This window comes from Nonomuraea harbinensis, assembly GCF_019396385.1.
In the GTDB taxonomy this organism is placed as follows: domain Bacteria; phylum Actinomycetota; class Actinomycetes; order Streptosporangiales; family Streptosporangiaceae; genus Nonomuraea; species Nonomuraea ferruginea.
Genome location: NZ_JAHKRN010000064.1, coordinates 1 through 41,576, shown reverse-complemented (window position 1 = coordinate 41,576; position 41,576 = coordinate 1). Strand labels below are relative to the sequence as shown.

40 protein-coding genes, 1 rRNA gene and 1 riboswitch are annotated in these 41,576 nt (G+C 70.1%); of the genes, 20 read left to right on the top strand and 21 right to left on the bottom strand.

The genetic code is table 11. The features are described from left to right. Positions 1 to 82 (top strand): 5S ribosomal RNA (gene rrf, locus KME79_RS39420); the annotation flags it as partial. 139 nt (positions 83 to 221) lie between these two features. Here rrf and KME79_RS39415 read toward each other — a convergent pair. Beyond that, entirely contained in the window at positions 222 to 962 is a 741-nt protein-coding gene (locus KME79_RS39415) for a class I SAM-dependent methyltransferase (protein WP_219550914.1), read from the bottom strand. 90 nt (positions 963 to 1,052) lie between these two features. On the opposite strand from KME79_RS39415, the gene KME79_RS39410 reads away from it, so the two are divergent. Further along, positions 1,053 to 1,364: an antibiotic biosynthesis monooxygenase gene (locus KME79_RS39410; protein ID WP_219550912.1), complete on the top strand. Its 312-nt coding sequence runs from the start codon at positions 1,053 to 1,055 to the stop codon at positions 1,362 to 1,364. 105 nt (positions 1,365 to 1,469) lie between these two features. Next, positions 1,470 to 2,321: a GNAT family N-acetyltransferase gene (locus KME79_RS47295; RefSeq protein ID WP_219550910.1), complete on the top strand. Its 852-nt coding sequence runs from the start codon at positions 1,470 to 1,472 to the stop codon at positions 2,319 to 2,321. A 58-nt stretch (positions 2,322 to 2,379) separates the two neighbouring features. On the opposite strand, the gene KME79_RS39400 is transcribed toward KME79_RS47295, so the two are convergent. Continuing rightward, the gene (locus KME79_RS39400; protein WP_148035151.1) at positions 2,380 to 3,156 is read right to left on the bottom strand and encodes a PhzF family phenazine biosynthesis protein; all 777 of its coding nucleotides are present in this window, start codon (positions 3,154 to 3,156) and stop codon (positions 2,380 to 2,382) included. A gap of 166 nt (positions 3,157 to 3,322) precedes the next feature. Between KME79_RS39400 and KME79_RS39395 the strand changes: the two genes are divergently transcribed. Further along, positions 3,323 to 3,706 carry a cell division protein SepF gene (locus KME79_RS39395; protein WP_148035150.1) on the top strand — a complete coding sequence of 128 codons (384 nt, stop codon included), beginning with the start codon at positions 3,323 to 3,325 and terminating at the stop codon, positions 3,704 to 3,706. A gap of 95 nt (positions 3,707 to 3,801) precedes the next feature. Here KME79_RS39395 and KME79_RS39390 read toward each other — a convergent pair whose 3' ends face one another. From KME79_RS39390 to KME79_RS39370, 5 genes are all read right to left on the bottom strand, one after another. Continuing rightward, on the bottom strand, positions 3,802 to 5,133 hold the full coding sequence (locus KME79_RS39390; protein ID WP_246641181.1) for a hypothetical protein: 1,332 nt from the start codon (positions 5,131 to 5,133) through the stop codon (positions 3,802 to 3,804). Between the two features lie 118 nt (positions 5,134 to 5,251). Then, on the bottom strand, positions 5,252 to 6,979 hold the full coding sequence (argS, locus tag KME79_RS39385) for an arginine--tRNA ligase (protein ID WP_219550906.1): 1,728 nt from the start codon (positions 6,977 to 6,979) through the stop codon (positions 5,252 to 5,254). Beyond that, positions 6,976 to 9,396 carry an HAD-IC family P-type ATPase gene (locus KME79_RS39380; RefSeq protein ID WP_308249216.1) on the bottom strand — a complete coding sequence of 807 codons (2,421 nt, stop codon included), beginning with the start codon at positions 9,394 to 9,396 and terminating at the stop codon, positions 6,976 to 6,978. Before KME79_RS39380 ends, argS begins: the two co-directional genes overlap by 4 nt. Positions 9,397 to 9,499: 103 nt before the next feature. Beyond that, positions 9,500 to 10,507: a phosphate acyltransferase PlsX gene (plsX, locus tag KME79_RS39375; RefSeq protein WP_281429633.1), complete on the bottom strand. Its 1,008-nt coding sequence runs from the start codon at positions 10,505 to 10,507 to the stop codon at positions 9,500 to 9,502. Between the two features lie 77 nt (positions 10,508 to 10,584). Further along, positions 10,585 to 11,160 (bottom strand): DUF1707 SHOCT-like domain-containing protein, encoded by a 576-nt coding sequence (locus tag KME79_RS39370; RefSeq protein WP_219550904.1) that lies wholly within the window; start codon positions 11,158 to 11,160, stop codon positions 10,585 to 10,587. Positions 11,161 to 11,332: 172 nt separating this feature from the next. On the opposite strand from KME79_RS39370, the gene KME79_RS39365 reads away from it, so the two are divergent. Both KME79_RS39365 and KME79_RS39360 read left to right on the top strand, forming a co-directional pair. Then, positions 11,333 to 12,646, top strand: coding sequence for a KamA family radical SAM protein (locus tag KME79_RS39365; protein WP_219550902.1), 1,314 nt, complete (start codon positions 11,333 to 11,335; stop codon positions 12,644 to 12,646). 392 nt (positions 12,647 to 13,038) lie between these two features. Continuing rightward, the gene (locus KME79_RS39360) at positions 13,039 to 13,863 is read left to right on the top strand and encodes a hypothetical protein (protein ID WP_219550900.1); all 825 of its coding nucleotides are present in this window, start codon (positions 13,039 to 13,041) and stop codon (positions 13,861 to 13,863) included. A gap of 190 nt (positions 13,864 to 14,053) precedes the next feature. Here KME79_RS39360 and KME79_RS39355 read toward each other — a convergent pair whose 3' ends face one another. The 3 genes from KME79_RS39355 to KME79_RS39345 all read right to left on the bottom strand — a co-directional run bounded on the left by KME79_RS39355 (position 14,054) and on the right by KME79_RS39345 (position 16,366). Beyond that, positions 14,054 to 14,212 (bottom strand): hypothetical protein, encoded by a 159-nt coding sequence (locus KME79_RS39355; RefSeq protein ID WP_187281663.1) that lies wholly within the window; start codon positions 14,210 to 14,212, stop codon positions 14,054 to 14,056. A gap of 380 nt (positions 14,213 to 14,592) precedes the next feature. After that, positions 14,593 to 15,384, bottom strand: coding sequence for an ABC transporter ATP-binding protein (locus tag KME79_RS39350; RefSeq protein WP_372452527.1), 792 nt, complete (start codon positions 15,382 to 15,384; stop codon positions 14,593 to 14,595). A 64-nt stretch (positions 15,385 to 15,448) separates the two neighbouring features. Then, entirely contained in the window at positions 15,449 to 16,366 is a 918-nt protein-coding gene (locus tag KME79_RS39345; RefSeq protein ID WP_219550898.1) for an ABC transporter permease, read from the bottom strand. 474 nt (positions 16,367 to 16,840) lie between these two features. Here KME79_RS39345 and KME79_RS39340 point away from each other — a divergent pair, with 474 nt between their 5' ends. From KME79_RS39340 to KME79_RS39320, 5 genes are all read left to right on the top strand, one after another. Further along, positions 16,841 to 18,478 (top strand): peptide ABC transporter substrate-binding protein, encoded by a 1,638-nt coding sequence (locus KME79_RS39340; RefSeq protein WP_148035142.1) that lies wholly within the window; start codon positions 16,841 to 16,843, stop codon positions 18,476 to 18,478. Between the two features lie 124 nt (positions 18,479 to 18,602). After that, positions 18,603 to 19,547: an ABC transporter permease gene (locus KME79_RS39335; protein ID WP_148035141.1), complete on the top strand. Its 945-nt coding sequence runs from the start codon at positions 18,603 to 18,605 to the stop codon at positions 19,545 to 19,547. Next, entirely contained in the window at positions 19,540 to 20,511 is a 972-nt protein-coding gene (locus KME79_RS39330; RefSeq protein ID WP_148035140.1) for an ABC transporter permease, read from the top strand. The genes KME79_RS39335 and KME79_RS39330 overlap by 8 nt, the downstream gene beginning before the upstream one ends. 12 nt (positions 20,512 to 20,523) lie before the next feature. Next, entirely contained in the window at positions 20,524 to 21,561 is a 1,038-nt protein-coding gene (locus tag KME79_RS39325) for an ABC transporter ATP-binding protein (RefSeq protein ID WP_219550896.1), read from the top strand. Continuing rightward, complete coding sequence (locus KME79_RS39320) at positions 21,545 to 22,561, top strand: ABC transporter ATP-binding protein (RefSeq protein ID WP_148035138.1); 1,017 nt, start codon at positions 21,545 to 21,547, stop codon at positions 22,559 to 22,561. The genes KME79_RS39325 and KME79_RS39320 overlap by 17 nt, the downstream gene beginning before the upstream one ends. Before the next feature lie 58 nt (positions 22,562 to 22,619). Here the strand turns inward: KME79_RS39320 and KME79_RS39315 are convergent, their stop codons facing one another. The 3 genes from KME79_RS39315 to KME79_RS39305 form a co-directional block, all read right to left on the bottom strand. Beyond that, positions 22,620 to 23,813 carry a S8 family serine peptidase gene (locus tag KME79_RS39315; RefSeq protein WP_219550894.1) on the bottom strand — a complete coding sequence of 398 codons (1,194 nt, stop codon included), beginning with the start codon at positions 23,811 to 23,813 and terminating at the stop codon, positions 22,620 to 22,622. Next, complete coding sequence (locus KME79_RS39310) at positions 23,810 to 24,370, bottom strand: hypothetical protein (protein ID WP_219550892.1); 561 nt, start codon at positions 24,368 to 24,370, stop codon at positions 23,810 to 23,812. The genes KME79_RS39315 and KME79_RS39310 overlap by 4 nt, the downstream gene beginning before the upstream one ends. A gap of 126 nt (positions 24,371 to 24,496) precedes the next feature. Continuing rightward, the gene (locus KME79_RS39305; protein WP_148035135.1) at positions 24,497 to 25,303 is read right to left on the bottom strand and encodes an SAM hydrolase/SAM-dependent halogenase family protein; all 807 of its coding nucleotides are present in this window, start codon (positions 25,301 to 25,303) and stop codon (positions 24,497 to 24,499) included. A gap of 119 nt (positions 25,304 to 25,422) precedes the next feature. Here KME79_RS39305 and KME79_RS39300 point away from each other — a divergent pair, with 119 nt between their 5' ends. Genes KME79_RS39300 through KME79_RS39290 form a run of 3 tightly spaced genes read left to right on the top strand, consistent with a single transcriptional unit; the run spans position 25,423 to position 27,245 of the window. Continuing rightward, a complete protein-coding gene (locus KME79_RS39300) occupies positions 25,423 to 25,788 on the top strand; it encodes a DUF3263 domain-containing protein (RefSeq protein WP_219550890.1) in 366 nt (121 codons plus the stop codon). A 40-nt stretch (positions 25,789 to 25,828) separates the two neighbouring features. Continuing rightward, a complete protein-coding gene (otsB, locus tag KME79_RS39295) occupies positions 25,829 to 26,596 on the top strand; it encodes a trehalose-phosphatase (protein ID WP_219550888.1) in 768 nt (255 codons plus the stop codon). A 37-nt stretch (positions 26,597 to 26,633) separates the two neighbouring features. Next, the gene (locus KME79_RS39290) at positions 26,634 to 27,245 is read left to right on the top strand and encodes a hypothetical protein (RefSeq protein ID WP_219550886.1); all 612 of its coding nucleotides are present in this window, start codon (positions 26,634 to 26,636) and stop codon (positions 27,243 to 27,245) included. Position 27,246: 1 nt separating this feature from the next. Here the strand turns inward: KME79_RS39290 and KME79_RS39285 are convergent, their stop codons facing one another. Beyond that, positions 27,247 to 28,671, bottom strand: coding sequence for an alpha,alpha-trehalose-phosphate synthase (UDP-forming) (locus tag KME79_RS39285; RefSeq protein WP_148035131.1), 1,425 nt, complete (start codon positions 28,669 to 28,671; stop codon positions 27,247 to 27,249). Positions 28,672 to 28,702: 31 nt separating this feature from the next. Here KME79_RS39285 and KME79_RS39280 point away from each other — a divergent pair, with 31 nt between their 5' ends. The 5 genes from KME79_RS39280 to groL all read left to right on the top strand — a co-directional run bounded on the left by KME79_RS39280 (position 28,703) and on the right by groL (position 33,427). After that, on the top strand, positions 28,703 to 29,257 hold the full coding sequence (locus tag KME79_RS39280) for an RNA polymerase sigma factor (protein WP_219550884.1): 555 nt from the start codon (positions 28,703 to 28,705) through the stop codon (positions 29,255 to 29,257). A gap of 89 nt (positions 29,258 to 29,346) precedes the next feature. Beyond that, a riboswitch (SAM riboswitch) is annotated at positions 29,347 to 29,488 on the top strand. Positions 29,489 to 29,501: 13 nt separating this feature from the next. After that, on the top strand, positions 29,502 to 30,734 hold the full coding sequence (gene thrC, locus KME79_RS39275) for a threonine synthase (RefSeq protein ID WP_219550882.1): 1,233 nt from the start codon (positions 29,502 to 29,504) through the stop codon (positions 30,732 to 30,734). A 25-nt stretch (positions 30,735 to 30,759) separates the two neighbouring features. Further along, positions 30,760 to 31,035 carry a MoaD/ThiS family protein gene (locus KME79_RS39270; protein WP_132331077.1) on the top strand — a complete coding sequence of 92 codons (276 nt, stop codon included), beginning with the start codon at positions 30,760 to 30,762 and terminating at the stop codon, positions 31,033 to 31,035. A gap of 251 nt (positions 31,036 to 31,286) precedes the next feature. Continuing rightward, the gene (locus tag KME79_RS39265) at positions 31,287 to 31,490 is read left to right on the top strand and encodes a cold-shock protein (protein WP_148035128.1); all 204 of its coding nucleotides are present in this window, start codon (positions 31,287 to 31,289) and stop codon (positions 31,488 to 31,490) included. A gap of 308 nt (positions 31,491 to 31,798) precedes the next feature. Further along, positions 31,799 to 33,427: a chaperonin GroEL gene (groL, locus tag KME79_RS39260; RefSeq protein ID WP_219550880.1), complete on the top strand. Its 1,629-nt coding sequence runs from the start codon at positions 31,799 to 31,801 to the stop codon at positions 33,425 to 33,427. Between the two features lie 177 nt (positions 33,428 to 33,604). Here the strand turns inward: groL and KME79_RS39255 are convergent, their stop codons facing one another. The 3 genes from KME79_RS39255 to KME79_RS39245 form a co-directional block, all read right to left on the bottom strand. Further along, positions 33,605 to 34,024 carry a GNAT family N-acetyltransferase gene (locus KME79_RS39255; RefSeq protein ID WP_219550878.1) on the bottom strand — a complete coding sequence of 140 codons (420 nt, stop codon included), beginning with the start codon at positions 34,022 to 34,024 and terminating at the stop codon, positions 33,605 to 33,607. A gap of 59 nt (positions 34,025 to 34,083) precedes the next feature. Then, on the bottom strand, positions 34,084 to 34,614 hold the full coding sequence (locus KME79_RS39250) for a YbhB/YbcL family Raf kinase inhibitor-like protein (RefSeq protein ID WP_372452525.1): 531 nt from the start codon (positions 34,612 to 34,614) through the stop codon (positions 34,084 to 34,086). Positions 34,615 to 34,684: 70 nt separating this feature from the next. Further along, positions 34,685 to 36,694: a HelD family protein gene (locus KME79_RS39245; protein WP_219550876.1), complete on the bottom strand. Its 2,010-nt coding sequence runs from the start codon at positions 36,692 to 36,694 to the stop codon at positions 34,685 to 34,687. 121 nt (positions 36,695 to 36,815) lie between these two features. Here KME79_RS39245 and KME79_RS39240 point away from each other — a divergent pair, with 121 nt between their 5' ends. After that, entirely contained in the window at positions 36,816 to 37,145 is a 330-nt protein-coding gene (locus tag KME79_RS39240) for a hypothetical protein (protein ID WP_219550874.1), read from the top strand. Positions 37,146 to 37,352: 207 nt separating this feature from the next. Here KME79_RS39240 and KME79_RS39235 read toward each other — a convergent pair whose 3' ends face one another. The 4 genes from KME79_RS39235 to KME79_RS39220 form a co-directional block, all read right to left on the bottom strand. Continuing rightward, positions 37,353 to 39,005: a DNA repair helicase XPB gene (locus KME79_RS39235; protein ID WP_148035123.1), complete on the bottom strand. Its 1,653-nt coding sequence runs from the start codon at positions 39,003 to 39,005 to the stop codon at positions 37,353 to 37,355. Between the two features lie 65 nt (positions 39,006 to 39,070). Next, complete coding sequence (locus KME79_RS39230) at positions 39,071 to 39,418, bottom strand: hypothetical protein (protein ID WP_219550873.1); 348 nt, start codon at positions 39,416 to 39,418, stop codon at positions 39,071 to 39,073. Positions 39,419 to 39,484: 66 nt separating this feature from the next. Continuing rightward, entirely contained in the window at positions 39,485 to 40,966 is a 1,482-nt protein-coding gene (locus KME79_RS39225) for an AMP-binding protein (RefSeq protein ID WP_271279512.1), read from the bottom strand. Between the two features lie 43 nt (positions 40,967 to 41,009). Then, on the bottom strand, positions 41,010 to 41,576 hold a 567-nt coding region (locus tag KME79_RS39220; RefSeq protein ID WP_219550871.1), incomplete at its 5' end, for a WYL domain-containing transcriptional regulator.

The following is a 41,576-nucleotide window of genomic DNA, read 5'->3' as shown; positions in this document are numbered from 1 at the left end:
CATTCCGAACCCGGAAGTTAAGCTTCTCTGCGCCGATGGTACTGCACTCGGGAGGGTGTGGGAGAGTAGGTCACCGCCGGACAATTTTCATATGGGAAAGGCCCCGACAGTTTCTGTCGGGGCCTTTTTCGTGGGTGAGCCCCGAGGCTATGGCTTCGGGGCTTTTCTCGTTTTCTGGGGCCTCGGCGTGATCGCCGAGGCCCTCACTCGTTCACGTGCCTTCACCTGGGACAGGCGATCAGAGCGAAGCGGTGAGAGCGAGCGCAGAGGGCATGCCCTGCCTGCATCCGTTCGTGCAAGGCGCGCAGGGCGGACTCGTACCTCCGCACATCGAAGTCCGGCGCCTGCCACGGGACCACCCGCAGGAACTGGACGACCGCACCGATGTCGCGGAACCAGGCTGGAATGAACGACTCGGCCTGCCAGGTGACGGCGAAGCCGGCCTTCTCAAGGCCGGCGATCGCGCGCTCCAGATCCCAGTGACGGTGCGGGTGCGGTGGGGCGGCCAGGGCCTCGTTGAGCTCTGCCAGGTCGCAGCCGCCCACCTGCTGAGTGACAAGGGTGCCGTGCGGCGCCAGGACGCGGAGGACCTCATCGGGGTCGTAGGCGTGATGCCGACTGACGACGAGCTCGAAGGAGCCGTCCGGGAACGGCAGCGCGTTCCCGTCGACGGCTGCCACTTCGACACCGAGAGGCGTCAGGCGTTCCCTGGCGATGGCGACGTTCGGCGGGTGCCCTTCGGCGGCGGCGGTGCGTACCGGCAGCGGGGCGAGCGACGACAGGAACTCGCCGCCTCCCGTGCCGATGTCCAGCAGGGAGCGCACGCGGGGGAGGCGCTCCCGTACGACTTCCTCGTAACTCCATGGCGGGCTGCCCGTGACGTAGCGGCCGGCGAAGGCGCTGAAGTCCCAGCCGCCGATCGGGGCGGCGAGCGCTTCGGTTATGAGCGTGTCGTAGTCCACGGTCCCATCGTCGCGGACCTGCCCGCGGGCTCAGGCCGGTGTGCGGGGTTTGTGCGGGAGGTACGAGGAGGGCCGGGCACGCTCGTCGATATGAGTGCAGAGAACACGAAGAAGCCCGTCATCGCCATCACCCGATTCAAGGCCAAGCCGGAGGACTCCGAGGAGGTGCAGGACAGGCACGCCACTCTGGCGTCCACGGTGCGGTCCGCGGTTCCGGGGCTGGAGGAGGCGAGGCTGGGGCGGACCGAGGACGGGACCTGGGTTGGCGTCTGGCGGTGGGACTCCCAGGAGAGCCTGCGGAAGGCGCAGGAGCTGGCGCACTCCCTTCCGGAGGCGGAGAAGGCGTTCGCGCTGGCCTCCGACGTCACCGGAGACACCTTGGAGCTGCTCCAGGAGTCCTGATCCCCTAGTGAGCCCCCATCTCGCGTCATCGCGGGGTGGGGGCTTTTCGCGTGGGAGGCGGATACCGGGATGCGTCGCCGGGCGAGGGTGGGCGAGGATGGCGGGGTGATCGTGACCTGTTACGGCGGTCCCCGGGATCTGCGGGCCATGCAGGAGCTCACCGGCCGGATCTGGTCGCCGCGGGCGCGCTGGCACGCCGGCGACCTGGCCTGGGGACGGCTCCAGCACACCGGGCGGGAGCCGGAGTGGCCCACCATGCTGTGGCGGGCCGATCGGCGGACCCTGGCCTGGGGGTGGATCCACCTGCCCGGGTATCTCAACCTGGCGGTCGACCCCGACCGGGCCGAGCTGGCGCACGACGTGCTGCGCTGGTTCGAGGAGATCGTGCCGGCCGGGGAGCGGCAGGTCGAGGTGTCGAGCGGGGAGCCGCACCTGGTCGCCGCGCTGGAGGAGCGCGGCTACGCACGGGAGAAGGACGGGCCGTTCTTCGTGCAGATGGTACGAGACCTCGACGGCCTGCCCGAGCCGGAGCCGCCCGCGGGGTTCCGGCTCGAAGCGGTGCGTGACGTGCCCGGGCGGGTGGCGGCGCACCGCGCGGCCTTCCACCCGTCGCGCGTCACCGAGGAGAGCTACGCGGCCGTCCGCGCGGCCTGGCCGTACCGGGGAGACCTCGACTGGTGCGCGATCGGGCCCGACGGCGGCACGGCCGCGTACTGCCTGCTTTGGCTCGACGACCGCGACGTGGCGCTGATCGAGCCGGTCGGCACCGTGCCCGCGCACCGGGGCAAGGGCCTGGCCAAGGCGGTGTGCCTGGCGGCGCTGCGCGCGGCGCGGGCGGCGGGCGCCAAGCAGGCCGTGGTGGCGCCGCGCGGCGACGACGGGTATCCCGTACCTGCGCGTCTTTACAGCGGGCTCGGGTTCCGCGACACCGCGAGAAGCCTCCTGTTCATCCGCTGATATCAAATTGCAACTGGACGTCAGGTGAGAACTGCTGTTATACGGGCAGGCCAGTGATTCAGGAGGGAGGCTGGAGTTGCATGGTGCCCGAGACAACAGTGACCGCGTGGCCCGCGAGGTGCACGCGATCACCGGCGAGGGTCACCCGCACCAGCCCGCCCCGCTCCGACAACTGGGCGCCGGTCAGCGTCTCGCGGCCGAGCCTGGCAGACCAGTACGGCGACAGAGCGCAGTGGGCGGAGCCCGTCACCGGGTCCTCGGGCACGCCGACCTTCGGCGCGAAGAACCGGGAGACGAAGTCGGTCTCGGTGCCCCGGGCGGTGACGATCACTCCGCGTGCGTCGATCGCCGCGAGGGCGTCGATATCGGGCCGCAAGGTTCTCACCGTCTCCGCCGAATCCAGCTCGACCAGCAGGTCGAGGGCGCCCTTCGAAACATGCACGGGGGTGGCGCCGAGTGCCTTCTCCAGACCTTCGGGAACTGTGGTGGCAGTCACTTCCTTGACCGGAAAATCCATCGTGATCATTCCGTCCGGTTGGCGATTCACCGTGAGCGTTCCGCTCGCCGTGGCGAATTTCACCGGGCCATGCGCGACGCCCGTCGAATACAGGACGTGCGCCGTGGCGAGGGTGGCGTGCCCGCACAGCGTGACCTCCACCTTCGGCGTGAACCAGCGCAGCGAATCACCCAGCAGGAAGGCGGTCTCCGACAGCTTCAGCTCGGCCGCGAGCGACTGCATCCACACGTCGGGGACCCGATCTTCCAGCAGGCACACGCCTGCGGGATTACCCTGGAAAGCTGTGTCGGTGAAGGCGTCGACGATGAACAGGCGCATGAGCCGATGCTATAGGGGGCCAGATATCGGGGTGAAACCAGGACGCTAGCCGTACAAAATGGAATTAGTGCTGGGCGTGTCGCATGGCGAACGCGGAATCGTCGGTTACCGTCCAATGTGTCGGGACGTGCCGATTGCGGTGAGTTCCTGAGGAAAGGACAAGCCGATGGGGGCAGTGCGTAAGGTTGCGGGTTACCTGGGCCTGGGCGCGGTTGATCAGTATGACGAGGCTTATGACGACGACGGGCAGTACGAAGAGGAGTACATGCCTGCCACGGAGCGGGCGGCGCGCCGGTGGCGGGCCACCATCGAGTCGTCACGGATCGTGATGGTCCAGCCGCTGAAGTACAACGACGCACCGTTGATCGGCCAGTATTTCCGCGACGGCCAGACGGTGATCATGGATGTGACGGGCATGGCGATGCCGGAGGCGACGCGCATGGTCGACTTCGCCGCCGGTCTGGCCTATGGCTGCGAGGGGCGGATCGAGCGCATCGCCGACCGCGTCTTCCTGCTGGCGCCCGCGCACGTCGAGATCGAGACGACCTGACCCGCGCCAGGCCACGTGCCGGCGCGGGCGGGGAGTCGGCACGGCCTGCGCGGTCCGCCGCGGCCGAGGCTGTGGGCGGGACAGGCGATGATCGATCAGGCCGCGCGAGGGCCGCGGCGGATCAGGCGGGTGATGTCGGTCGCGTCTTCCGCGGCCTGCTTGGCGCGGCCTTCGGCCTCGCGGGCGTAGGCGTGCAGGGCCCACACCGCGCCGTCGGCCAGCTCCCTCAGCTCGCTCACCTGCGCCGCGACGTACGCGGCGTCTGACAGGACGCGCTCGCGGCGCTGCCAGAGCAGCCACCCGGCCAGCGCGAACAGCACGACCCCGGCGGCGGCCGTGACCGGGTGGGTGAGGAAGGCGGCGACCAGACAGGTGAGCCCGCCGAGCACCAGCAGCCCCGGCGCCCACGGAGCGCGGGGCGGGGCCGGCACGGCGGCGGAGATGGCCGCTTCGGCGACGGCCAGCGACTCCTCGTCGGGGCCCTCAGGGCGGAGCTCGACCCGGTGGCCGAGCAGCGACACGGTGACCGACGGCGGCGGCTCCAGCCTGCTGTCGGACTCCAGCTCCTCGGCGACACCGCGCAGGATGGGCGCCGCGACGTGCAGGGCGATCGCCGTCAGGTGGGGGTCGGAGCCGGGGCGCAGGTCGTCGAGCAGGTGGGAGTCGAGCGAGGCCTGCGGCCCGGGCGGCCCGCTCAGCCCGATCATGGCGCGGAGCACGGCCAGCGGCTCGTCCTCGGCCCAATTGGCGGCGGGCGTGGCGCCGGAGTTGGCGAGCGGCGCGGCCGAGCCCTGGTCGGACTGGCGGGCCGAGGTGATCTCCTCGCAGCGGGCCCGCAACCGGGTCAGCCGGGCGGCGGCCTGGGCCGGCCTGGCCAGCTCGGGGATCTCCGCCATCTCGGGGAAGTCGACGAGCGAGGCGGGCACCACCACGGACGGCTCGCCGGGCACGAGCGCCTGCACCCACTGGCGCGGGTCGGCCTGTTCCTGCACGGCGAGCGCGTCGAGCTTGCGCAGCACGAAGATCTTGCCGGCGGGGCCGTAGGCGCCGCGGGCGGCGGCCAGCCAGAGCGCCCGCTGGCCGTGGGAGACGGGCCGGTCGAGTGAGAGGTCGCCGAAGGCGGTGCCGAGCCAGGAGGCGTGGATGCGGCTGCCGTGGCCGGCGACGGCCAGTGCCAGGCAGAGGAAGACCGCGGTCTGCTGCTGGTCGCGCGAGGCGGCTCTGCTCAGCGGCTCCAGCGGGTCGTCGCCGGCGAGGATGGTGACCAGCGCCTCGACGGCGGGCGGCAGCCAGTGGCCGGGGATGTCGGTGAAGCCGGGTGGTGCGGGGGGCGCGCTGCCGTTCGCGGCCAGGTGCGCCAGCAACGCCTCGGCGTAGCGCCGTAGCTCGTTGGCTGCTTGGGGGCTCGCGGTCAGGTCCGTGCTCAAGGCAGAGAACTCCCCCAATTCGGCCTCAGTTCATGACCCCGTAAAGGGTAACCCGCGTGGCACGCCTCCGAGGCGGAGGCGCGCCACAGCGGAACGGGGACTTTGATCGAATCGCCTGTTACATGCGCTCGGGTACGGGGACGCCCAGAAGGTCGAGGCCCGTCTCCAGCACGCGCAGCGTCAGCGCGCAGAGCGCCAGCCGTCGCGCGCTGGTCTCCGGGTCGACGCCCTCCTTGGTGACCGGGCACTCCTCGTAGAAGGTGCTGAACAGGCTGGCCGCCTCGAACAGGAACGCGCACAGCCGGTGCGGCTCCGACTGGGCGGCCACCTGCTCCAGCGTCTCGCCGAAGCCGAGCAGGTGGAGGCCCAGCGCGCGCTCGGCGGGCTCGCCCAGCACGATCGGACCCGTGGTGTCGTCGGGGGAGCGGCCCGCCTTGCGGAAGATGGACCGGATCCGGGCGGTCGCGTACTGCATGTAGGGGCCGGTGTTGCCGGTGAAGCCCAGCATGCGGTCGAAGTCGAAGACGTACTCGCTGTCGTGGTTGACCGACAGGTCGGCGTACTTCACCGCGCCCATGCCGACCGCGTGGGTGATCTCCTCGCGGGTGGCCTGGTCGTAGCCGCGTTCGGCGATGGCCGCGGACGCCCGGTCGATCGCCTCCTGCAGCAGGTCCATCAGCTTGACGGACTCGCCCGAGCGGGTCTTGAACCGGCGGCCGTCCTTGCCCAGCATCATGCCGATCTGCACGTGCTCGGCGGAGACCGAGTCGGGCAGCCAGCCGGCCAGCTCGGCGGCGGCGAACACCATGCGGAAGTGGAGCGCCTGGTCGGCGCCCACGACGTAGAGGATGCGGTCGGCCTTGAGGTCGTGCACCCGGTAGCGGATGGCGGCCATGTCGGTGGAGGCGTAGCCGTAGCCGCCGTCGCTCTTCCTGACGATGAGCGGCAGCGGCTTGTCGTCGGAGCCGGTGAAGCCGGGCGGGAACACGCAGAGCGCGCCCTCGCTGATCGTGGCGACGCCGGCCGCCTCCAGATCCTGGCAGGTCTTCTCCAGCATCGGGTTGTACATGCTCTCGCCGGCGAGGTCAGCGTCGGTCAGGGTGACGCCGAGCATCGTGTAGACCTTGTTGAAGTAGCGCACGGTGGCGTCCATGAAGACGTGCCACAGCCGCATGGTCTCCGGGTCACCCGACTGGAGCGTGGTCACCCGTACGCGCGAGCGCTGTTTGAACGACTCGTCGCCGTCGAACTTGGCGCGGGCGGCCTGATAGTACTCAGTCCCCTGGCCGGCTTCGAGCTGGGCGACCGCGGCCTCCTCGCCGATGTCGAGGAGGTGCTCGATGAGCATGCCGAACGGGGTGCCCCAGTCGCCCAGGTGGTTCTGCCTGACGACGTGGTTGCCGAGGTGTTCGTGCACCCGGGCCAGGCAGTCGCCGACGATGGTCGTGCGCAGGTGGCCGACGTGCATCTCCTTGGCGGCGTTGGGCGCCGAGTAGTCGATGACGACGGTCTGCGCGGGGGCGACCGTGGCGACGCCGGAGCGCGGGTCCTTGAAGACGAGGGACGCCTGGGACTCGATCCACCCGTCGTCGAGCGTGATGTTGAGGAAGCCCGGGCCGCTGACCTCGACGGCGCCGGGGAAGTCGGACAGCTCGGCCCTGATCGACTCGGCGACCTCCCGCGGGGCTCGTCGCAGCCGCTTGGCCAGGCTCATCGCGACGTTCGCCTGGAAGTCGGCGAACTGGGAGGGCCGGATCAGCGGATCTGCGTCGGCGTACTCGGCGCCGAACGCGGACGCCAGCGCCTGCTGGACGCGCTCGGTGAGCACTTTCTGCGGGTCGGTCATGTCCTAAGAATACCGGCGACCTTGACCGCGATGCTGATGCCGGCGCAGGCCACGAGAGCGATGCCGACGGCGATCAGATCGTCGTGCGGACCGCCGGGGCGGAGTTCGAAGACCTCCCGTACGAACGGGCTCGCCAGGGCCAGCGCGAACAGCCCGGCCATGGCCGCGACCAGGGCCACCCGCCACCGGTCGAGCGGCCTGGCGACGAGGACGAGCACCCACCACGTGGTGAGGAAGAGCGCGAGCACGGCCGCGGTCCGCTGCTCCTCCAGCGTGCCCCCGGCCGCGGCGCGGAACGCCAGCAGGACCGCGAAGGCGCAGATCACCCCGGCGGGCACGGCGAACCTGAGCACCCGGGGCACGAACCCGGGCCTGGCCCGCTCCAGCGTGGGCGCGAGCGCCAGGAAGAGGGCCGGCAGGCCGATGGTGACGGCGTTCACCAGCGTGGAGTGGCGGGGCGTGAACGGGAACATCATCCCCGCGACCCCGGTCATCAGCGACAGCACGATCGCGTAGAAGGTCTTGGTGAGGAACAACCCGGAGACCCGCTCGATGTTGGCCAGCACCCGGCGGCCCTCGTTGACGACGTGCGGGAGGGCCGCGAACCGGTTGTCCAGCAGCACGACCTGGGCGACGGCCTTGGTGGCGGGGCTGCCCGCGCCCATCGCGATGCCGAGGTCGGCCTCCTTGAGCGCGAGCACGTCGTTGACGCCGTCGCCGGTCATGGCGACGGTGTGGCCGCGTTTGCGCAGGGCTGTGACGAAGAGTCGCTTCTGCTGGGGGCTGACCCGGCCGAAGACGGTGGCGGCGTCGAGCGCCTCGCCGAGCGCGTCCTCGTCGTCCGGCAGCGTGCGCGCGTCCACCGCGCGGTCGGCGCCGGGCACGTTGAGCCCGGCGGCGATCGCGGACACCGAGCGCGGGTCGTCGCCGGAGATGATCTTCACGCTGACGCCCTGCCGCTCGAAGTACTCCAGCGTCTCGTGGGCGTCGGGGCGGACGCGCTGCTTGAGCACGACGAGCGCCACCGGCTCGCCCTCCTCGACGCCGATCACGGACGGGTCCGTACGGGCGTCCCCAGGGAGGGCGTCCGCCGTGATCGGGTCCGTACGGTGGCTCGCGGAGTGTGCGTCCGCCGTGATCGGGTCCGTACGGGCGCTCGCCGGGGGACGGCTGCCGGCCGGGAGCCGGTTCGTACGGCATAAGGCCAGGACGCGGGCGCCGGTGGCGGCGAGTTCCGCCGCCTGGGCGCGCTCCGGGGCCGACGGGGCGAGCAGCACGTCGGGGGCGCCGAGCAGCCACACCCCGTGCGGGCCGAAGTCGGCGCCGCTCCACTTGCGCTCGGAGGAGAAGGGCACGGTGGCCAGCGGACGCCAGCGCGCGGCGGGGAAGCGGTCGCTGATCGCGCGGGCGGTGGCGTTCGGGTGGCCGTCGGCGGCGGTCAGCGCGGCGAGCGCGTCGCCTACCGGGCGGCCCTCGCGTAGCGGCAGGACGCGGTCGAGCGTCATGCCGCCGGCGGTGAGCGTGCCGGTCTTGTCCAGGCAGAGCACGTCCACTCGGGCCAGGCCCTCGATCGCGGGGAGCTCCTGGACCAGGCAGCGGCGGCGGCCGAGCCTGACCACGCCCACGGCGAAGGCGATGGAGGTCGTCAGCACCAGGCCCTCGGGGATCATGGTGACGATCCCGGCGACCGCGCCGGTGATGGCGGTGGCGAAGTCGGCCGAGTTGCTCAGCTGGCTGTAGGTGAGCAGCGCGCCGATGGGGATGACCAGCCAGGTGATGTAGCGGATGAACCGGGCGACGCCGTCACGCAGCTCGGAGTGCGCGAGGTGGAAGCGGCTCGCCTCCTCGGCCAGCCGGGCGGCGTACGCGTCGGTGCCGACGGCGGTGGCCCGGAACACGCCGGTTCCGGCGACGGCGAAGCTGCCCGACAGCACCGGGTCGCCGGGCTCCTTGCGCACCGGGTCGGCCTCGCCCGTGAGGAGCGACTCGTCTACCTCCAGCCCGGCGGAGACGATCATCTCGCCGTCGACCAGCAGCGCGTCGCCGGGGCCGAGCACGATCAGGTCGCCGAGCACCACCTGGTGCGGCGGGACGCGCCGGTCCGCGCCGTCGCGGCGGACCGTCACGGGGCTCTCGCCGACCACGGCCAGCCGGTCCAGCGTGCGCTTGGCGCGCAGCTCCTGGACGACGCCGATCAGCACGTTGGCCACCATGATCAGGCCGAACACGCTGTCCTGCCACGCGCCGAAGACGAGGATGAGCGCCCACAGGACGCCGATGACGAGGTTGAAGAGCGTGAAGACGTTCGCCCTGATGATGGCGGCGAGCGACCGGCTGGACCGGCGCGGCACCACGTTCGGTCTCGCCCGTGCGACCTGCGCCGACGTGAGCCCGTCCAGCGACATGACTCCGTCCACCGCGAACCCCCCCGACCTGCGGCAACGTCACTGAGCGGGTTTCCCCGCCGGCGTCGGTCCGCCTGATTCCCCTGATAGGCGGACGGGGATCACCCTACGGCTTTCAGCGTGATCTGTGGGCGCTTATCCGCTCGCCGATCCTGGACGTCAGCCCGCTCGCCGACAGGTCGGCGGCGAGCCGGCAGGCCGCGCTGACTCCTCTGGCGCTGGACGAGCCGTGCGCGACGACGACGGTGCCGTTGAGCCCGAGCAGCACCGCGCCGCCGTACGCCTCCGCGTCGAGCCGGCCGCTCAGCTCGCGCAGCCGGGAGCGCTGCATGAACGCGCCGAACTTGGCCATCCGGCTCTCGCTCACGGACCGCCGCAGCTCGTCGAAGGCGTAGCGGACGGCGCCCTCCATGGTCTTGAGCGCCACGTTGCCGGTGAACCCGTCGGTGACGATCACGTCGGCCCGCCCGGTCAGCAGGTCGTAGCCCTCGACGTTGCCGGCGAAGGTCAGCGCGGGGGCGGCGTCGAGCAGCTCGTGGGCGCGGCGGACGAGCTTGTTGCCCTTCTCCGCCTCGCTGCCGATCGTGAGCAGGCCCACCCGGGGCTCGGCGATGCCGAAGGCCAGCTCGGCGTAGGCGGCGCCGAGGTGGCCGAACTGGACCAGGATCTCCGGCTTGACCTCGGCGTTCGCGCCCGCGTCCAGGAGCAGCGTGGGGTGCGGCAGGGTGGGCAGCGCGACCGCGAGCGCCGGGCGGAGCACCCCCTGCTGGGTCTTGAGCCGCAGCTTGCCGGTGGCCACGATGCCCGCGGTCGAGCCGGCGGAGACCACGGCCGACACGTCGCCGCGGCGCAGCAGGTGGCAGGCGACCGCGATGCTGGAGCGGGGCCGGCGCAGGCTGGCCAGCGCGCCCTCGTCCATGGCGAGCGCCTCCTCGGCGCGCACGATAGGGATCTCGTGGGCCGCGTCGTGTTCGGCGAGTGACTCGTACAGCACGCGTGGCGAGCCGACCAGGACGACCGGCAGCCCGCGCTCACGCACGGCGTGCACGGCGCCCGCCACGATCTCGTGGGGCGCGCGGTCGCCGCCCATGGCGTCGACCGCGATCGGCCTGCTGTCTGGCAAAAGTCACCTCGTACGGCGTGTCGCTTGGCCGTCCGAATGGTAGGCGAGGCCGTCACCAGGCTAACCGGCGGGCAGGACTAGGCGTCGCCGCTCAGGTTCCAGTCGTGGACGGTGCGGGCCACGACGACCTTGCCGAAGGTGACCCGGCCGGTCACCCTGATCACCGGGCCGTCGCCGTCGGGGGTGTTGTCGCCCGAGACCTGGCGCTTGGCGAACATGGCGCCGACCTCGTCGATGACCTGGGCGTTCGGCGGCACCCGGATGATCAGCTTGGCCGCGAACGCGCTGACGGAAAGGGTGATCTCGCGGCCGGGGAGCACGGCCTCCGACAGGTCGACGATGAGCGCGCCGTACGTGGCCGACAGGCGGGTGTGGCGGGAGGCGATCCAGCGCCCGCGCTTGACGACCTTGCTGAAGACGGCGTTGACGGTCTGCTCCGTCGCGATGGGCGCGGCGGCCGTGGAGGACCGGACCTTGGGCAGGTCCACGATCAGGGGCTCCAGCTCGCCCATGGTGCGAGCTTGGTAGGTGGCCTCGAGACGGTCGGCGTGCTCGGGGCTCGTGAGTCGTCCACTGGCGTAGGCCTCGTTGAGCAGCGCGGCGACCTGGTCACGGTCGGCGTCGGAGGCCCGGAGGGCAGGGTCGTGGGTCACACCGCCAGTTTAGGTCAAATCAAGATATGTCGTGATTTCAATTCTCCCAAGAAACTTGGAGCACCCTCCGAACCATAGCCGCGGGCAGCCTACTCTCGGTATAAGAGCGAGAGACGCGCGACGGGGGCGTGAGGTTTACATCCGATCGAACAAAAAAGATGGGAAAGGCCTAGTGATCTTGAACCAGGCAGGTACGCGACGCTTCAAGGCGTACACGTCCAAGCACCTCGACGAGCTCCTGCGACGCGCCGGGCTCGATGACGGGGAGCGACTGAAGGTGCGGGCCGTGGCCACGGTGCTGCCCTTCCGGACGAACGCCTACGTCGTCGATGAACTCATAGATTGGTCGGCGGCGCCCGACGACCCCATGTACCGTCTCGTCTTCCCGCAGGCCGACATGCTGCCCGAGGCCGATGTGGCCCGGCTGGCCGACCTGCTCAAGGCCGAGGCGCCCAACGGGGAGATCCAGGCGGAGGCGAACAAGGTCAGAGCGCAGCTCAACCCGCACCCCGCCGGCCAGAAGGAGCTCAACGTGCCGCGCATCGGCGAGGAGCCGGTGCCCGGGATGCAGCACAAGTATCCGGAGACCGTGCTCTTCTTCCCGAAGCAAGGGCAGACCTGTCACGCCTACTGCACCTACTGCTTCCGGTGGGCGCAGTTCGTCGGCGACGCCGACCTCAAGTTCGCCTCCGACGACATCGACCAGATGGTCGCCTACCTCCGCCAGCATCGCGAGGTGACCAGCGTCCTGATCACCGGCGGCGACGCCATGATCATGGGTGAGCCGGTGATCAGGCGCTACATCGGGCCGCTGCTGGAGCTGGAGCAGCTCGAGTCCATCAGGATCGGCACGAAGGCGCTGGGCTACTGGCCGCAGCGCTTCGTCACCGACCCCGACGCCGACGCCACGCTCGGCCTGTTCGAGGAGGTCGTCAAGGCAGGCAAGAACCTCGCCTTCATGGCGCACTTCTCGCACCCGCGCGAGCTGGAGTCGCCGCTGGTCGAGTCCGCGGTGGAACGGATCCAGGGCAGCGGGGCGACGATCCGCACCCAGGCGCCGCTCATCAGGTCGATCAACGACGACCCGGCCGTCTGGGAGGCCATGTGGCGGCGCCAGCACCGCATGGGGATGATCCCGTACTACATGTTCGTCGAGCGTGACACCGGTCCGCAGGACTACTTCGCGGTGCCGCTCGGCCGCGCGTACGAGATCTTCAGGGACGCGTACGCGAGCGTCTCCGGGCTCTGCAGGACGGTCCGCGGGCCGTCCATGTCGGCGACGCCGGGGAAGGTGTGCGTCGACGGCGTCACCGAGATCGCCGGTCAGCGGGTGTTCGTGCTCCACCTCATCCAGGCGCGGGACCCCTCCTTGGTGGGGCGGCCGTTCTTCGCGCGGTACGACCCGTCGGCCGTCTGGCTGACGGACCTGCGGCCGGCCTTCGCCGACGCTTTCCCGTTCGAGGTCGCCGCCTCGCTCGGGGCCTGAGGCGGTCAAGGGCGGCCACCGCAAGCGGAAAATCTGCGCCCCCGGCCCGTGACATTCATTTTGTCGAGCTCCTGGCGCGGGCCGGGGAAAGCGCACTTATGGACGCCGGAAGCGTCCATGGAATATCCGAATTAGCCCCCCTCTATTTCCCGATTTGTCTCCCCCTGTGTGACCCCTTTCGGGCTCGGTAACTTACCCACAAAGCCCTTGTCACGCGGGCTTTTAGCGGCTCACCCGGGGTCGTGCGCGGTGATAGAACTGCATCCGTAGCTCAGCCGCGGACGGCGCGCTTCGTGCGGTGCCCATAGCGTGTACGCCACGGCATTCGGGGGTTATCGATTCGCAATTCAATGCTCTCCGAAGCGATCGATCACGAGCCGGGAAGGCAAATCATGAAACGTGTAATGAAGACGGCGGTCGCCGTAACGGCATTCGGGCTCGCGGCGGCACTCGCCGTGCCGGCGCAGGCCCAGGCCAGGGACCTCGGCGCCTCGCCCACGAAGCGCGACCAGGTCCGGAGCGACAGCGACGGCTCGCCGCTCGACGGCCTGGTGGGCGGGCTCGCCGGCGGCCTGCTGGACGGGCTGTTCGGCGCAGGCGCCAAGGCCTCCGCCAAGCCCGCGCAGAACCAGACCAGGCCGCAGGGACGCCCCAGCATCGACGGCCTGTCCAACACCCTGCCTCTGGACGGCCTCGCCGCCTCGCGCCCGGCCAAGCCGAAGCAGGAGGACACGTTCGAGGGCGCCTTCGCCCAGGTCGCCTACCTGTTCGAAGGCTCGCTCGGGGGCGCCACGGCGTCGCTGTCGACGACCCGGATGGTGCCCGGCGGACGCTACGGCTCCACCGAGGCGCTGGACGGCGCCACGTCGGCGCTGGACGGCGCCACGACAGGCGTGGCCCACCTGTCGCTGCAGGAAACGGTCGTCGGCATGTCGCGTGCCGCGAAGCAGGCGCTGCCGCGATCCAGCAACGGACGTCTGGCGCCGCTCGTCGGCCGCGTGGCGCCCGCCGAGACGGCGCCGCTGCTGGAGTCGCTGCCCGGCACCACTCAGGTCGCCTCCATCGATGAGATCGCCCCGCTCGTCGAGGACGCCTCCGCCCTGGTCTCCACCAACGGGACGAAGGCCACCAGCGCCTACACCGACACCGTCGCCGCGCTGGGCTGGACCACGGCCGCCCTCACCAGCATGGTCCGGGACCCCTGGCACTACCGCTGATCTTCTGGCGGACCCGAGCTCCGCACCCTCTGAAGCATCGCCGGGCCCCGCATCCTGCGGGAGCCCATCCCCGGGAGTGGCTTCCCGACCCCCGCCGCGCTCGCCGGCGCCGCCCAAGTCTGCAGGGTGGCGGCGCCGTGAGCCGCGGCCCCGCCGCCGGCCCGCACCAGGGTCGGCGGCGGTTCGCTTTCTATCCGGGCAGTCGCACGCCCGTGCGGCGGGCGATCTGGGCCTGCAGCCTCGCCATCTGCCAGTGCAGCTCCAGCAACTGCTCGGCGAGCTGCATCGTGGGTATCTCGGTCACATCCTCGGTGGCCAGGTGGTCGATAGCGGCCGAGAGCTCACCCATCGTGTCCCCCCACTCCATCACCGTTCCCAAGCTCGAACCGACGTTCGAATCCTAGCGAACGGTAGCCCCTCCTGTCAGTCCTACACGCGCAGCCCCGACTGACTTCTCGCACACCGTCTCGAAATCTACGGGGGCCTGGGCGTGCCAAAGGCCCACATCATGGCGGCCCGCCCGGGGTGTCCCGAGAAGGTTTCCGTTTCCCGCCGGCGGATCGTCACGGACGACCGGCCCGCCGTCGGGAAGGGCTCCGCGGAAAAGACCGGGCCCGACGCGACGCGTCCACGCGAAGCGGCGCGTCCACGCGCCACCGCCCGAGCGGCAGGGGAAGTGGCGCAGCCTGCCCGAGAGTCCCGACCGGGCGAGGCGGTGTCAGATGGTGGTCAGCCCTTGGTGTAGGCGGCGAGGACTTCCTTGGGGTCGCCGTCCATTTTGATCTTTCCCTTGTGGAGCCAGATCACCCGGTTGCACGTCTGCTGGATCACCCGCAGGTCGTGGGCCACCAGGAAGACCGTGCCCGCCGACTCCCTGATCTGGCGGATGCGCTGCTCGCTCTTCTTGCGGAACTCGCGGTCACCCGTGGCCAGGGCCTCGTCGATGAGCAGGACGTCGTGGGTCTTGGCCGAGGAGATGGCGAAGCGGAGCCGGGCGCCCATGCCGGAGGAGTAGGTGGACATCGGCAACTGGACGAACTCGTCGATGCCGGAGAAGTCGACGATCTCCTGGTATTTCTCCCTGACCTCCGCCGGGGTCATGCCCATGGCGTAGCAGCCGAGGATGATGTTGCGCTCGCCGGTCAGCTCGCGCATCAGGGCCGCGTTGACGCCCAGCAGCGACGGCTGCCCGTCGGTGTAGACGGCGCCGGAGTGGGGCGGCAGCAGGCCGGCGATGGCGCGCAGCAGCGTGGACTTGCCGGAGCCGTTGCGGCCGACGACGCCGATGGCGTCGCCGTGGTAGGCCACGAAGGAGACGCCTTTGACGGCGTGGACCTCCTTCATCTGCGGCCTGCCCTGGCGCTTCACGATGCGCATGAAGGCGTTGACCGCGTTGCCCTTCTCGGACTCCGACGCGGCGCCGTAGACGCGGTAGACGATGTGGAGATCGTCGACGATGACCGTCGGCGTGCCCGTGGGCACGTCCAAGGGGCCCTTAGCGGGCTCCGGGTCGGGATGCACCCGGACGTCCTTGCTTGGGACGGCGGGCTCCTCGCCCTTCACCTTTGCCAGCTCCTCGGTCAGGTCAGCCACGCCCGTACCTCTCCTCAGCCCGCCAGAAGTACCAGAAGCCGAAGCAGAGTGCGAACACTGCCCAGAATACGCAAGCCATCCACACCATCGGCGGGGGAGTGTGCTTGTAGATGAAGATGTCCCGCATCCACTCGATGTACGAGGCGGCTGGGTTGAGGTACATGGCGGTGGCGACCCACTGCGGCAGATCCGCGGTCTCCACCACCTTGTCCTGGATGGAGAAGAAGACACCGGAGGCGTAGAGCCAGGTGCGGGTGATGAACGGCAGCAGCTGGTTGAGGTCCCGCATGGAGGACCCGAGCCGTGCCATCACCAGCCCGGCGCCGACGTTGAACATGGTCTGCAGGATCAGCACGACCGGGATCATCAACCAGTACCACGTAGGCACCTCGGCGGTGATGAACACGATCAGCACCAGCACGCCCATGGAGATGGCGAGCTGCTGGAGCTCCTGGATGGTGTAGGCCAGGGGCAGCGCGGCGCGTGGGAAGTGGAGCGCACGGATCAGCGACAGATTGCCGGAGATCGACTTGGCGCCCGCGGTGACGCTGCGCTGCGTGTAGGTGAAGACGAAGATGCCGATCAGCAGGAAGGCCGGGTAGTTCTCGACGCCGTCGCGGCCGCCGAGGACTATGCCGAACATCACATAGTAGATGGCCGCGTTGAGCAGGGGGGTCAGGACCTGCCACAGCTGGCCGAGAGCGGAGCTGGAGTACTTCGAGACGTTGCGCGAGGTCGCGTACGTCAGGATGAAGTGTCGTCGCTCCGCGAGTTGGCGCACATAGACGAGAAACCTCGGCCGTGCGATGGCACGGCGAAGCCCGTATCTCTCGGCGAGCTTGGCCAGCGGCTCCTGCCCGCTTCGGCCGCCCGCCTGGGCGTCCGCGACAGCGGATTCCGGCTGGCTCATGGGATGGACTCTATTGGATCCGGGTTGCTCGGGATGCCTGCCGCGTGGCGCGCGGCCGACAGTTGGACGGTGTCTCGTGGCGCTCGGTTCCAAGCCACCGTCAAGACTCGCTCAACCGTAGCCCAGCGGGACGGACGATGGCGGCAACGGCACGAGCACCGTCTGGTAAGAGGTATTTTTCATCGACACTTCCCGTCCCCGCGAATGCCCGTCTGACTCGTTTATGCACTTCATCCCCTTGCGAGCTGTATGGGCGCGACGTGGGACAGGCGGACGTGTGACCGAACTGCAACGCGCCAGAGACGTGCTGGTGGCAAGTAGTAGGAGATAGTCGCGATCGACTGGCAGGGCGTCGGCTGGTTTGACCAGGTCAGCCAAACCCGGGGGATTACAAGGAACCCCCCGTCAGGCTGCTCACGATCATCGCAGCTCAGCGCTTACGCCCACCTTGGTAGAGGGAGGAATTTTTTCACCATGCGTGTTACTAGAGGCGCACGGATCGTCGCCGGTACCGCGCTGCTCGCTCTCGCGGTTGCCGCGTGCGGCGGCGGCGCCAGCCCGTCCGGTGACCCCGCGGCGGATGGCGGCGACACGCCGGTCCGCATGGAGCTGGGTGAGCCGCAGAACCTGCTGGTCCCCTCGAACACCACCGAGTCCGAGGGCTCCGAGCTCCTCGCGGCCGTCTTCGAGCCCCTGGTGAACTACGACGAGAACAAGCAGGTCGTAGAAGCCGCTGCCGAGTCGATCACCACGGAAGACAACATCACGTGGACGATCAAGCTCAAGTCGGGCTACACCTGGCACAACGGTGAGCCGCTCGTCGCACAGAACTACGTCGACGCGTGGAACTACGCCGCCAACCAGGACAACGCGCAGGGCGCCGGCTACTTCTTCGGCCGCGTCAAGGGCTACGACGCGCTGAACCCGGGTGAGGGCAAGGAAGTCACCACCAAGGAGATGGAAGGCCTGAAGGTCGTCGACGACTCGACCTTCACCGTCGAGCTGGCGGCGCCGTTCTCGCAGTTCAGGACGATGCTCGGCTACACCGCCTTCTACCCGCTGCCCAAGGCCGCCTTCGGCGCCGACGGCAAGGTGACCAACGAGTACGGCGAGAAGCCGATCGGCCAGGGCCTCTTCAAGCTCGACAAGCCGTACAAGAAGGGCACCGACCAGACGGTCGACCTCTCCGTGTACGACAAGTACCCGGCCAAGAAGCCCAACGGCTGGACCAAGCTCCAGTTCAAGCTCTACAACAGCTCCGAGACGGCCTACAACGACCTGCAGGCGAACAACGTGGACATCCACGACTCGCTGCCGGCCTCGGCCATCTCCAGCGCGAAGACGGCCCTGGGCGACCGCTACCAGGACCAGCCGGACGCCGGCATCGGCTACATCGGCTTCCCGCTGCAGTACAACGACGAGTACAAGGACGTCCGGATGCGGGAGGCCATCTCGATGGCCATCGACCGGAAGACCATCGCCGAGACGGTCTTCTCCGGCACCCGCGCCCCCGCCGACGACTTCATCAACCCGGCCATCGACGGCTACCGCCAGGGCGCCTGCGCGGCCTGCACCTACGACCCGGGCAAGGCGAAGGAGCAGTACGCGGCGGCCAACGGCCCGGCCAAGCTGGAGCTGGGCTACAACGCCGACGGCGGCCACAAGGAGTGGATCGAGGCCGTCGCCAACAACCTGCGGGCCAACCTCGGCGTCGAGGTCACCGTGCGGCCGTTCGAGAAGTTCGCGAACATCCTCGACGACCTGGACGCCAAGAAGTACAAGGGCATGTTCCGCATGGGCTGGGCGGTCGACTACCCGTCGGCGGAGAACTACCTGTCGCCGATCTTCTCGACCGGCGCCATCAAGACCGGCTCCAACTACGCGGGCTACTCCAGCAAGGAGTTCGACGAGCTGGTGGCCAAGGGCGACCAGGCGGAGAGCCCTGAAGAGGGCCTGAAGTTCTACCAGCAGGCCGACGATGTCCTGATCAAGGACCTCCCGTACGTTCCGGTGTACTTCTACCGGAACAACTCTGGGTACTCCACTCAGGTGAAGAACGTCAGAATCAATCTGCTCAACCAGGTTGAATGGGCTGACGTCGAGAAGGCCTGACGTTATATACGGGGGTGGGCGGGACGCCGTCCACCCCTCGTGAGCCCGCCACGAAGGCAGTCGCTTGGGCACGCGCCACCCAAGGTTCCCAGGGACTGCCTTCTGGCATGTACGGGAGGCTTGTATGGGCCGTTACATCATCAGGCGCCTGATCCAGGCGATACCAGTCCTGCTGGGCGCCACCCTGTTCATCTTCGCCATCGTGTTCGCGCTTCCTGGTGACCCCATCGAGGCGCTCGCCGGCGAGAAGCGCCAGGACCCGGCGATCACCGCCATCATCCGCGAGCAGTATCACCTGAACGATCCGCTGCTGGTCCAGTACTGGTACTACATCAGCGGCATCCTTTTCCACGGTGACTTCGGGAAGACCTTCGCCGGCGTCCCCGTCACCCAGCTGATGGCGGGCAAGTTCCAGGTCACGCTGAACCTCGCGTTCACCGCGCTGGTCATGGAGGCCATCATCGGCCTGCTGCTCGGCCTCTGGGCGGCGCTGCGCCGCGGCCGGGCCACCGACACCGCGATCCTGGCCTCGACGCTGCTGCTCATCTCGGTGCCGACCCTGGTCACCGGCTTCGTGCTGCAGCTGTGGCTGGGCGTCTGGCTCAAGCAGGTCACCGGGATCGAGTTCTTCCCCATCGCGGGAGTCGGCCAGGGCCTGCAGTCGTACCTGCTGCCGGGCTTCGTGCTGGCCGGCACGTCGATCGCGTACCTGACACGTCTGACCAGGACGAGTCTGGTCGAGACGCTGCGCTCCGACTACATCCGCACCGCCACCGCGAAGGGCCTGTCGAGACGGCGGGTCGTGGGCAGACACGGGTTGCGCAACGCGCTGATCCCGATGGTCACCTATCTCGGAGCCGACCTGGGCGTGCTCATGGGCGGCGCCATCATCACGGAGACCATCTTCAACCTGCCGGGCATCGGCTTGCAGTTGTATCAGGGCGTTTACCTACGTGAGCAACCCATCGTCGTAGGTATCGTGACAATCCTGGTGCTGGTGTACATCGTGGCGAACCTGATCGTCGACATGCTGTACGCCGTGCTCGATCCGAGGATCCGCTATGAGTGAGACACCGCAGCTGGGCCAGGTCGGGCCGGCGTTCCCCGAAACCCAGTCGCTGACGGAGAACCAGCCGTCCCCGCCGGTCAAGCAGCCCAAGAAGAAGGAAGCGAAGCCGGCGAGCCTCTGGCGAGACGCCTGGTACGACCTGCGCCGCAGGCCGATGTTCATCTTCTCGCTGGTCCTGATCGCGATCCTGCTGGTCATGTCGTTCTGGCCGTCGCTGTTCACCTCGATCAACCCGTTCGACGCGAAGACCTGCGAGCTTTCCACCGCTCGCCAGGGCCCGAGCGCCGGCCACATCTTCGGCCGCGACAACCTCGGCTGCGACGTGTACGCCAAGACCATCTACGGCGCCAAGAACTCGATCATCATCGGTGTCGCCACCACGGTGATCACGGCGCTGGTCGGCGGGCTGCTCGGCCTGCTGGCGGGCACCCGGGGCGGCTGGACCGACGTCCTGACGTCCCGCGTCACCGAGGTCTTCTTCGCCATCCCCTCCATCCTGGGCGCGCTGCTCATCACGGCGACGTTCCGGGACGCCGGGATCGGCATCTGGATCGTGGTGATCGCGCTCTCGGTGCTGGCGTGGCCGATGACCTTCCGCATCATGCGGGCGGCCGTCATCACCGCGAGAAGCCAGGACTTCGTGCTGGCGGCCAAGGCGCTGGGGGCCGGTCAGGCGCGCATCATGTTCCGGCACCTGCTGCCGAACGCGCTCGCGCCGGTGATCGTCGTCGCCACCATCAACCTGGGCGGTTTCATCGCGGCCGAGGCCGCGCTGTCCTTCCTGGGGGTCGGCGTGCAGTCGCCCGACATCTCCTGGGGCCTGATGATCGCCGACGCCCGGAACCGGTTCCTGGAGGCGCCGCTGCCGCTGGTGTTCCCGGCCCTGTTCCTGAGCATCACGGTGCTCGCGTTCATCATGCTGGGCGACGCCGTACGCGACGCGCTCGACCCGAAGCTCAGGTAGGAGGGGGGAAACATGAGCAAGACATCGCCGCACGCGTTGCCTGCCGAGGGAGGGCTGGGCAACGAGCCGCTGCTCGCGGTGGACGACCTGCACGTGGAGTTCGCCACGCGCGCCGGCCTGGTACGGGCGGTCAACGGAGTGAGCTACTCGCTCCAGGCGGGCGAGACCCTCGCCGTCCTGGGCGAGTCGGGTTCCGGCAAGTCCGTGACCGCGCAGGCGATCATGGGCATCCTCGACATGCCGCCGGCGCGCATCCCCAAGGGGGAGGTCCGCTTCAACGGCACCGACCTGCTCAGGCTCTCGGAGGAGGCGCGCACGCAGGTGCGCGGCCAGCGCATCGCGATGATTTTCCAGGACGCGCTCTCCGCGCTCAACCCGGTGTTCACCGTGGGCTGGCAGATCAGCGAGATGTTCCGGGTGCACCGCGGCATGGGCAAGCGCGACGCCGTGAAGAAGGCCGTCGAGCTGATGGACCGGGTCCGCATCCCGGGCGCCAAGCAGCGCGTCAACGACTATCCGCACCAGTTCTCCGGGGGCATGCGGCAGCGCATCATGATCGCCATGGCGATCGCGCTGGACCCCGAGGTGCTGATCGCCGACGAGCCGACCACCGCGCTCGACGTGACGGTCCAGGCCCAGGTCATGGAGCTGCTCGCGGAGCTGCAGCGCGAGAGCAACATGGGCATGATCCTGATCACCCACGACCTCGGCGTCGTCGCCGACGTCGCCGACAAGATCGCGGTCATGTACGGCGGGCGCATCGTGGAGAACGCTTCCGTGCACGACATCTACAAGGCCCCCGCCCACCCCTACACCAAGGGGCTGCTGGAGTCGATCCCCCGGGTCGACCTCAAGGGCCAGGACCTGTACGCCATCAAGGGCCTGCCGCCCAACCTGCTCGACATGCCGACCGGCTGCGCCTTCCACCCGCGCTGCCCGTACCGGCAGGACAACTGCGTGACCGACAGCCCCCCGCTCTACGAGATCAGCGGCACGCGCAACAGCGCCTGCCACTACTGGAGGGAGGTCCTCGATGGCGACCAAGGGTGAGACGATCCTCGAGGTCCGCGATCTGGTGAAGCATTTCCCCCTCAACCAGGGGATCATGTTCAAGAAGCAGATCGGGGCCATCAAGGCCGTCGACGGCGTCTCCTTCGACCTCGCCAGCGGCGAGACGCTCGGCGTCGTGGGCGAGTCCGGCTGCGGCAAGTCCACCCTCGCCAAGGTGCTGATGGCGCTGGAGCGGCCCACCTCCGGCTCCGTCAAGATCAACGGTCGTGACATCGCCAAGGCCAAGGGCGCCGAGCTCAAGCGGATGCGGCGCAACATCCAGATGGTGATGCAGGACCCGTACACCTCGCTCAACCCGCGGATGACCGTCGGCGACATCGTCGGCGAGCCGTTCGACATCCACACCGAGGTGGCGCCGAAGGGCGACCGCACCCGCAAGGTGCAGGAGCTGCTGGAGGTCGTCGGGCTCAACCCCGACCACATCAACCGCTACCCCCACCAGTTCTCGGGCGGTCAGCGCCAGCGCATCGGCATCGCCCGCGGGCTGGCGCTCCAGCCGGAGATCATCGTCTGTGACGAGCCGGTCTCGGCGCTGGACGTGTCGATCCAGGCCCAGGTGATCAACCTGCTGGAGCGGCTGCAGAACGAGTTCAACCTGGCGTACATCTTCATCGCCCACGACCTGTCGGTGGTCCGCCACATCTCCGACCGGGTCGCGGTGATGTACCTGGGCAAGGTCGTCGAGCTCGGCAAGGACGTCGAGATCTACGACAAGCCCGCGCACCCGTACAGCCAGGCGCTGCTGTCGGCGGTGCCGGTCCCCGACCCCGAGGGCCGCGACCAGCGCGAGCGGATCATCCTCCAGGGCGACCCGCCGTCGCCGGCCAACCCGCCGTCCGGCTGCCGCTTCCGCACGCGGTGCTGGAAGGCACAGGAGATCTGCGCGACGGAGGAGCCGCTGCTGCAGATCCGGCCGGGCACGTCCCACGAGAGCGCCTGCCATTTCGCCGAGACGCATGACGTGGTGCATGTGAACTAGCGGCGCATGTGGACAGCGCCGCCCCCGCACCCGTCCGGTGCGGGGGCGGTCGTGTGTCTCAGAAGCTGCGCTCGCCGTAGGTCCGTGGAACCGCTCGGCGCCGGTCGTGGCGGAGCAGGATGCGGGCCGACAGGGCCAGGGCCAGCGCCACCAGGCCCGCGATGACCAGGGCGCGGGAGCCCGGCGGGGGGCCGGACGGGTCCCCGCCGAAGTGCTCCGCGGGGAGCGGGGGCGGCTGGGTGGGGCCGGCCAGACGTTCGGCCACGCGCAGCGCCAGGGCGGCGTCGGCGACGCCGTGGCCGTAGCCGGTGCTGTAGCCGCCGCGCGGACGCTTCCTGGTGCCGAGCTCGATGGCCCGCCGCACGTGGTACGGCGACAGGTCCGGGTACGCGGATCTGATCAGTGCGGCGATGCCCGCGACCATGGCGGCGGCCGAGCTGGTGCCGTCGCCGACCACGTACCGGCGGGCGCCGTTGGCGGAGACGATGTCGACGCCGGGGGCGACGACCGAGAGGTAGTCCTGGCGGTTGGAGAACCCGGCGAGCCGGAAGTTCCGGTCGACCGCGCCCACGGCGATCACGCCGGGGTAGGCGGCGGGGAAGTTCTTCCTGTTGGTGCTCTCGCCGTCGTTGCCGGAGGAGGCGACCAGCACCGCGCCGTGGGCGACCGCGTACTGCACCGCCTCCTCCTCGGCGGCCGAGCCCTCCCATGAGCCGCTGCCGCCGCCGAGCGACATGCTGATGACCTGGGCGCCCCGGTCGACGGCGTAGCGGATGCCCTTGGCGAGCGCGTCGTGGCCACCGGCGCGCCGCTTGGCCCGCCGGGGATCGGAGTTCTCCAGCGTGACGCGTACCGACAGCACCTTGGCGGCGGGCGCGACGCCGAGCACGCCGCCGCCCTTGCCCTTGCCGTGGCCGTGGCCGGCGATGAGGCTGGCCATGGCGGTGCCGTGGTGACCCCACACCCCGCCGGCCCGGCCGGCTCCGGTCAGGTCGGGGCCGTGCACGACGGAGCCGCGCAGGTCCTGGTGGTCGCCGCGGACCCCGGTGTCGAGCACCGCGACCAGCATGTTCTCGCCCTGGGTGACCCGCCAGGCGTCGTGCAGCCGCAGCGTGCCGAGCTGCCACTGCTTGTCCCTGGCGAGGGCGCCCATCTCGTCGTCCGCGGCGGCGGGCGTGGCCAGGCCGAGCTGGGACGACAGGAACAGCAGGAACAGGGACAACAGCGCCGCCCGCAGGCGCGGCCGGCTCATCCGGTGAGGCCCCGGTGCAGCTCGGTGGCGAGCTGGCGGGCGAAACCACCGAGCCGGGGCACGGCCTGGTCACCCGGACGGAACGACCGTCCGTCCGCGTAACCGGCGGTGGTGGCGATCACGTACGGCGCGTGGGAGGCGATCAGGGTCCCGGTGAAGCACTGCCGCTCGCCGAAACGTTCGGCGGGGCCGCCGGGGAAGGCGACCGGCCGCACGGCGGGCACGCGCAGGGGCCCGGCCGCGCCCGGGGGCACGGGCCGGGCCAGGACCGCGATACCGGCGGTGGCGACGTAGGTGGCGGTGCTGTCGGCGTACGTGGCGCGCAGCGCGGTGACGCAGGCGGGCAGCGCGGGCTGGAAGGCGGCCGCGCAGGACGCCTCGGGCGCGACCCCGGCCAGCAGGTAGGTGACCTGCGCGCCGGACGGGCTGGTGCCGGGGACGGCGTACGGGAACACCCGCGTCACCGGCCAGGCACGCCAGCGCTCGGGCACCGGCGGCGCGGCGGGGGAACAGAACACGGACAGGAGGGCGAGCAGGAGCAGGGACAGCTGAAACACGTGAACCTCGAACGGGGGGAGGGGGCGCCCGATCTGCCGTGAATTCTGGCACGGGGTCAGGGCCTCAGTCCGACGGTTCAGTAAACAGTCCGATACGCCACGTAATTGGTGTTTGTTGGCTTTGCGTTATACGGAGGGTGACAACCGGACATGCGCCCCCGGAGGCAGGCCGAGGCGCTGCGCCGCGTCGCCGGAGTTCACCGCGAACGCGATCAGGCCCGCCGAGTCCGCGAACGCCACCAGCTCACCGGGCGGGACCGCCGCGTACGTCTCCCGGTAGGGCATCGACAGCCGCCGCCGGCCCAGCGACACGCCGAGCGTGTCGCCCACCCGCAGCCCCAGCGCCTCCAGGTCGCCGGCCGTGATCGACAACTGCGTGTTGCCGTAGCGGTCGACCGAGACGACCTCGCCCTCGGCCGCGCCCTCGCGCAGCACGGACGTCGGCGCGGGCAGCGACACCAGCCTCTCCACCGGCACCCGCGGGCCCAGCTCGCGCGGCCGCAGCCCGTTGCTCAGCCGCCCGGCCACCGGCGCGAACACGTCACGGCCGTGGAACGTGGGCGACACCGGGTGCAGGAAGTGCTCGGCGTTGCTCAGCTCGTACGCCGCCCGCGCGCCGCCGCTGGCGCGCACCGCCCACGACAGCAGCCCGTTGTCCGGCCCCACGAACACCCGGCCGCCGGCCTCGACCGCGATCGCGCGCCTGGCGCCGCCCGCGCCCGGGTCGACCGCCCCGACGTGCACGCCCACGGGCATGTACGGGATCGTCTGGGCCAGGATCGCCGCGCCGCGCCGCACGTCACCCGCCGGGACCAGGTGGCACACGTCGATCACCCGGACCTCGGGGGCGATCCCGGCGATCACCCCGTGGCAGGCGGCGACATAACCGTCTTCGAGCCCGTAATCCGTGAGAAGTGTGATGACAGAGGTCACACTTAGTGACTGTACGTCTCTCAATCCGCCGTGAACAGCCGCACTCGGCACATTACGATGGCGACGGGCCGCCTGCGCGCGAAGCCATCGTCGCGCCGCCCGTTCCTGAGGAGGACACCATGGACACTGCACCGTCAAACGGTGACAGTGCCGACCAGAGGGCCGACCAGAGGGCCGACCAGAGGGCAGAGGACAGGGCAGACCAGGACGACGCCCAGGAGCAGCCCGTCCACCGGCCCCTCACCGACCGCGAACTCGAGCTCCTCGCCTTCGAGCGCCACTGGTGGCGTTACGCGGGCGCGAAGGAGCAGGCCGTCAAGGAGACCTTCGGGTTCTCCGCCACCCGCTACTACCAGCTGATCGGCGAGTTGATCGACCGTCCCGAGGCGCTGGCGCACGACCCCATGCTGGTCAAGCGACTGCGCAGGCTGCGCGCCGCCCGCCGGCGCGAGCGCTCCGCCCGCCGGCTCGGCATGCGCCCCTGACCGGCTGGGTACGGCAGGCGGCGTGAGCGACATCCCTGGAATGGAAGCGATACTGAAGGATCCGGCCGGCGCCGTGATCGGACTCGACTTCGACGGCACCCTCTCGCCGATCGTGCCCGACCCCGACACCGCCGTCGTCCACCCCGGCGCGCCTCCGGTGCTGGCCGAGCTGGGCCGGCACGTGGGCGCCGTGGCCATCGTGACCGGACGGCCGCCGGCCAAGGTGCTGGAGCTGGGGCCCGCGCTCAAGGACGTGCCGGGCCTGGTCATCCTCGGCCACTACGGCTTCGAGCGGTGGGAGGACGGGCGGACCTCCGCGCCCCCGCCGCCGGCCGGGGTGCCGCGGGCCAAGGCGAAACTGCCGCTGCTGCTCGACTCGCTGGGCGTGACCGACGCGGCGATCGAGGACAAGGGCCGCGCGGTGGCCGTGCACACCCGCCGCTGCGCCGACCCCGAGGGCACGCTGGCCCGGCTGCGCGAGCCGCTGGCCGCGCTGGCGGCCGAGCACGGCCTGGTCGTCGAGCCCGGCCGGATGGTGCTGGAGGTGCGGCCGTCCGGCATGGACAAGGGGCACGCGCTCGGCGCGTTCCTGACCGAGCGCTCCGCCAGGTCGGTGCTCTTCGTGGGCGACGACCTGGGCGACCTGGCCGCCTTCGACGCGGTCCGCTCGTCGGGCCTGCCCGGCGTGACCGTGTGCAGCGGCTCCACCGAGGTCACGGCGCTGGCCGAGCGGGCCGACATCGTCGTCGACGGCCCCGAGGGCGTGGTGGCGCTGCTCCGCGAGTTGACGTCCGCTTTCAGCCGATAGTGACCAGTTTGCAAGTGGGCACCCCTATGGTCCGGGCATGAGCAAGAAGCACCTCGCCGCCGTGGCCGTGGCCGCGGCGGCGGTCCTCGTGGCCCCCGCCTCCGCGGCCGCCGCCTCCACGACAGCCGCCTCGACCACCGCCGGCCCCGCCCAGGAACTGAAGCTGCGCAAGGGCCTGACCCTCTACATCCCGCTCAAGTGGGTGGTCCACCGGGTCGGCGCCGACCGGATCAAGGTGGTCACCGGGCCCTGCGCCAACCCCAGGGGTGGCTTCTTCGCTCCCGGCTGCAAGAGCTTCTGGATCTTCGGCCCGAAGGCGATCAGGACGGGCGCCGAGGGCTTCGGCCCGTACGACGCCGGCAGGGGCGGCTACTACCCCGCCTCCGACGTGCAGAAGTGCCCGAAGAACGGCATGCTCCTGCGCGGCGAGCGGGTCGGCGCGCACAAGAAGGGCCTGCGCCAGGTCGGCCCCGGGCACAAGGCCCACTACCACGAGTTCACCACCCGCTGCCGCACCGGCAACGGGAAGAAGACCAGCGTCAGCTTCACCACCCGCGAGTGGTATCTGCCGAAGTCGCAGATCCTCGTGGTGGACGAGTGGAGCACCGGGAACCTCGCCGACACCCTGAAGTACGCCGACTGGAAGTGATCTAGGCGAGCGCGTCGAGCTGGGCGGCCAGCCACTTCTGCGGGGGCAGCGCGGTGGCGGCCGCCTCCAGCCGCTCCCTGCGGCGGGCGCGCTCCGCCTCCGGCATCACCAGCGCCGCGTGCAGCGCGGCGGCGGTGCCGCTGATGTCGTACGGGTTGACCACCAGCGCGTGCGCGCCCAGCTCCGCGCACGCGCCCGCCTCCCGCGACAGCACCAGCGCGCAGCGCGGCGACAGGATCGGGCCCTCCTTGGCCACCAGGTTCATGCCGTCGCGGATCGGGTTGACCAGCAGCACGTCGGCCAGCCGGTAGGCGGCCAGGGAGCGCGGGTAGTCGTCGTTGACGTTGAGGATCAGGGGGTTCCAGTCCTCGGTCGCGTACTCGTCCTCGATCTCCTGCGCGCAGCGCTGCACCGCCGCGGTGTATTCGCGGTATTCGGGCAGGTCGTGGCGGCTCGGGTAGGCGAAGGCCAGGTGGACGACGCGGCCGTGCCACTCGGGGTGGGCGTCGAGGAACTCCTTGTAGGCGAGCAGTCCGCGCACGATGTTCTTCGACAGCTCGGTGCGGTCGATGCGGACGATCAGCTTGCGGTCGCCGACCTCCTCCCTGATGGCCGCCATGTGCGACTCGACGTCGGGCTCGGCGGCGCGGGTCCACAGCGCCTTGCCGTCGACGCCCAGCGCATGCACGCCGACGCGGGTGGTGCGGCCCTCGTACGTGATCGTCGCGGCCCGCTGGTCGACCTCGGCGCCCAGCACGGTCTCGCAGCAGTCCATGAACGCGCCCGCCCAGCGGCGGGTGAGGAACCCGGCGTGGTCGGCGCCCAGGACGCCCTCCAGCACCTCGCGCGCCACCTCGTCGGGCAGCAGCGAGAAGTATTCGGGCGGGGCCCACGGCGTGTGGCTGAAGTGCGCGATGCGCAGGTCGGGCCGCTCGGCGCGGAGCATCGCCGGGGTCAGGGTCAGGTGGTAGTCCTGCACCATCACCCGGGCGCCGTGAGCGGCTCCCTCCGCCAGCGCGAGCGCGAAGGCGCCGTTGTAGTCGCGGTAGGACTCCCAGTCGCGCCGGAACCGGGTGCCGAAGTGCGGCGCGTTCGGGATGTCGTAGAGCAGGTGGTTGACGAACCACAGCGTGGAGTTGGCCACGGAGTTGTAGGCCCGGTGGAAGGTGGCGGGCGCGATGTCGAGCATGCGCAGCGGGCCCGTCTCGTAGCCGGCGTGGTCGAGCCGGCCGCCGGGGGCCTGGCGGACGGCGCTGCGGTCGCCGTCGGACAGAGCCGCGCACACCCACAGCACGCCCTCGTCCCTGGCCACGCCGGACAGCCCGGAGACGAGACCGCCGCCGCCGCGTCTCATGGTGAGGACGCCGTCGTCGGACACGGTGAACGACACAGGGCCTCTGTTCGAGGCGAGCAGGACGCTGTTCATTTACGCTCCCTCCGACCATAGGATCCCAGCTATGGCGCTAGATGAGCACACCGAGGAACTCGCCCATGCCGCAGCCAGAGGCGATCATCGCTCACTCGGCGAGCTCCTGCGACGGATCGAGCCCGACGTGCTGCGGCACTGCGCTCGTATCCTGCCGTATCACCATGACGCCGAGGAGGCGGCCCAGGACACCCTGCTCGCGGTGGCGCGCAACATCGCCAGGTTCGAGGGGCGGGCCAAGTTCAGCACCTGGCTCCACATCGTGACCGCCAACTGCGCGCGCACCACGTACCGCTCGCTGAAGCGCAGGTCGGCGGAGCAGAGCTCCGACGAGCTGCTGACGCAGAAGCCCGACGTGCGGCGGGTCAGCGTGATCGCGGGCTCGCGGCTCGACCTGCTCGACGCGATGGAGGCGCTGGAGGCCGACAAGCCCGACCTGGCGCAGGCGCTGGTGCTGCGCGACATCGTGCAGCTCGACTACAGCGAGGTGGCCGAGCAGCTCAAGATCCCGCTCGGCACCGCCAAGTCGCGCATCCACCAGGCGCGCAAGTACGTGCAGGGTGTGCTGGGCGACGACTACCGGTGAGATCGTTCATCTCGGAGAGTGAGACGACTGTCCATGTCACGTGGTTGATTGGGTAGAGTCCGAGTCAGCAGCACCACACAACTGAACATTGCTCATCCAGAGGGGTGGAGGGACCGGCCCTGCGAAGCCCCGGCAACCCTCCCGGCTTGTGACTCGCGACCTGGCGAGGCCGACCGGGACAGGGTGCCAATTCCGGTCCGCGGTCAGGGTGGCCGCGGACGAAGATGAGGGAAGGCCTCGCTTCATGTCGCTCGACTTCGGTCCCGCCACTGCTCTCTCCTGCCGCGAGTGCGGCGCCCGCTATCCGCTCGGCCCCAACTTCGCCTGCGTCGAGTGTTTCGGGCCGCTGGAGGCGGCCTACGACTTCGGCGACGTCAAGAGGTCCGACATCGAGTCGGGCCCGGCCAGCATCTGGCGCTACCGTTCCCTGCTGCCGGTGCCCGCCGACGTCGCGAGCAAGCCCAACATGAACCCCGGCTGGACGCCGCTCGTCAAGGCGGGCAACCTGGGCCGGGCGCTCGGTCTCAAGTCCCTGTACGTGAAGGACGACTCGGGCAACCCCACCCACTCCTTCAAGGACCGGGTGGTGGCCATCGCCGTCGAGGCGGCCCGCAACTTCGGCTTCCACACGCTCTCCTGCTCCTCGACCGGAAACCTGGCCGGGGCCGTGACGGCCGCCGCCGCCAGGGCGGGCCTGGACGCGTGCGTGTTCATCCCCGCCGGGCTGGAGCAGGCCAAGATCGCCATGGCCCGGGTGTTCGGCGGCAGGCTCATCGGCATCGAGGGCACCTACGACGAGGTCAACCGGTTCTGCTCGGAGCTGATCGGGGACCCGATGGGCGACAAGTGGGGGTTCGTCAACGTCAACCTGCGGCCCTACTACGCCGAGGGCTCCAAGACGCTCGCGTACGAGATCGCCGAGCAGCTCGGCTGGCGGCTGCCTGAGCAGATCGTCATCCCGATCGCGTCCGGCTCCCAGCTCACCAAGATCGACAAGGGCTTCAAGGAGCTGATCCGGCTCGGGCTGGTCGACGACGCGCCCTACAAGGTCTTCGGGGCGCAGGCGCTCGGCTGCTCGCCGGTGTCGGCCGCCTACAAGGCCGGCCACGACGTGGTCCAGCCGGTCAAGCCCGACACCATCGCCAAGTCGCTGGCCATCGGCAACCCCGCCGACGGCCCGTACGTGCTCGACATCGCCCGGCGCACGGGCGGCGCCGTCGAGGACGTGACGGACGCCGAGATCGTGGCCGCCATCAAGCTGCTGGCCTCCACCGAGGGCATCTTCGCCGAGACGGCGGGCGGTGTCACGGTGGGCGTGCTGAAGAAGCTCGTCGAGACCGGGCAGCTCGACCCGGAGGCCGAGACCGTGGTGCTCAACACCGGCGACGGGCTCAAGACGCTCGACGCCGTCGCGGCCGACGCGCAGCCCACGGCCGTGATCCGGCCCTCCCTCGACGCGTTCCGCGCGACTGTCTGACAATCAGGAAAGGCGAGACCATAACATGAGCGTTTCTGTGCGGATTCCTACCATCCTGCGCACGTACACCGGGGGCAACGCGGAAGTGAGTGGGGAGGGCGCGACTCTCCGTGACGTCCTGGCCAAGCTCGATTCCGACTACCCGGGGATCGGCGCCCGCATTCTGGATGAATCGGGCAAGATTCGGCGTTTTGTTAACGTCTACGTGGGGGAAGAGGACGTCCGATTCGCCCAGGGTCTGGACACTCCGGCCCCTGAGGGCACGCAGATCTCCATCATCCCGGCCGTCGCGGGCGGCTGAGCCCCCCGCTCGGCGGAGCGATCGTCTGGAAGGCGCCCCATGTGGGCGCCTTCTCCCTTTTGTGGGAAATTCAACCTTGAACTACTCAGCTAGGGGTGAAATAAGGCTTTTGCGGATTGACTCTGTTGCCGACCGCCATGCCACAGGTATGGTCGAGTGCGATCGTCAGACGATATCCCCATAAGTCATGGCGATTGTGGGTCTCGCAGACGAATGGGCGAGATCCCTGAGCCCAGTAAGAGGAGTCGGAAGTGGCGCAGGGCACCGTCAAGTGGTTCAACGCGGACAAGGGCTACGGCTTCATCGCGGTAGACGGTGGTAAGGATGTATTCGTCCATTACTCGGCAATCATGATGGACGGGTATCGCTCTCTCGAACAGGGACAACGGGTCGAGTTCGAGATCACGCAGGGCCAGAAGGGGCCGCAGGCGGAATCCGTCCGCGCTGTCGCCTAGCTGGTGCGACCGGCAGCTCGCACGCCAGCGCAGTGCGTGTGACTGCCACCTCACATTGGGGTACGGCGGGCCGCCCGGGGCCCGCCGTACGGACATACCTCCGACGGCGATCTGTTGACCTGGCCAGGTGTGGCGTCAGCTTGCACTCGACGGGGTAGAGTGCTAAACAGTCGTTGGCACTCTATGTTGATGAGTGCCAACGGGGATCGAGACGATGGGGCCTGCCGAACGGAGATGTGGGCCCACATGCCGTCGCGGGCGTCGGCTCGATCTCACCAGGACACCCTGCATCTGGGAGGTCTCGCCTTATGGCAGCCAAGATGATCGCGTTTGACGAGGACGCCCGGCGCGGTCTCGAGCGCGGGATGAACCAGCTCGCCGACGCGGTGAAGGTCACGCTGGGCCCGAAGGGCCGCAACGTCGTGCTGGAGAAGAAGTGGGGCGCCCCCACGATCACCAACGACGGTGTCTCGATCGCCAAGGAGATCGAGCTCGAGGACCCGTGGGAGAAGATCGGCGCCGAGCTGGTCAAGGAAGTCGCCAAGAAGACCGACGACGTCGCGGGCGACGGCACCACCACCGCTACCGTGCTCGCCCAGGCGCTCGTACGTGAGGGCCTGCGCAACGTCGCTGCCGGCGCCAACCCGATGGCCCTGAAGAAGGGCATCGAGGCGGCCGTGGAGCGCGTCAGCGAGGAGCTCTCCAAGCTGGCCAAGGACGTGGAGACCAAGGAGCAGATCGCCTCCACCGCCTCCATCTCCGCCGCCGACCCCGAGATCGGCTCGCTCATCGCCGAGGCGATGGACAAGGTCGGCAAGGAAGGCGTCATCACCGTCGAGGAGAGCAACACCTTCGGTCTGGAGCTGGAGCTCACCGAGGGCATGCGCTTCGACAAGGGCATGACGTCGATGTACTTCGTCACGGACTCCGACCGCATGGAGGCCGTGCTCGAGGACCCGTACATCCTGATCGTCAACTCGAAGATCTCGGCCAACAAGGACCTGCTGCCGCTGCTCGACAAGGTCGTGCAGTCCGGCAAGCCGCTCCTCATCATCGCCGAGGACATCGAGGGTGAGGCCCTGGCCACCCTGGTGGTCAACAAGATCCGCGGCCTCTTCCGCTCGGTCGCCGTCAAGGCCCCGGGCTTCGGCGACCGCCGCAAGGCCATGCTCGCCGACATTGCCATCCTCGCCGGCGGCCAGGTCATCGCCGAGGAGGTCGGTCTCAAGCTGGAGAACGCCACCCTCGACCTGCTGGGCCGCGCCCGCAAGGTCGTGGTGACCAAGGACGAGACCACGATCGTCGACGGCGCCGGTGACGCCGACGCGATCGCCGGCCGGGTCAACGAGATCCGCGCCGAGATCGACCGCACCGACTCCGACTACGACCGGGAGAAGCTCCAGGAGCGCCTGGCCAAGCTGGCCGGCGGCGTGGCCGTCATCAAGGCCGGCGCCGCCACCGAGGTCGAGCTGAAGGAGCGCAAGCACCGCATCGAGGACGCCGTGCGCAACGCCAAGGCGGCCGTCGAGGAGGGCATCGTGCCCGGCGGTGGCGTGGCGCTGCTGCAGGCCGGCGCCAAGGCGTTCGACAAGCTGGAGCTGCCGGGCGACGAGGCCACGGGTGCGGCCATCGTGCGCAAGGCGCTGGAGGAGCCGCTCAAGCAGATCGCGGTCAACGCCGGCCTTGAGGGCGGCGTCGTGGTCGAGCGCGTCCGCAACCTCACCCCGGGTGAGGGCCTCAACGCGGCCAGCGGCGACTACGTCAACATGTTCGAGGCGGGCATCATCGACCCGGCCAAGGTGACGCGTTCGGCGCTGCAGAACGCCGCCTCGATCGCGGCGCTGTTCCTGACCACCGAGGCTGTCATCGCCGAGAAGCCGGAGAAGACCCCGGCCGCTCCCGCCGGCATGCCCGGCGGCGGTGACATGGACTTCTGATCGAGGGTTCTCGACCCGAGGTTCTCGCGAGCGGCCCGCGCCGGTGTTTCCGGTTCGGGCCGCTTCGCTTTTCCGACCGCCCTTATCGGCGGTTTTTCGTGCGCCGCCACTATCCGTATATCGCTGATAACGTTCCGATATACCTGAGCCGGCGGAAAACGCCTCAGTTCCGTAGCCCTAAAGGGACTTGACCCATCGCGACCACTGCGGTTGGGGCGCATAACCGGCGGCGGTCCAGGCGTGGTGGGCGAGGGTGTTGTCATGAAGGACCATCGCGTCGGCCCGGAACGCGCCGAAGGCGGCGAAACGCGTCTCGGCGGCGGCCAGCAGGGCGGTGGCGATGCCCTGGCGACGGTGATCCGGATGGACGGCCAGGCGATAGAGATGGGCGCGCCACCCGTCCCAGCCCGCGATCAGCGTGCCGGCCAGCGCGCCGTCCAGCTCGGCCAGGAGCAGCGCCTGCGGGTCCCGCTCGACCAGCGCCCGCACCTTGCCGGCCGAGTCGTGACGGTCGGTGCCCTCGGCGGCGTGCAGCCAGAACTCCAGGACAGCTCCGACGTCCGCCAGGCCCCCCGGACGGATCGTTAGATCGCTCATGGGGGCGAAGCTACCAAGACGCGGCACCGCCCCCCGGAGGAGGCGGTGCGCTCGCGTGGTCAGATCCCGAAGTGCGGGACGATGTGGCCGCGCGCCAGGGTGTTGGCGGTGATGTTGAAGCCCACCACGGCCGGGCTGGTGTCGGTGTCGAGGCCGAGGGTGTCGACGCCGAGCGCGTGCACGGTGAACACGTAGCGGTGCGGGTCGCCGGGAGGCGGCGCGGCGCCGCCGTAGTCCTTGGAGCCGTAGTCGCTGCGGGCGTGCTTGGCGCCCTGCGGGAGACCCTTGAACTCGGGCGCGGTGCCGGCGCCCGTGGGCAGCTCGGTGACCGACGCCGGGATGTCGAACAGCACCCAGTGCCAGAAACCGCTGCCCGTGGGCGCGTCCGGGTCGAAACAGGTCACCGCGTAGCTGCGCGTCTCCGCCGGGGCGCCTGACCAGCGGAGGCTGGGGGAGAGGTTCTGGCCCGTCATGCCCCAGTCGTTGAAGACGTGGAGGTCGCTCAGCCTCTCCCCGTCCGTCATGTCGTCGCTGTGGACCGTGAGCGAGGGGACCGACGGCAGGTATTCGTGTGGCAGCGGTGCTGGCACGGCATCCTCCTTGGGTGAGAGCTCCTTGACGTCATCCTAGAAGTGATCCCCTACCCCGCCACCGTCCCTGTCACGGGGCGAGCTGGGGTGGCAAGGGCTTGCGGTGGAGGACCGTGAGCGAGGTGACGGCACGGGTGAGCACCACGTAGAGGCGGGCCAGGCCGCGGGGCTCGGCGTCGACGATGTCGGCCGGCTCCATCACGATGACGTGGTCGTACTCCAGGCCCTTGGCGAGCGTCGCCGGCACCACTAGGAGGCGGTGCTCCTGGGTGGAGTCGGGGTCGAGGACGGCGTGCGCGACGCCCGACAGCGACTCGGAGACGGCTGCGACGGCGGCGTCGGGGACGATGACGCCGATCGAGCCCTCGCGGGCCAGCGCGTCGCGGACCGCCTCGTGGAGGTCGCCGGCCGGCCGGATCGAGAGGGACCCGGCGCCGGGACGCAGGGACCGGGGCGGGGCGAGCCCGGGGGCGATCGACGGCAGCAGGCGGGCGGCGTAGTCGAGGACCTCGCGCGGCACGCGGAAGCCCAGCGTCAGCTCGGTGACCTCGCCGTCCTGCCCGAGATGCGTCAGGACCGACCGCCACGACGTGGTGGACCAGGGGGTGGTGCCCTGGGCCAGGTCGCCGAGCACGGTGGCGGAGCCGTTGCGGCAGCGGCGGCCGAGCGCCCGCAGTTGCATCTCCGACAGGTCCTGCGTCTCGTCCACGACGAGGTGGCCGAGCGAGGGCGTGCGCTCGATCAGGTCGCGCAGCTCGTCGAGGAGAGCCGCGTCGGCGGCGCTCCACTTGGCGGACTTCCATCCCCGGTACGGTTTCCGCCAGAGCAGCAGCTGCCGCTCCTCGGGCGACAGGTCGGACCTGGCGGCCCTGGCGAGGAACTCCTCGTCCGCCAGCAGCCGGTAGAGCACCTGCTCGGGCACCAGCTTCGGCCACACGGCGTCGACCAGCTGCTTGACCGGCCTGGACCGGGCCACCGCGTCCTGCACCCGGTCGTCGGGTGACTCGCCGCGCTGCTCCATCCGTACGAGCACGAGGTGCGCGAGCCGCTGGGCGAGCGCGGCGCGGCCGGGACCGTAGCGGGTGGTGCCGCGCAGCGAGGCGACGATCTCGCGCACCTCGTGGTCGGCCACCCGGAAGCGGTAGGCGCCCTTGGAGTAGACCAGGCCCTCTTCCGGCTTGACGATGTGGAGCCACAGGGCCCGCTTCAGCACGGCCGCCATCCGGGCGTCGCCCTTGACCGCGCCCACCGCGGGGTCCTCGGGGGCCGCGTGGTCGCCCAGCAGGCCGGCGACCGTGGTCTGGTCGACCTTGACCTCGCCCAGCGCGGGCAGCACCGAGGAGATGTAGGAGAGGAAGGCGCGGTTCGGCCCGACGATCATCACGCCCGCCCTGGCGAGCCGCTCGCGGTGGGTGAACAGCAGGTAGGCGGCCCGGTGGAGGCCGACCGCCGTCTTCCCGGTGCCCGGCGCGCCCTGCACGCAGACCGTACGGGTGAGCGCGGCGCGGACGATCTCGTCCTGGTCGGGCTGGATGGTGGCCACGATGTCGCGCATCGGGCCGGTGCGGGGGCGCTCGATCTCCTCGGTCAGGATGCGCGACGGGCCGATCTCGGTGCCCTGGTCGAGCCGTTCGTCCTCGTACGCGGTGAGCGCGCCGCCGTGGTAGCCGAACCGGCGCCGCAGCGTGACGTCCATCGGGTCGGCGGGGCTGGCCTGGTAGAAGGCGCGCGACACGGGGGCGCGCCAGTCGATGACCAGGGGACGGCTGTCGCCGTCGTGCACGTGGCGGCGGCCGACGTGGATCGTGGTGGGCAGGTCGTCGGCGGCCGAACGGTCGAGCCGGCCGAAGAACAGCGGCGTGTCGGGGTGGTCGGCCAGGGCGGCCACGCGCTGGTCGAGCAGCGACTGCAGGATCTGCTGCGACACCCAGTCGCCGGCCGCGTCGGCCGACAGCGACTGCGCGTGCGCGCGCATGGCCGCCAGCGCGGCCCTGGACTCGGCCAGATGGGCCTGCTCGGCGGCGAGGACGTCCGTGGGCAGGTCCGGAGGTATGTCGGGGGCCAGTTGGTCTGTGGGCATGCGAAAGTGCCTCCCGGCGCTCGGAGGTGGGTAACAAGGCAGCGAATCCGCCAGTTTAATGCGGCTGTCGGGGTGGCTTCAAAACATTTAGCCGTCGCCGGGGAGGGGTAAGAAGTCCGGCGTGGCGCGTGTGCGACTCGGCTTCTCCCCGATCCTTCCCACGATCGCGAGCTTCCTGCTGGCCACCCTCTGGGGGCTGTCGGTCTTCGCGGGCTGGGGGCTGGAGGCGTTCTGCGGCGGGTCGTCGCCGTCCTGCGTCCAGCGGCTCGCCGTGTTCTCCTCGGTCTCCGGGCTGTTCGCCGCGGTGGCCGCCTGCCTGACGGTGGCGGCCTGGGCGCTGCCGACGGCGCGGCAGGACGAGCGGACGTTCACCCGGTTCATGGGGCTGAGCGTGGCCTCGTGGATCGCCGCGGAGGGGCTGCTGTTCCTCGGCGGGCTGCTGGCGAAGTGAACACTCCTCGCAAACGGCGGACATATAACGAAATGCCGCAAAATCCGGGCATACCAGGTGGCATTGCCGGATCATCGGGTATGTCGCAGCCGGATTCGGTTGCGGTGGTGTGAGGACGCAGTGAGGGGGGTGGTTCGATTGTCGACGACCCGCGGAGTCTCTTGGACGTGAGACCGGGATGCCTGGCCGCTCGATGAGCGGCCGGGCTCACACCCCGCCCAGCACGTCGTCGGCGTCGATGATCGAGTAGGCGTAACCCTGTTCGGCCAGGAACCGCTGCCGGTGCGCGGCGAACTCCTGGTCGACCGTGTCGCGGCTGACCACGGTGTAGAAGCGCGCCCCGCCGCCGTCGGCCTTGGGCCGCAGCACCCTGCCGAGCCGCTGCGCCTCCTCCTGCCGGGACCCGAACGTGCCGGACACCTGGATCGCCACGCTCGCCTCGGGCAGGTCGATGGAGAAGTTGGCGACCTTGGACACCACCAGGACCTGGATCTCCTTGTCGCGGAAGGCCTGGTAGAGCCGCTCGCGCTCCTTGATCCTGGTCTCCCCCTTGATCACCGGCGCGTTCAGGTGTTCGCCCAGCTCGTCGAGCTGGTCGATGTACTGGCCGATCACCAGCACCTGGTCGCCCAGGTGACGGCGTACGAGCGCCTCGGTGACCTGGGTCTTGGACGGCGTGGTGGCGCAGAAGCGGTAGCGCTCCTCCGACTCGGCCATCGCGTACGCCAGCCGCTCCTCGTCGGTGAGCGTCACCCGCACCTCGACGCAGTCGGCCGGGGCGATCCAGCCCTGGTTCTCCATCTCCTTCCAGGGCGCGTCGTAGCGCTTGGGGCCGATCAGCGAGAACACGTCGCCCTCGCGGCCGTCCTCGCGCACCAGCGTCGCGGTCAGGCCGACGCGCCTGCGGGCCTGGAGGTCTGCCGTCATCCGGAAGATCGGCGCGGGCAGCAGGTGGACCTCGTCGTAGACGATGAGGCCCCAGTCGCGCGCGTCGAACAGCTCCAGGTGGCTGTAGACGCCCTTCCGCCTGGTGGTCATCACCTGGTAGGTGGCGATGGTGACCGGACGGATCTCCTTCTTGCTGCCGGAGTATTCGCCGATCTCGTCCTCGGTCAGCGAGGTGCGCTTGAGCAGCTCCTGCTTCCACTGGTGGGCGCTGACCGTGTTGGTGACCAGGATCAGCGTCGTCGCCTGGGCGTGCGCCATCGCGGCCGCGCCGACGATGGTCTTGCCGGCGCCGCAGGGCAGCACGATCACGCCGGAGCCGCCGTGCCAGAAGGAGTCGGCCGCCTCCTGCTGGTAGGGCCGGAGCGTCCAGCTCTCCTGGACCAGCTCGACCCGGTGGTGCTCGCCGTCGACGTAACCGGCCAGGTCCTCGGCCGGCCAGCCCAGCTTGAGCAGCGCCTGCTTGATGTTGCCGCGGTCGCTCGGATGGACGGCCACGGTGTCGTCGCCGACGCGCTCGCCCAGCATCGGCTGGATCTTCCTGGCGCGCAGCACCTCTTCGAGCACGGCCCGGTCGGTGGAGGTCAGCGTCAGCCCGTGGACCGGGTGCTTCTCCAGCCTGAGCCGGCCGTAGCGGGCCATGGTCTCGGCGACGTCGACGAGCAGGGCGTGCGGCACCGGATAGCGGCTGTAGCCGATCAGGGCGTCGACGACCTGCTCGGCGTCGTGGCCGGCGGCGCGGGCGTTCCACAGCGCGAGCGGCGTGACCCGGTAGGTGTGCACGTGTTCGGGCGCGCGCTCGAGCTCGGCGAACGGGGCGATGGCCTTGCGGCACTCGTCGGCCCTCTCGTGGTCGACCTCGAGCAGCAGCGTCTTGTCTGATTGGACGATGAGCGGGCCGTCGTTCACAGCCATCCCTTCAAACGGTTGACGCCTATCCAACACGCGCGACGGCCCAAACAGTCCCCCGGACTGGGAAATCAGTCGTCGAAGTGGCCGTTGACGCCCAGGTAGAAGAACAGGACGGCCATCATCAGGAAGCCGGCCACCAGCACCACCCAGCTCGCGACGGTGAGCGTGCGGGCCTTCTCGGGCGCCGTGCCGGAACGCAGGGACAGGCCGGCCAGGACGGCGCCGACGACGCCGAAGACGTTGCAGCAGGAGACGACGCTGAAGAGGTTGAGCGCGAGCGCGACGATGCCGCTGACGTTGGGCTCGCCGCGGGCGTGCCGCGGGGGCGGCGGGTAGCCGCCGTAACCGTAGGACGGGGGCGGCTGCTCCCCGTAGGGGGCGCCGTAGCGCTGGTACGGGTAATCGTCCTCGCTCATGCCACCTCCTGACGGGTCAAGAAATATCACGGATCGGGCAAGATCCTGACTCGGTCGCCGATCCTGCTAACCGGCGAACCGCGCCCGCAGCGCCTTGCGGTCGAGTTTGAGCACGCTGGTGACCGGGATCGAGTCGACGAACGTGACCTCGCGGGGATACCTGACGCGGCCCACGCGCTCCCTCGCCCAGGCGATCAGCTCCTCGGCGGCGACCTCCGCGCCGGCCGCGAGCTGCACGAACGCGACGACCTCCTCGCCCAGCCGGTCGTCGGGACGGCCGACCACGCCCGACATGACCACGCCGGGGTGCTGGTTCAGCACGTCCTCCACGTCGCGGGGGAACACGTTGAACCCGCCCCTGATGATCAGGTCCTTCTTCCTGTCGACCACGTACAGGTAGCCGTCGTCGTCGACGCAGCCGACGTCACCGGTGCGCAGCTCGCCGCCGACCAGCGCGGTGCCCTCGGGGTCGGGCTCGTGCTCGCCCCAGTAGCCCAGCATCAGCGACTCGCCGGACACGCAGATCTCGCCCACGTCGCCCTGCTCCACCGGCTCGCCGGACGAGTCGCGGATCGTGATCGTGTAGCCGGGCAGCGGCAGGCCCACGCTGCCGGCCTTGCGCCGCCCCGGCGGGTTGAACGTGGTCACCGCGCTGGTCTCGGTCAGCCCGTAACCCTCCAGGATCGTCACGCCGGGCATCCGCCGTTCGAACTCCGTCAGCACCTCCTTGCCCAGCGGGGCCGCGCCGCAGGTGAGGAAGGCCAGGTCGGGCAGCGGGTGCGACTCCAGCGGCTCGGCCAGCAGCATCTGCAGCATGGCCGGCACGACGGTGCCGTACTGGACGCGCTGCTCGGCCGCGAGCCGGAGGAACGCCCCGGGGTCGAACCAGCGCATCAGCACGGCCTGGGGCGGCTCGACGGCGTGCATCCCGGCCACGGTGACGATCAGGCCGTACGCGTGCGAGAGCGGCACCGGGACGATCGCCCGGTTGATCCCCTCCTGGTGGGACAGCTCGTAGGAGGCCTTCGCGACCTGCCACAGGCCCGCATGGCTGAGCATGACGCCCTTGGCCCTGCCGGTGGTGCCCCCGGTGTACATCAGCGCGGCCAGGTCGCCGGGGTCACGCGCCACCGGGCCGTGCTCGGCGGCCCGCTCCAGCTCGGCGGTGTCCACGTACACCGGCACGTCCACCCCGGCCGCCCGCACCGTGCCGGCCAGCTCCGGCGAGGTGACCACGGCGGCGGCGCCGCTGTCGAGCAGGATGTGGCGCAGCTCGGCGGCGCCCACCAGGAACACCACCGGCGTCACCACGGCGCCCGCAGCCCACAGCGCCTGGCAGACGAGCGGCACCTCGGGGGAGGTGGCCATCATCACGACCACGCGGTCGCCGGGCCGGATGCCGGCCTCGACGAAGCCGCCGCAGACGCGCCGGGCCCGCTCGGCGAGGCTGTGGCTGCGGTGCCAGACCCCTTCGTAGAACATCGCGTCGTAGTCGTCGAACCTGCTCCATGACTGCTCGGCCAGACTGCTCAGCGTGTGCTCGGTCACATGCCCTAACTTCCGCCGACTCGCGGCACGCAGTCAACCCCGCTCAGACGCCGGACACGCCGGTGATGCGGTGCAGGGCGAAGCGGTGGACGGCGGCCCTGGTCTCGTCGTAGGCGGTCAGGTAGCCGCCCTCCATCCGGGCCGGCTCCAGGATGCGGGAGGTGGCGTTGCCCTGCGAGTCGGTGTAGCCGATCCACACCCGCATCCCCTGCCTGATCGCGTCCTGCAGCTTCGAGATCGTGGCCGTCGCGGGGGTGCGGGGCACCTGGCCGCCCGGGGCGTCGACCGGCTCGCGCCGGGACAGGTGGGCCGCGTCGCCCGCGCGCAGCGCCCGCACGGCCGCCGCCGCCACGCCAGGATCGGGCTCGCCGGTCGGGGCCACCTGGCGGACCGGGGCGGGGCCCTCGGTGCGCCTGCTGTCGAGCTGGGAGATGATCACGTCGCCGTCGAGCGACTCGGGGACCGGCGCGTACCCCATCGCCCGCAGCGAGTCGACCAGCACCGCGCGCGACGAGCGCGAGGCGATGACCGTCGGCGCCAGCCTGCGCAGGCGCAGCGCCGCCGACCGCCGGTCGGCGGTGATCTGGTCGAGCAGCGCCGGGTCGTCGCC

Excerpts from the sequence above, each read along its gene's own strand:
- KME79_RS39355 (WP_187281663.1), bottom strand. The coding sequence starts at position 14,212 with ATGGGTGAGCTCTCGGCCGCTATCGACCACCTGGCCACCGAGGATGTG.
- KME79_RS39325 (WP_219550896.1), top strand. The coding sequence starts at position 20,524 with ATGAGCAAGACATCGCCGCACGCGTTGCCTGCCGAGGGAGGGCTGGGC.
- KME79_RS39320 (WP_148035138.1), top strand. The coding sequence starts at position 21,545 with ATGGCGACCAAGGGTGAGACGATCCTCGAGGTCCGCGATCTGGTGAAG.
- KME79_RS39280 (WP_219550884.1), top strand. The coding sequence starts at position 28,703 with ATGGCGCTAGATGAGCACACCGAGGAACTCGCCCATGCCGCAGCCAGA.
- KME79_RS39270 (WP_132331077.1), top strand. The coding sequence starts at position 30,760 with ATGAGCGTTTCTGTGCGGATTCCTACCATCCTGCGCACGTACACCGGG.
- KME79_RS39255 (WP_219550878.1), bottom strand. The coding sequence starts at position 34,024 with ATGAGCGATCTAACGATCCGTCCGGGGGGCCTGGCGGACGTCGGAGCT.
- KME79_RS39285 (WP_148035131.1), bottom strand. The coding sequence starts at position 28,671 with ATGAACAGCGTCCTGCTCGCCTCGAACAGAGGCCCTGTGTCGTTCACC.
- thrC (WP_219550882.1), top strand. The coding sequence starts at position 29,502 with ATGTCGCTCGACTTCGGTCCCGCCACTGCTCTCTCCTGCCGCGAGTGC.
- KME79_RS39330 (WP_148035140.1), top strand. The coding sequence starts at position 19,540 with ATGAGTGAGACACCGCAGCTGGGCCAGGTCGGGCCGGCGTTCCCCGAA.
- KME79_RS39235 (WP_148035123.1), bottom strand. The coding sequence starts at position 39,005 with ATGGCTGTGAACGACGGCCCGCTCATCGTCCAATCAGACAAGACGCTG.
- KME79_RS39345 (WP_219550898.1), bottom strand. The coding sequence starts at position 16,366 with ATGAGCCAGCCGGAATCCGCTGTCGCGGACGCCCAGGCGGGCGGCCGA.
- argS (WP_219550906.1), bottom strand. The coding sequence starts at position 6,979 with ATGACCGACCCGCAGAAAGTGCTCACCGAGCGCGTCCAGCAGGCGCTG.
- KME79_RS39290 (WP_219550886.1), top strand. The coding sequence starts at position 26,634 with ATGAGCAAGAAGCACCTCGCCGCCGTGGCCGTGGCCGCGGCGGCGGTC.
- otsB (WP_219550888.1), top strand. The coding sequence starts at position 25,829 with ATGGAAGCGATACTGAAGGATCCGGCCGGCGCCGTGATCGGACTCGAC.
- KME79_RS39360 (WP_219550900.1), top strand. The coding sequence starts at position 13,039 with ATGAAACGTGTAATGAAGACGGCGGTCGCCGTAACGGCATTCGGGCTC.
- KME79_RS39230 (WP_219550873.1), bottom strand. The coding sequence starts at position 39,418 with ATGAGCGAGGACGATTACCCGTACCAGCGCTACGGCGCCCCCTACGGG.
- KME79_RS39315 (WP_219550894.1), bottom strand. The coding sequence starts at position 23,813 with ATGAGCCGGCCGCGCCTGCGGGCGGCGCTGTTGTCCCTGTTCCTGCTG.
- KME79_RS39335 (WP_148035141.1), top strand. The coding sequence starts at position 18,603 with ATGGGCCGTTACATCATCAGGCGCCTGATCCAGGCGATACCAGTCCTG.
- KME79_RS39410 (WP_219550912.1), top strand. The coding sequence starts at position 1,053 with ATGAGTGCAGAGAACACGAAGAAGCCCGTCATCGCCATCACCCGATTC.
- KME79_RS39400 (WP_148035151.1), bottom strand. The coding sequence starts at position 3,156 with ATGCGCCTGTTCATCGTCGACGCCTTCACCGACACAGCTTTCCAGGGT.
- groL (WP_219550880.1), top strand. The coding sequence starts at position 31,799 with ATGGCAGCCAAGATGATCGCGTTTGACGAGGACGCCCGGCGCGGTCTC.
- KME79_RS39300 (WP_219550890.1), top strand. The coding sequence starts at position 25,423 with ATGGACACTGCACCGTCAAACGGTGACAGTGCCGACCAGAGGGCCGAC.
- KME79_RS39245 (WP_219550876.1), bottom strand. The coding sequence starts at position 36,694 with ATGCCCACAGACCAACTGGCCCCCGACATACCTCCGGACCTGCCCACG.
- KME79_RS39340 (WP_148035142.1), top strand. The coding sequence starts at position 16,841 with ATGCGTGTTACTAGAGGCGCACGGATCGTCGCCGGTACCGCGCTGCTC.
- KME79_RS39395 (WP_148035150.1), top strand. The coding sequence starts at position 3,323 with ATGGGGGCAGTGCGTAAGGTTGCGGGTTACCTGGGCCTGGGCGCGGTT.